The sequence below is a fragment of the Psychrobacter sp. NG254 genome (assembly GCF_015277735.1).
Lineage (GTDB): Bacteria > Pseudomonadota > Gammaproteobacteria > Pseudomonadales > Moraxellaceae > Psychrobacter.
In genome coordinates this window covers 1-57671 of record NZ_JADHDA010000008.1, presented here as the reverse complement: position 1 = coordinate 57671, position 57671 = coordinate 1, and the positions used below count along the sequence as shown (strand labels likewise).

The following is a 57671-nucleotide window of genomic DNA, read 5'->3' as shown; positions in this document are numbered from 1 at the left end:
AAAAGTCGGTGAGAATACATTAGGCGGACGTGTGGTAGTGGTGGTTGGACCTGGCGGCGCAGGACACTACTATGCACATCTAGAGGATTATGCGGATATCGCGCCCAATGACTGGGTTAATGCTGGCGATGTGATCGGTTATGTGGGTGATAGCGGTAACGCGAAAGGCACACCGCCACATGTCCATTACGGCATTTATATTAATGGCAGCGCGGTCAATCCTTACCCGCTTTTGCAAAAAGACTAGAGTATGCTACAGAGGCAGGTAGTGACTCTACACTTACCTAGGACGAGAAAAATACTAATTTGCTACGGCTGATCGTACATAAGCGTCTGGAAATACCACGCTAAACGTCGACCCTGTTCCTTCTATTGAGTCAATCTGCAAGTGCGCCTCATGTTGATGCAGGACGTGCTTCACGATAGCCAGCCCCAGCCCTGTACCACCTGTGGCACGGCTGCGGCCTTTATCGATACGGTAGAAGCGCTCTGTCAAACGGGCAATATGCTCTGGTGCAATACCCAGTCCATCATCTTCGACTGCGAATCGGCACCCATCCGATGTCCGCGTCCAACTGATGGTGATATTGCCACCTTTTGGCGTATATTTAATCGCATTAATGACCAGATTAGACAAGGCACTGTTCAAGTACATCTCTGATCCATATAGGCCGTCATAGGTATCTATTTGCAAATGAATAGTGTGCTTGTATGCTTGGTTATAAGCCTGCGCATCATCATAGATATTGGTCAGCAGCTTGGTCATATCTATATGGTTAAATTCATGCGTCTCTTCGATCTCGATTTTAGACAAGAGTAGCAAGTCATTGACGATTCGGTTCATGCGAGCAGTTTGCTGAGTCATTAGCTCAAAACCGCGACGCCAATGGGGCGGCATATCCGGCTGATCAGTGAAGTTTTCTAAATAGCCCGTCATCACTGTCAATGGCGTACGTAGTTCATGCGAGACATTCGCCACAAAATCTTGGCGCATTTGCTCTAAATGCTGCAAGCGAGTCACGTCATAAATAAACAATAGCTTCTCGTCACCGAAAGGTGTGAGCTCACACTTTAGATAGCGACTGGGATCACGCCATGACTCTATATGGATGCCATCGTTAGGTAGGGTTGTATCCTCATAATACTGACGAAACGCAGGCACCGTAATAAAATTAAAAATACTCTGGCCTTTGTCCTCTGGCTGTAACGACAGCAAACTCTGCGCCGCTTGATTCCACCACTCTAGACCATCATCCTCATTGAGCAAAATCACCGCATCTCGTAGTGCTAACAGTGCGCTTCTGATTTTTTGTAATTGCGCTGCTGCATCTTGGTTAGCGATTGGTACTACGCTCTCTTGCTTGTTTTTTGCTGGCGCACTCTTTTCCATGTCTCATCCTTACCACTATCCGCTATCTAGTATGACGGCGGCATGTTTTATCCAAGAGTCACTATAGTCATTCCACTATAAAATTATTACTGCGTTAACCTCGCTTGAAGTATTTAGGGTCTGTTTGATATTCAAATGTGGTGCTGGCAGTCACTATTTTTAAATTGAATCGACTATATACGGGATTAACTTGGCTCAATAATACTAGAGAATCGATAGCCTGTACCGCGTACCGTTTGTATCAATGTATCGCAGTCATAAGGGCGCAGTAATTTACGTAGACGTTTGATATGCACATCTATGGTTCGATCTTCGATATAGACGTTGCCGCCCCACACCTGATCAAGGAGCTGTGTTCGTGTATAGGCGCGCTCTGGATGACTCATAAAAAATGCCAACAAACGATATTCTGTTGGACCCACATCCACGATTTGACCAGCAGCTGTGACGCGCTGACTTTTGGTATCGAGACTCAGCTTTCCGATTTCTATTGGTTTATCACTACTGAGCGCACTACTGCGACGCAGCACTGCCTTTATTCTTGAAATCAACTCACGTGTCGAGAATGGCTTGGTCATATAGTCATCTGCACCCGCATCAAGGCCATGCACTTTGCTGTCTTCTTCGCTTTTTGCCGTCAACATAATGACCGGAATCTCAGAGAGCAATTCATCGTTTTTGAGCATACGACAAAAATCAACGCCGCTCTTATCTCCAGGTAACATCCAATCAAGCAAAATCAGTGATGGTCTGTGATCGACCACTTGCTGATGTGCCTCTGACACGTCAGCGGCTTGCAAGCTCTCAAACCCCGCCATTTCTAGCGTCATTACGACCATTTCCCGAATCGCTGGCTCATCTTCAACAATCAAAATTTGCTCATTATACATACGATATTCTCAGTGTTAGAGGGCACAATCTATTATGTAAAAGGTGATAGTCACTCACCAGTCTCTATCTATTAAACGGATTAATTATGACAGCTTCATGACACTTAACACTTAGACATCGAGTAAAAAGTTTAGTGGTCCATCATTAACGCTCGACACTTGCATATCAGCACCAAACTGACCTGTCGCCACATTTGGATGCTGAGTCTTGGCGTAAGCGACTAATTGTGCAAATAGCGCTTGAGCCGTATCAGGTGCCATTGCCGCGCCAAAGTCAGGACGACGGCCTTTGTCCGTCCTTGCCATCAACGTAAATTGCGAGACCAAAAGAAGGCCACCGCCGACCTGCTGGACGTTTTTGTCCAGTTTACCAAATTTAGCAGGATCCTCTTCATTTTCAAAGATACGATAGGTCAAAATCTTATCAATCATACGCTGAGCAGTGGCAAAATCATCTTCATGACCCAAGCCAATATACGCCAATATGCCATGCTCAATCTCACCAATACACTGTTCATCGACAGTGACACTAGCACGGCTCACTCTTTGTATAAGTGCTTTCATTTACTCATTCCTTAACAGATTATGGTCAGACAATAATATGCTGTCCATGATAAAATACTGACATTCACTTGCCTGTTTATTATTACACCACATCCTATTTTGGTAGCTCTATTATGAATGTATTTACCACCTTACAACAGCTGGTGCCGCAGCAAAAGCTGAGTAAAGTCGCTGGACGTCTAGCTGCTAGCCGCCACCCTTATGTCAAGCGTACCTTTATCCGTGGCTTTGCCAAAGCCTATAATATCAGCTTGGACGAGTACGAGCGCCAAAGTCTAAATGCCTATGAGAGCTTCAATGACTTTTTTACCCGTGAATTAAGAGACGATGCGCGCACCATCGATGCCACTGCAAATGGCATTGTCAGTCCTGCTGACGGTATCATCTCTCAGCTTGGACAGATCGAAGATCACAAACTGCTACAGGCCAAAGGTCGTCATTATGATGTCGGCCAACTGCTTGCTGATAGCGAAGATGGCCATTATTTTGCTGATGGTAGCTTTGCGACTATCTACTTAGCACCTAGCAATTACCACCGTGTTCATATGCCGTTTTCTGGTACGTTGACCAAGACCCGCTACGTACCTGGCACGCTATTTTCGGTCAATAATACTACTGCGGCTAACGTGCCGGATTTGTTTGCGCGTAATGAGCGTCTGGTCTGTATGTTTGATACCAAATATGGCAGAGCTGCTGTGGTGATGGTTGGTGCGATGATCGTCGCTGGTATCGAAACGGTCGCAACTGGCAAAATTACTCGTACTGACGATATTCAGGAAGCCGATCATGACATGCAGTTTGCCGCAGGTGATGAGCTTGGACGCTTCTATCTAGGCTCAACTGCTATCGTGGTTTTGCCAAAAGCAGCAAAATCAGACTGGCTAGACAGCATGCAAGCCGATAGCATCGTACAAATGGGACAGTTACTCGGCACAGCCAACGCGTAATGCGCTGACAGTACTGATACCTATAAAAATAGAGCCCAGCCATGCATAACCTATTATGTATGGTTGGGCTTTTTGATATCAGTCAATCATATCCGTACTAGGCATCAATCAACCACCCTTGCTGCGTCGCGTAGTCAATATTTTTTGACAGCCATTCATGGATGGGAGGAAAGCTGTCTTTGATAAAAGCAAGTGCTCCAGTCACTTGCGAACGCGTAACCTTAGCGTCCACCCACGTTTTTCCCTCAGTATTGAGATTGAGTAAAAATGGCAATAATCGATCGACGACTCTGAGCAGCTGGCTCTCTTTACTATCGCCTGTTTCTTGTGCTTCCCAAATCTCGCCTAACTTAGCAATACCGTTACCCCTTTCCGCTTGCAATCGAGCAATGCCTTCGCGTTCTTCGATGTGTGCCTCACTACGACTGTTTGCGAATAAGAACGTATCACCAGCATCAATCTCACCCAAGTCATGTACCAGTGCCATTTTAAGTAGTTTTTCATGACTGACATCTAGCTCAAACTGTTCAGCAATCGACCAGCATGCCATGGCTAAATGCCAAGAATGTTCAGCAGAGTTCTCATAGCGTGTGGTATGCGTCACATAGCTGCGGCGATTAACGCGTTTAAGCGCATCAAGTTCTAATAAGAAATGGGTGACATCATCTATGTCGATATTTGCAGCAGATTTTGGGTTGGTTAAGGATATAGAGCTGGCTTGTAACATTGGTTTTCTCTGGTTATGTGTTTTTAACGTTGATAAATTTCGATGATAATTTTTTGCGGTGATGATTTGCTTCGATAATTATTTTTTTCAATGATTGGTAAGCTATAACTACTAGCAAAAAAATAGCGCTTATTGTATCAAGCGCTATCGATTATGAGTTGGTAAATAAATGATTGTCTTATTATTTACTTAATCAGGTTGCTAATGGTTTTGAACGCAGGGTCTTCACTGCTACGGCACAGCTCAAACAAAATGGTTTCGACCGTCGTAATCACCCCGCCAGCACGGCGAATACGGCGGATGGCTTGCTTTTTGTCATACGGAAAACGTGACCCAACCGCATCTCCAATGATAACTGGCTGCATACCATTATCCAGCAAATCAAGCGCGGTCTGTAATACACAAACATGGGCTTCTACCCCAAATAACAAAACCACGCTACGGTTCTGCTGTGCTAAATGGTTCCATGAGTCCTTGTTATCACAAGCGCTAAACGTGACTTTCTCAAAGCCCTTGGCGTTATTACCTACTAATACTTCACGTACCTCTGGCAAGGTATCGCCCAGTCCTTTTTTATATTGCTCATTGAGCATAATGGGAATATTAAGTGCTTGCAGCCCTTTGATTAGAGTGACTGTTTTTTTGACGATATTTTCGTGATCATAGATATGCGGTGTTAGGCGTTCTTGTACATCGACGATCATCGCTTGGGTATCTTCGCGAGCGATTCGATAAGTACGATCGGTAATCATAGTAGACATAGCACACTCCTTGTACTGACATTTATCATTAAAATCTGTGTTAGCTCTATTGTTTATATTATCCCTATTAAGCCAACTCTTATTTAGTCACAGTTTCATGAATGCGTCAATGGAGATAATTTTTAATCATAATACCTGTGCTATTTTTGACCTCGCAAATCATTCATTGGCTGAGTATTAGGGCATGTTGAACATTCAAATGTGGTGCTGGCAGAGACTATTTTTTAGACAATATGCAGTGAAATTTTTGATGCCTAGTCATTCTAGGTTAAACAATTTCGCCATATATTGGCAGAAAATAGTAATGCCCTGAAAGGCTGATGCTAAAATCACCCCAAACGTTGTTACAAACCTAGCTAAGGTCTCGACATTATCGTCAGCTTGCGCCTAGTTTGGTGCAATTTTAGCGATCAGCAGCCCTAATATTTGAATGTTCAACACGCCCTAAGTTGCCCATAAAAAAACCTCCAGCCATGATGACTAGAGGTTTTATTTATTAGCAAATAGCTGCTTATTGCGTATTTAAATTATTGAGCATGCAAATAATCTTGTTCACATCAGTGAGACAATATTAAACACGCTCAATAATAGTAGCGATACCTTGGCCAAGACCGATACACATCGTTGCTAGACCGATTTCAGTATCCGACTGCTCCATTGCGTTTAGCAATGTAACCGTGATACGAGCGCCTGAACACCCTAGTGGATGACCTAATGCAATCGCGCCACCGTTGATGTTGACGATGTCTTGCTTGTCGGTCAAGTTCAACGCTTTCAGTACTGACAAGCCTTGAGCTGCAAATGCTTCGTTTAGCTCGATGGTTTGCATATCACTGATGCTCATGCCAGCACGCTTAAGTGCTTTTTGGGTCGCAGGTACAGGACCATAACCCATGATAGCAGCATCACAACCAGCAACAGCCATGCTACGAATACGAGCACGTGGCTTTAGACCTAGGTCTTTGGCTTTTTGTGCGCTCATGACTAGCATCGCAGATGCACCGTCAGACAATGCAGATGAGGTAGCAGCAGTAACCGTGCCGCCTTTTGGATCAAACGCTGGACGTAGCTTTTGCATTTGCTCCATCGTTGCGTCTGGACGAATCACTTCATCAACCGTGCACAGTTGCAAACGACCCGCAGCATCATGACCTTCGATACCGATGATTTCATTGTCAAAACGACCTTCAGTAGTCGCAGCCCATGCACGGCGATGTGACTCAAGACCGAAAGCATCTTGCTCTTCGCGAGTGATACCATTCATACGGCCCAGCATCTCAGCAGTCAAGCCCATCATGTTTGACGCTTTTGCGTAGTGCTTAGAAGCAGCAGGGTTTAAATCAACACCATGCATCATGCCGACATGACCCATATGCTCAACACCACCGATGATGAAGATATCACCTTGGTTGGTCATGATTTGCGCCGCAGCGGTATGAAGTGCCTGCATAGAAGAACCACACAGACGGTTGACCGTTTGGCCACCAGCCGTTTTTGGAATACCAGCTAGCAGGCCAATGTTGCGACCGATGTTCAGACCTTGCTCTAGCGTCTGGTTCACACAGCCCCAGATAATGTCTTCGATGTCATTGGCATCAAAGTCATTACGTTCTACTAAGGCACGTACCAATTCAGCAGACATGCTATCAGCGCGAACGTGGCGGAACATACCGTTTTTCGTTTTACCCATCGCTGAGCGTACGCCATCTACGATGACCACGTCTTTTGGACTTAAAATTGTCATACTATCTTCCTTTTCAATTTTTATTGTCAGTGTAGTCAGGCCAATTTACTACTATAAACTCGTCAATCTCGCTTAAAGTACAATAGATACATTTGCGCTCGATTTCATTGTACTAGTATTAAATTGCACCAACTATAATCGTACGTTCACGAGACGATTCATGTCTCAATTGCTTTCATGCAAAAATAGCAAACGTACGGCACTTCATCCTAGTAGTGACTGCCTATTATGCTGTCGCGTAAAAGGTCTCGCCTGCTGCTGCCATATCGCGAATCTTTTGCGGGGCTTCATAAGCTTTGCCTAGATATGCGTATTTTTCACACAGTGCCAAGTAGTTCTCTAGACCCATTTGGTCGACATAACGGCAAGGGCCACCGCGGAATGGCGGGAAACCTACGCCCATGATCATGGCCATGTCAGCTTCAGCAGGCGTGCTCACGATGTTGTCTTCTAAGCAACGTACTGTTTCATTACAGAACGCAATCATGGTGCGATCAATGATGGCTTGATCGTCAAATTCTTGCTTTTCGCTATCTGTCGTGGTTTTTAGCAGCTCATAAGTGGCTTCGTCAGCGACTTTCTTTGGCTTGCCGCGTTTGTCCATTTCATACTTATAGAAACCAACACCGTTTTTCTGACCTAGGCGTTTGTTTTCATATAAAAGCTCAATAGCCCCTTTATAATCAGGCTTCATGCGATCAGGGAAACCTTCTGCCATGACTTCTGCGCCATGAACACCCGTGTCTAGACCGACGACATCGATTAGATACGCAGGACCCATTGGCCAGCCAAATTTTTCCATGACTTTATCAACATGAGCAAAGTCAGCACCTTGCTTAAGTAGCAAGTCAAACGCGCCAAAGTATGGGAACAGAACACGGTTAACTAAGAAACCTGGGCAGTCGTTTACTACAACTGGCACTTTACCCATTTTAGACGCTAGTGCAACAGTGGTCGCAACGGCTTCTTCAGATGATTTCTCACCGCGGATAACTTCAACCAATGGCATACGATGTACTGGGTTAAAGAAATGCATACCGACGAAGTTTTCTGGACGCTCAAGGGCTTCAGCCAAGAAAGTAATAGAAATGGTTGAGGTGTTTGACGCTAGGATACAATCGTCTTTAACCAAGCCTTCTACTTCTTTTAATACTGCACGCTTTACGTTTGGATTTTCTACGACCGCTTCGATAACGATGTCAGTCTCAGCAAAGTCGCCATAGTTAAGTGTTGGACGGATACGGCTTAAGGTTTCGCCCATTTTTGCTGGGGTCATTTTGCCGCGATCGACCATTTTGCCTAGTAACTTGCTGGCTTCGCCCATACCAAGGTCTAATTGCTCAGACTTGATGTCTTTCATAATGATTGGCAAGCCTTTGCTGGCTGCTTGATAGGCAATACCGCCACCCATGATGCCAGCACCTAGTACGGCGGCTTCATTGATTTCATGTGCTATTTTGCCGTGCTGCTTCGCTAACTTCTTAACCAATTGATCGCTCAAGAACAAACCAACCAAGCTTTCTGCTTGTGGCGTTTTAGCCGCTTTTGCAAAACCAGCCGCTTCTACTTCGATCGCTTTATCACGTGGCAAATTAACGTGCTTTTCGATGGCTTCGATGGCTATCGCTGGTGCTGGGTACTGCTTAGGATTTGCTTTAGCAAAGATCATACCTTTGGCACTGTTGAATGCCATGGCTTGCTCAAGCTGATTTAGCTTAACTGGGTTTAATTTTTCTTCACGTTTTGCTTGCCAATCAAGCTCGCCTGAGATACATTTTTTGACCAAGTCAATCGCGGCATCTTGTAAGTCATCAGCAGGGACGGTTGCATCAACCAAGCCTAGCTTTAGTGCTGCTAGTGCTTTTTTAGGAGCGCCAGTCGCGATAAGCTCAAGTGCGTTATCGATACCAATGATACGTGTACTACGAACCGTACCACCGAAACCTGGGAGAATACCCAGTTGGGTTTCTGGTAGGCCGATAATCGCCTTGTCACTCATGACACGGTATTCACAAACCAAAGTCATCTCACAACCGCCGCCCATTGCCGCGCCATTGATGGCAGCAACTTTCGGGAATGGCAAATCTTCAAAACGATTGAAAGTATCATTGACTTTGATACCCCACTCTCTGATCTCGCTTTCTGATTTCTTAAAAGAAGCCACAAATTCTGTGATGTCAGCACCAGCGATGAACACGCCTTTGCCTGAAGTAACGATAAGACCTTTTACGTCGTCCGCTTTTTCTAAAGCGGTGACCACTTCACCAAACTGCTTGGTAGTCTCAGCATCAAACTTGTTCACGCTCTCATTTTCGGCGTTGTAATGCATATTGGCGATGCCATCCTCTAGCATTGTCACCGTGATGCGATTTCCTTGGTATACCATGTGGAACTCCTTTCTATTATAACGAAAGCTACGTTTTGAATTAAAATAAATAGCCAGTTACTGTTAGTAAAATGGGTAATAGCACTGTGCGCTTGTCATGTTATAAAGACAAACATATAACGAGCTCATCAGTGAAGATGTCTTTATTATCCAGCGCTCATAATGATGCACCTATTTTGCGTCTCTTGCATGACATCATATGGCGCTTTGTTTATATACTATTGGTGCAGGTACTGATAAAAAATACTGGCTGAGAGATGGCCTAACACCAAACGCTAGTCACTACCATTATCAGACCATTGCCACGTCAATTAGTGTAGGGGATTATGCCCCTTACTGTCACAAGCTAATGCCATACTCACAAGTCACTCTTAAATCACCTGTAAGCATTTACCTTATGCGCAAAGTGTTTTAGTGAATGTTTGTATACTCAAATCAAGCTTGGCACTGTCAGGCTTTGGGTAAATATTGTCTTGCAACGCATAAATAATAGCAGCAACCATCAAACATACGCCTTTATCAGAACACATTCAATCCATCAGTGAAATCAGTGATAAGTAACGAGAGATTGTTGGAATATTACGGTCGCAAAAACAGTCACGAAAAACAGTCGATTGATACTTTGTCACACACAAGCCATACGCTCTATCATGCTACACTAATGTGCTTTTACCTTATCCCTGATAATTTTTACTGCACTCCTATAAACTGCATCCCTATAAATGGTTGGATTATGACTGTTCCTTCTACGCTACACCCTACTCCTTTTGGCTTTATCTCGTTTGATAATAATGAACAATTTCATAGCACAGTGCGCGAGCAATTGGCGCAAGACATCGATGTGCTGTTTGCTTATGCCGATCTACCAAGCCCACTGTTGGATGCTTGCCGTTATGTGATGACTGGCCAAGGTAAATTGGTACGTCCACTGCTGGTCGCCAGCGCTTTCGCTAACGTGAATGATCATAGTGATAAGAATGTTGACAATAAGTTTGATACAGACAATTCTGCCAGCGATGACTTAGCATCACTATTAGAAAGTGACTCAGATTATGATATGGCGCGCCGTGCCGCATTGGCAGTAGAACTACTGCATACCTATTCGTTGGTGCATGATGACTTGCCCTGCATGGACGATGATGAGCTGCGCCGTGGTCAGCCGACGGCTCATATTGTCTTTGATGAAGCGACGGCACTGCTAGCAGGGGATGTGTTACAGACGCTCGCCTTTGAAGTGTTGACTGCAGAGCTGCCTACCTTTGCGCCTTATGATTCAGATATCGCTAGCCAACTGCTCGCTATATTTGCGCCACGTGCCAGACGTATGGTCTCAGGTCAAATGCTGGATCTCAATGCAGAAGCCAGTGACAGCATCACACAAAGCGATTTGGAAGCTATTCACCGTGATAAAACGGGCGCATTGATTGAAGCGGCCATGCTCATGGGCGGCATCTGTGCTGGCGCGACGGCTCCGCAGCGCATGGCACTGCAAGAGTGTGCTCAACATATTGGTCTGGCCTTCCAAGTTCAAGACGATATTTTAGATGTGACGACTAGCACAGATACGCTGGGCAAACCTGCCGGCAGTGATGAAAAACTAGACAAATCTACCTATGTAAAATTCATGGGTGTGGATCAGGCGACCGACTATGCACAATCGCTGTTTAATGATGGGCGCGCAGCGATTATGCGTGAGCTAAGTAGTGATGATTTGAGCAGTTATGAGCAAACGAATAGCACAGACAATAATCCTAATACAGACAACGATGCCCTATTGGCATTGATTGAATGGCTATGGTCGCGTAAGAAATAGTCTAGCGAATAACCACTGAGTAAAAACAGCTCAGCAAGTTTTATTACCCAAAACGGCAGTGAGTGGTCAACATGGACAGTAACCCTACCCCGCGTATTTATCTTGGCACTGGTGGCTATAGCGATACCGATTTGCTCGGTACGCTGTATCCTACTGGCACAAAAAAAACCGACTTTTTACGTGAATATGCCAAGCAATACGGCGCAGTCGAAATCAATAGCAGCTTTTACGCACCTATCGGGCAAAAAGCGTTCGCAGGTATGGTTGATAAAGCCTACGGGCAAGCAGACAGTCAGTTAAAATTTGCTGTAAAACTGCATCAAGACTTTACTCATGCACGCAAAGGCACTGCCGAGCATGCACAAGCATTTCTAAACGCATTATCCCCGCTTATCGAAGCAAATGCTTTAGCACCGTTATTGCTCCAGTTCCCACACGGCTTTGATCGTACTCGTGATCATCGTCTCTATCTGGCCAATCTTGTCAGTTGGTTTCAGGGCTACCCACTCACCATTGAGTTCCGTCATAACGCTTGGCACACGCCGCAAGTGGTCGATAGCTTTCGGCAGCAAGGTCTCATTTGGTGCAGCGTTGATTACCCAAAGGTGAATGGCCTACCGCCGTCACGATTGATATTTACTGAACGCACTGGCTATCTGCGTATGCATGGCAATAATCTAAACTGGTGGGATGCGATGAGCGCGGCTGACCGCCATGACTATCGTTATAGCGAAGCTGAGATGCAGGACTGGGCGCAAGCAATCGCCAATCAGCGTCAGCACTTTGATACGTTCTATATCTTCTTTCAAAACACCGTCAATGCGCATGCTTATTATAATATCGCGATGCTGCGTGAGGCATTATCCGCTCACCACTTTGAGGTTATTTAAACCAGAAGATACCTTGTATGACAGTCAGTCATTGCTCATACCTAAATTAGAAAGCAAATAAGCAATCAAATAAAAAAAAACACAAGTAGATAACCATGGATTCACTCAGTCAGATTGTTTTAGGCGCTAGTGTACAAGGTGCGGTACTGGGTAAATACCAAGGACGCAAAGCCTATCTATACGGGGCCATGTTGGGCACTTTGCCTGATTTGGATGTATTAATACATTATCCTGATCCCATCAGCAATATGACCTACCATCGTGGCTTTAGTCATTCACTAATTGTCCTGACGGCAGTGGGTATAGTGGGCGCTTGGTTAATCAGTCGCTATCATGCATGGCGCAACATGCCACTGCCTTACTCTACTGTGCGCTTGGCAACAGCCATGACGCTGGCGCTGACGACCCATCCAATTTTAGACAGCTTCACGGTCTATGGCACGCAATTACTGTGGCCGCTACAAGAGTCTTTATCGCTGACACCTTTTAGTATTGCCTCAATGTTCATCATCGATCCGCTATATACGTTGCCATTGCTCATCGCCATGATTATAGGTCTGACAAAAGGCAGCAAACTTAGTACTTTTAAAACTGGCGTATTAGCCCGCTGCCAACGGCTTGCCATTTGGATGCTGATTATCAGTAGTGGGTATTTGATGCTTTCGTTAGGGCTAAAATATTACGCGCAAGACAAAGCTGAGCAAACATTGACCTCTGCCAAAATAAACAATATAACCCGTATCAAAACCATGCCTGTGCTGCCTACTATCCTAATGTGGCGTACGGTCGCTGAAGACGATCAAAATAGATTGATTGAAATACGCGGTAGCGTTTTAGACAGTCGCTTGCCTGAGTATCGCTATCTGACGCAGTATGACAATTCGCAGACGCTACGCGCAAATTTACCAGCAGCGAGCCAGCTCTATGCACAAAGGCTGGATTGGTTCTCTGGTGATTGGACAGGCTACCGAACTCAAACGATGCTTGATGACGCTGTTGAACCGAACAAACAAGATATCCAGTTAGTCGTTGATGACCTGCGCATGATGGCAGGCGACACGGCATTCTTTAGTTTTGTATTGGCTAATAAAACAGGACAAGCGTCGCCATGGCAATCTATTACGCCTATAGACGCACCCATTATCAAAGTTGATGGTGAACCTGAAGTATCGCGTATTGAATTGGTGAAGCAAGGGTTTGTGAGAGTATTTGACGAGTCATTTGTAGACAGAGATGGTGATTGGATTTTGGTTGGTGAGGAATAGTGCTTAATAAGGCTAAAAAGTGTCTATATGGTCTAAGGTACAAATAATTGCCGGTCAAGGTTAGTACTTTGATACGCTTTATATCTTCTTTCAAAATACCACTAAGGCGTATGCTTATTATAATATTGCGGTAAGCTTTGGGCAAATTAGGGTTTGGGGTTTTATAGAACTGTTTATCTATATTATGATAATAAAAACATGTTTTCAAAGACGCGATAAAAGAAAGCACTTCAGGATGATGAGCACATATGGTGGCAATATCTGATATCTAGATACTCTAATATGCATATTAATAAAGGATTTTTAAATTGAGTTATACTTTTACTAAAGATTTAATCGATTATACAGAAAGTAGCGACGACCCAATGATTAGATCTGTGAATCTAATTCTTTCACAGTTTTCAGATATTGATAAGCAAGTACCTAGCGAATATCGTTGGATTTATTCTTCTGTTGCGTCTATAACTGAACAGCTAAAGTCTTTGAATAAAAATAATCATAAGAAAATGAACTTCATATATTGGAATGACCAGACTTCGAATATAGAAGCGTATTGCTATATGACCTTATGGCGCGCCGCTGAGCTTATCAAATCATGTATAAATGGATTAAATACTAAAGAGACCATAGTTCCGGCTATAGCGACTAGATCTCTACTTGAAATTTCTGCAGTATTTTTGATAAATGCCAATGTATTAAGCAAAACGTTTTCTCAGATGACCTTTCCTAGTAAAAAAGTCGTTACTTCCACAGAAGTAGAGGATTTAGTTATAAAAATGATTTGGGGGACACGCTATGAAAAACCTGAAAAACACCTTTTACAAACCAATATTATGACTTCTTTACAGAAAGTAGCTAAGCATCCAGATGCCAAAACATTGATGCCAACGTATGAGTTTCTTTGCGATATAGCTCACCCTAGCTTTATAGGTAATACAAGCTACTGGTCACATATAGAAGAAATCACTTGCGACAATCAAGAAACAAGAGTCATGTCTCGCCTAACGAATAGAAGCTTTAATGATGACATTTTAGATAAAACAATTTGGAGTTTAGCATGGTCATCTGGGTGCATAAAAAACTCCTTCGAGATGTTAATGCATGCTAATAGAGAATTACGAAGAAAACTTGACGCCAGTCAATAATGAACGTGTTCAAACAATCAAACCATAATAGGACACCTAACCGTGTCCTTTTCTCATCCAAACCCTCAGCAACTCAAAATCTTTATCTTTCAAACCTACAGAAACCCAGCTCATACATTTATCTAAAAATAAGCCTACAGAACCTCTCTACTCATTGTCTTTGCACACTGCTAATGTTTATATCGTCAATTAAAAACTATCAGTCTTTAAAAGCGCCATATAGGCGTACTGATATTTATCTACAATAATAGAGAGAATAATAATGACAACACTAAAAAATAAAGTCGCGATTGTAACCGGCTCATCAAAAGGTATCGGCGCACAGATAGCTATATTACTTGCGGCAGCAGGTGCCAAAACAATTATTAACTATGCAAACGATGACGCAGCAGCCAATGATATCGTCAGCCAAATTAAATCGGCAGGCGGTGAAGCTATCGCTGTGCAAGCAGATGTTAGTGATACTGAGCAAGTCGCCACGCTGTTCGACACCACTATCAGTGAATTTGGCAAACCAGACATTTTGGTCAATAGCGCAGGTATGATGATTAATAAACCTATCGCAGAAACTACCGATGAGGACTTTGATCGTACCTTTGCCGTGAATGTAAAAGGCACGTTTAATACTCTGCGTGAGGCGGCGACTAAACTCAATGATGGCGGCCGTATTGTTAACCTCTCAAGCACCACCACTCGTATGATGCTACCCACTTATGGCACTTATTGCGCGACCAAAGGCGCAGTAGAGCAGCTGACCAGAGTTTTTTCTAAAGAAGTTGGCGCACGCAATATCACCGTCAATGCCGTATCGCCTGGACCAACAGATACCGAATTATTCAATCAAGGTAAAACAGACGAAGCCGTTGAAAAACTTGCCAGCATGTCAGCCTTTAACCGTATTGGTGAACCAATTGACATCGCCCGTGTCGTATCATTTTTGGTAAGCGAAGAAGCAGCGTGGGTCACAGGACAAAATATCGGTGCAAACGGCGGTGTGGCTTAATCGCGTTATTGTATTGACGGTATGTATGTTAATACCTAAAACAGAACGACCAAACAAAAAAAGGACACCTCGCGGTGTCCTTTTTTCAATCAAATACTTAGCTATTGAATATTATTCTTCAACGCCAGCGTCTTGACCTTTATATTTTGCATTTGCGTAGTCCCAGTTCACTAGCTTGTCTAGGAACGTATCTACGTAGTCAGGACGACGGTTACGATAGTCGATATAGTACGCATGTTCCCACACATCACAAGTCAATACAGCGATTTGGTCATGTGCAAGTGGGGTATCAGCGTTAGCAGTTTTAGCGATAGACAGTTTGCCACCGACTTTATCAGCGACTAACCATGCCCAACCTGAACCGAACTGAGTCAATGCTGCATTTTTGAACTCTTCACGGAACTTGTCATAGCTACCGAAGTCTTCTTCGATTTTAGCTTTTAGATCGCCAGTAGGTTCGCCGCCGCCGTTCGTTGGCGTCATGCAGTTCCAGTAGAACGTGTGGTTCCATACTTGGGCTGCTTGATTGAACATACCTTGTTTGCTGTCATCTTTAGCAGTCGCTAGGATAATTTCTGGCAACGTTTTGTCTTCTAGACCAGAACCTGGTAGCAAATCGTTAAGCTTGTTTACATAAGCGGCATGATGCTTGTCGTGATGATACTCTAGCGTCTCGGCACTGATATGTGGCTCTAGTGCGTCTTTTGCATATGGTAGTTCTGGCAATGTAATGTTTGACATAGTTATTTTATCCTTGCTGTTTAGCCGTTAGTTTATAAAACTGATTATAGAAACTGAATTTTACGCTATTTTTACACCGCAAAAAACACTATAAAATAGCGGACTAAATTGGCTGAGTTTATTGTTTGAAACGAATATTATTGCTTGATACAGGGTACTGCTCAATACAATATCACGTATTATTATGAATCCAAAATGAACCTAGCGGTTACTGCTTGCTATTATTCTTTGCTTAAAAGCCAAGTGTTTGACTTCATAAGCATTTATTAATTAAATATTCAAAAGTTACAGGATATAACTCGCTGTAGCTTGGCGAGTATTATAGCAACAATGACCAAAAGTATCAGTTACCAAATGTTATAGACCGTACAATCAGCATAGCCATTGGCTATGTATTAGCGGATAGCGCAGCCGATAGCCCAAGCTACCTCACAGACATCAATGACTACTGCAAATATGACGGTTAGCTAAATTTATAGCCATAGTAAAAGACACTAAAAATAAAAGCTAGATTAAACAGACTACACATAACCACTTAACGGAAAGACACTATGACCAACACAAGCACCATCGACACTCCCCTACATGCGACACAACCAACCCCGAATAGTGAATGGGTACTCGCCAGTAATAATAAAGGCAAGCTGGCTGAGTTCAAACGGTTATTTGCTGAGGCAAATCTAGAGGTGACCATCATCCCGCAAGGTCAGCTCGATATCGAAGACGCCATCGAAGACGGGCTAAGCTTTGTAGAAAATGCCATTATAAAAGCCCGTCATGCCAGTCGTATCAGCGGACTACCTGCTATCGCTGACGACTCAGGACTGTGTGTACCAGCTCTCGGTAATGCACCAGGTATCTACTCCGCTCGCTATGCTGGTGAACATGGTAACGATAGTAAAAATAATGACAAGCTCATCGCTGACTTGCAACCTATTCGTACTGAGCACGCGAGCGAGCCTATCAAAGGGTTATTTGTTTGCGTACTGGCAATGGTGCGTCATGCCGATGACCCGTTACCCATTATCGCTCAAGGACTATGGCATGGCGAGATTTCAGAGACAGCGTATGGTGATGGTGGCTTCGGCTATGATCCATTGTTTTGGTTACCTGACTTACAAGCCAGTGCAGCCAGCTTGAGCGCTGCTGATAAAAACAGCATCAGTCATCGCGGTCAGGCCATTCAACAACTATTGGCGCAGCTGCCTTTATAATTGCTCCTATAAAGGTAAGCAACATAAGGAAACATGACACCAAACAGATAATTTTTACTTTAATAATCAGATAGATTATACTGTTCTACTTTTAAAAATTTTGTCGAAAACCGTTATATGTCTGTATAATTCACCAAAAAGCGTTATTATGCGGTGCATTAACGGTTTATTATTGATATTTGATAGCATTTACAACCTCAGCAGTTTTATATTTTGTGCTGGCAGCGATTGCTACTGACACTGATATGGACGTTGCGGGCTATCATTATCCCCTATTTATTCCAACGGCAATCCGTTGTACACGCCCGTATTTTGAGGCTCGGTTTGTCTATTACCATTTAATCCTAAGTACTGCTTAATTTTAAGTACTATCTAATCCTAAAGGTGTAATTAACATGGCTACAGATTTACAAGTCACAACCAACAAGCTATCTAACAAAGAAACCCAATTGACAGTTAAAGTACCTGTCGAAAAAATTCAAAATAAAGTTGAAGGCCGTATTCGCCAAGTTGCGAAAACTGCCAAGATTGACGGTTTCCGTAAAGGTAACGTCCCTATGTCACACATCCGCTCTCAGTACGGTGCTGGCATTCAACAAGAAGTTATCAACGATGTGATCCGTGATACTGTGTTTGAAGCAATCAAATCTGAAGACATCCGCGCTGTTGGCATGCCTAACATCGACGACGTAAAACTTGAAGATGATTTCTTGGTATATCAAGCGACTGTCGAAATCTTCCCAGAAGTAGACGTACAAGGTATCGATGAGATCGAAGTTGAGCGTCATACTGCCAAGGTTGATGAAGCTGACGTTGACACCATGATCGAAAACCTACAAAAGCAACGTGAAGAATTCGTTGAGAAAAAAGGCATGGCTGCGAAAGACAACCAAGTGACTTTTGACTTTGAAGGTTCTATCGACGGCGAAAAATTCGAAGGCGGCTCTGCTGAAGACTTCAAATTGGTTATCGGTAGCAACCAAATGATTCCTGGCTTTGAAGCGGGTATCAAAGGCATGAAAGCTGGCGACGAAAAAGTTATCGAAGTAACTTTCCCAGAAGATTACCAAGCTGAAAACTTAGCGGGTAAAGAAGCTCAGTTCAAAATCAACGTAAAACTGGTTGAAAAATCTAAGCTACCTGAAATCGACGATGCGTTCCTTGAGCTATTCGGCGTAAAAGAAGGCGGCGTTGAAAAACTAAAAGACGACGTACGCAAAAACATGGAACGCGAAATCAAAAACGCTGCGCGTAGCCAAGTTAAGCAAGCGACTTTTGACGCATTGCTAGAAAAGAATGAGTTTGACGTACCAAACGCTATGCTAGAGCAAGAAATCGAGCGTCAACGCAACATGATGATGCAACGTTTTTCTCAGCAGTTCGGTGCGAATGCTGATAGCTTCGATAAAGACATGCTGCCAAATGAGCTATTTGAAGAGCAAGCGCTACGTGCTGCCCGTCTTGGCATCATCGTTGCTCGTGTTATCGATACCAAAGGCTTAGAAGTAGATCAAGCACGCGTTGAGACGTTCATCAAAGAAGCGGCTGAAAACTACGAAGATCCAGCAGAAGTGATCGAGTACTACACTACTGATAAGCAACAGCGCGCTAACATTGAGTCTGTTGTACTAGAAGACCAAGTGGTTGATTATCTAATCGAGCAAGGTAAAGTAACTGACAAAGAAGTTAGCTACCAAGACTTGCTAGCTGCTCAGCAACAACAGCAGCAAGGCATGTAGTCTAGACTGAGCGCTATCTGTTTTTAGGATACCTACTTTCAGATAGTACTCATGTTCTTAGCTCATAAAAATACGGCCCCGATCATCGATTGGGGCCGTATTTTTATGGGTAAATATAACGAACTCAATGAATAACTAAATCATGTAATAGAAACTGATACTCTATAGTTGATTCAATTTAAAAGAGAGTCAAGGCAACCGAGTGCAGATGTATATGTGATACTTCAAGCGAGGTTAACGCTGTAGCTCTTTTATAGAGGATTGACTATATTTAGGTTAAAACAGGAATGAACACTACCCCTAAACCTAGCATAACCAACCCACGTTGGAACCAAAAATGACCACCCAAACGCTGTTGCAACTGCTGATTGATCACCATACCAACCGCGTATAGCCCCAACATAGAAACCATCATACCAGCATAAAAACCTAACTGACCTGATACGCCGATCTGTGCTGGCAATTCCATCGCATGTGCCATACCGTGAAATACTGCCAAACCGCCAAAAGTCATACTCAGTAATGGGACGTCACTTGTAGTTGCCGTGCTCGATGCAGACGTATTCAATGATGCGGCTTTTCCGCGCCATTGTCCCATTAACACAAATGCCAATACCGCAACTGATAATAGTATCGCCATCTCAACCATGCCAGTAGCCGAACCAAACGCGGCACCACCTACCAAAGCACCGACAGTCGCTAATACCACACCCAACGATAAACCTCCTGCCAATGACATCATGCCCAAGCGCTGCTTTTGTAGTCCGTAAAACAACATACCCATACCGACTGCTAAAAACAAATGATCAAAGCCAGTCAGCGGATGCATCAGCCCTGCTTGCAACGTGCCTAACAGCGATGATGTGTGCGCAGTCGTTGAATGGATATGGCCTGAGTGTGCTTGTGCCAGTGACGGTAACATTAATGAGGTCATCATCACAGCTGAGCCAGCTACTATAGTACGAGCGGATAGTACCTGTGAAAAATGCGTCTTTGTTATAGTTTTTGTATTGGTAGAGGCTGTCATGGGAGTGCTCCTTAATATTAATAATTTGGTTGTTCGTAGCTTGTAGTTCATAGTTCGTGAGATTCTATTAACTAAGCAAGCATGCCCTGCTCTTTGATGAATGCGATAATCTCATTTAGCCCGTCACCCGTTTTCATGTTGCTAAAGATAAAAGGTTTGTCACCGCGCATTTTTTTGGCATCTCTTGCCATGACTTCTAACGAAGCCCCTACCATAGGCGCAAGATCAGTCTTATTAATAATCAATAAATCAGACTTGGTAATTCCCGGCCCACCTTTACGAGGTATCTTATCGCCTGCTGAAACATCAATAACGTATAGGGTCAAATCAGACAGCTCTGGACTAAACGTCGCTGCCAAATTATCACCACCTGATTCAATGATAATCATCTCTAAATCTTCAAAAGTCGCTTGCAGTTCGGCAATAGCAGTCAGATTAATAGAGGCATCTTCGCGGATAGCGGTATGCGGACAGCCACCTGTTTCTACACCGCGAATACGCTCAGCAGGCATGGCATCATTACGGGTCAAAAACTCTGAATCTTCTTTGGTATAGATATCATTGGTCACGACTGCCATATTGACCGTGTCGCGCATGTTTTGGCACAAACGCAACGTCAACGCGGTCTTACCACTACCAACAGGCCCACCAATGCCAAGGCGTAGGCATGACAATCCAGATGGCTGATTTTGGCGGTCGTTATCAGTCTGTAAGTCTGATATAGATTGAGAGTTTTTTGGTTTGAGCGGAGTTAGAGACATATTGAATTCCTAAAACAGTTTGTATATTAATAAGTATAAATAGAAATAAAGGTATAGTTATGAGCGAAACAATCGACTGTACTGTTCCTCATGCATACTTGAGAGGATAGCCAAATTGGGCAAGTTATTCGATATATTGAGCGTCTCATAGAGGTCTTGGCACAGCTGCTGAACGTCTTGGTCTTCAAGCGAATCTGGCGATGTCATCAATGTATCAAAAGTATGCTGTATGTTAGTGCTAACGGCATCAATCTGAGCACCCAGATCGCTCTGCAATTGCCATAGGATACGCTGTCCTGCCATTTGCCCTAACGGTACAGTCTTGACCGCAGCCAACACCATATTCTCTAGTTGGGCAAAGCCATACGTAGTCATTGATTGTGCCAGTGGTAGCTGCCAGTGCTGTGCAATATGAGCAAAAAGTGGCAAGTATCCGTCTTCAGGTATCTCAGCAGGTATACCGAGGCTCAGCACTTCATTGAGCCAAGATACCATTGCTTGAGCCAGTTGCTGAGACTCAAGTACAAACTCTTTACTCTCTAGGCTAGCATGATAATCGTGTGCTAGATTTGCGGCTAGTGCATCATTACCTTGACCAAGCGCTAGCATTATTAGCCCTAATACTGGCAACTCATAGCCGATAACAGCAAGCACTAAATAATCCTGCATGAATACCAGCGTGTTGGCTTCATCAGAGACCACTCCTGACTCAATCGCTGACTCAACACCTTGCGAATAGGTATAGCTACCGATGGGTAAGTTGCTTGATGCCAGCATCAGCAGCTGTCCAAGTTGGTCTGGCTGAGTAGACTGAGCACTGGTATCAATCATCACTTTGGCTGCCCTACAGTCTCATCATGATGGTTATGGTTATGGCTGTGAGCGTGACCATGCTTATGACTGTGTGAATGGCTATGTGAGTCACTATTTGAGTCACTACTTGAATGCGCATGTGAGTGAGAGTGGCCATGTGAATGCCCTTGCCCCGACTGATATGCGCCTGTTTCAGGTTCAAACGGTACTGAAGCATCTTCAACACGCAATCCAAGACGCTCCAACATTTGCGCAAGTACATGATCGTTTTCAAAATATAACGCATAGCCTGCATCACCGTGGTCAAAACTTTGGTCAAACATCAGTGGCACGTGTCGATTGCCTAAATGATAAGCCCCTTTCATTAGTGTAAAGACATCATCAGCGGTAACTTTGGTGACGACCTGAGGTTTAGCGATAACCTGAATCAACTCGCCTGCCTCATTGATTAACACATCATTACCTTTGAGAGTACCTGTCCGAGGTAAGTCAATACCGACACTCTCACCTGAAACTGTAGTGGCCTTAAAGCGAGAGTGCTGGCGAGTATCAAAATCTAAAAGTAGATAGTCATCGGTCTGATGCTGTTTGGCTAATTGTATTTTTTGAGCGTCATTTGGGGCATTTAAACGGGTATTAAATATCTTCATCATTATTATACTCTGGCTGTTGTTGCTCAAACGGTTAAGGCGTAAAACTCACAATACTTAGAATAAAACACTTAGAATAAAACACTTAGAATAACAAAACACTTAGAATAACAAAACACTTGGAATAAAAAGTGCTTAGAATAAAAAGTAGCGCTGCGCCATGGGTAATATGTCAGCAGGCTCACAAGTGAGCGTCTTGCCATCGGCACGTACTTCATAAGTTTCAGGGTTAATATCCATATCAGGGCAGTAACTATTAAAGCGCATATCACTTTTACGGATACTACGAATACCGTGTACTGGCTGAATGACTTTGGTCAGTCCAAGCTGCTTATCCACTTGTTTATCGATGGCAGCCTGTGACATAAAGGTAATGCTGGTTTGGGCAACTGATTTTGGATAAGTGGCAAACATAGGACGATAATGTACGGGCTGCGGGGTGGGAATAGAGGCATTGATATCGCCCATCGGCACAGCAGCGATGAGGCCACCTTTGATGATGCATTCAGGCTTTACCCCAAAAAATTTGGGCGACCATAACACCATATCGGCCCATTTTCCCACCTCGATAGAGCCAACCATATCGCTGATACCATGAGTAATCGCAGGATTTATCGTATATTTTGCGATATAGCGTTTGATACGAAAATTGTCGTTGTCCGCGCTTTGGTCGTAGTCCGTCAGAGTGATGAACTGCTGCTCATCCTCTATGGTTGCTGTTGCATCAGGTGCAAGATGTCCGCGTTGAACTTTCATTTTATGCGCAGTCTGCCAAGTGCGAATGACAACCTCTCCTACCCGTCCCATGGCTTGCGAATCACTACTCATCATCGAGATTGCGCCCAGATCATGCAAGATATCTTCTGCCGCAATGGTTTCTTGACGAATACGGCTTTCTGCAAAGGCCACATCTTCAGCGATAGCAGGGCTCAAATGATGACAGACCATCAGCATGTCGAGATGCTCGTCAATGGTATTGACGGTATAAGGGCGCGTTGGATTGGTAGATGATGGTAAAACATGCGACTCGCCAATGGCTTTAAGAATATCAGGGGCATGACCACCGCCTGCGCCTTCAGTATGAAAAGTATGGATACAGCGATTCTTGAATGCTGCCAGCGTACTTTCGAGATAGCCACTTTCGTTTAAGGTATCAGTATGAATAGCTACTTGCACATCATACTCTTCCGCGACACTCAAACAGTTATCAATGGCTTGCGGAGTGGTACCCCAATCCTCGTGTAGCTTTAGCCCTACGGCACCCGCTTCGATTTGTTCAGCAATAGGTTCTGGCACACTCACATTTCCTTTGCCCAGTAATCCGATATTCATAGGAATACTGTCGGTAGACTTTAGCATTGAGGCAATATGATAAGCCCCTGGTGTACAGGTAGTGGCGAGCGTGCCTTGTGCAGGCCCTGTACCGCCACCAAGCATTGTGGTCACGCCTGACATAAGCGCTGTCTCACACTGCTGTGGTGCGATAAAGTGAATATGACTATCGACGCCACCTGCTGTGAGAATTTTGCCTTCGCCAGAAATGATTTCGGTAGCACCACCAATTGCAATATCAATGGCAGGCTGGATATCAGGATTTCCGGCTTTGCCAATGCCGCTAATGCGACCATCCTTGATACCGATATCTGCTTTATAGATACCCGTATAATCCATGACTAGCGCATTGGTAATGACCGTATCGGCAACATCAGCACCCAATAACTGCCCTTGACCCATACCATCACGGATGACTTTACCACCACCGAATTTAACTTCTTCGCCTTTTATCTCGGTCGGTTTGCTAGCCTGCTCACCGTTTTGCAGTGCTGCAGCCTGATCAGTATCCTGATAACTGGTCAAGTCAGCTTCAACCTGTAGCCAAAGTTCAGTATCCGCTAAGCGCACCTTGTCACCTGTCGTCGGACCAAAATGCTCAGCATAAATATGCCGACTGACTTTCTTCTGCGAGGTAACTGGCGGGTTTTCAGCATCTGACTTATCTGATGTGGTATCTGAACTAGCGGCCCCCATCACTCGCCCTGCAAAGCCATATACTTCCTGCTTACCAGCATAAGCGACCAGTTCCACTTCACGTGACTGCCCCGGCTCAAATCGCACTGCTGTACCAGGGATAATATTCAGGCGATAACCACGCGTCTGCTCTCTCTCGAAACTCAAGGCATCATTGACTTCGTAAAAGTGATAATGCGAGCCGATTTGAATAGGTCTATCACCAGTATTGCTAACACTAATGGTCTGTACCTGTCGCCCTTGGTTTAAGATGATATCGCCATCTTGAATATGGTATTCGCCTGCTTGCATAAGAGTCGCCTTATTTTATAGTTATCATTTCAGTGCTACACGATGGGATTATGCACCGTAACCAGCTTGGTACCATCAGGGAACGTCGCCTCGATTTGCACTTCATCTACCATCTCTGCCACACCCTCCATCACATCGTCAACAGACAGATAGGTAGCGCCTTCACTCATTAATTCGGCCACTCTTTTGCCATCTCTAGCACCTTCCATCAATAGCATGCTGATATAAGCGATGGCTTCGGGATAGTTAAGCTTAACACCTCGGTTTTTACGGCGTTCAGCCACCATACCAGCCGTGAATAGCATGAGCTTGTCTTTTTCTGTTGGGGTCAAATGCATGGAGCTTCCTTATTGTATTTATAATGTTCTGTGTCACAGAGTAGCGACCTTCAAACGTTTAATGCCTTAACAAAAATGGCGATTGCGTCTTCTTTTATCAGATTAATGTCATAACAAATTAATTAAATAGTATCTAATCAAAAATCACGTGTCCCAAATCCGTGGACGACACGGCTCAAGTTGCCACCAGTGCTCACGCAATACTTCTCTAAGCTGATAGAACGCCTCAAAACAGCCTCGCACATCTGTGCCAATATAGCGGATATTAATCGCTTGATAATTGTGGGTGCAATAGACAGGTAAATCCGCTTCTGTGATTGCTTGCCGCAAAGTCAGTATCGTACTGTCCAAATAACGGGTTAAGGCTTGCTTAGTCGTCGCTTGCGCAGTCTCTGTCGTTTCTCGTGCTTTTGATGACGATAAAGGCTTTTGATGTACGTCACTTAAACTTGGCACCGCCCAAAACGACCCGTAGATATGCTGCCCTGCTAGCCCTAAACGCGATGTAAACCAGCGGCTTTGTGCCAACTGTGCCACACGTTCGGCAACGATGACTTTGCTTTCACGGTAGATATTCAGCCCTGTATGGTAATACCCTTGCAAAAACTGCTCATCATATGCCTGACGGCCAAAGACGCTAATCTCCCATGTCAGGAGACTAGACGAATCCTTTAGTTGAAAACGACTCGTCGCATGCATGTTGGCTTCGTTATAAATAATGCTCTCTTGCGGTAGCCATTCTAGACGGGCATCTGTGTCTAATGTGGCGTATACCTTTTGGCTAGCGTATTCAGCCATGTCATTTGGTACGACGCTTACTTGGTCAGTATCATTACTATGTACACTGCCTTGTTCTACTAGAGAATTTTTATCACAAGCGCTTTGCGTGGGTGACTGGCGATGCGAGGTTTTGCTTTTTTGGCTGACACTGTCTTTGCCATACCATTTCCCCGCCCCTGGTGTCGTAATGACAGCATGACTGTCCTTATCTAAACGCAGGTCTATAGCCAACGTATCACCACCTGCGATACCTGCTGGCGGATATAGCATCAATACATGACAAATACCCTGCTGCACACGCGGTTCAGGATACAGAGCACGCTGTACCATCAAAGCACCCGTATGCTTGCGGTGATATAGCCGCGTCTTAGAGTCGGCAGCCTTATGTTGGGCCGTACTCGTGCGTTTAACGCTGTCAAAACTTAATGCTAAGGAAGAAGCCCAACTCATTTTATATACTCATGTACCAATTAAACATAATCCAATATCTTACAGGTTTATCATCCAAAATCTTGTTCAACGTCATACTTTAAAGCCTTAGCTAAAATAATAGCTAAACAATCTCAGCGCCGTAGAGCGCGAATAGCGTATCGAACACAGCGCTGAACCAATAAATAAAGGGTCAATATGTTGACTGATACAATCATCGTGCCAACTATGAATAGAAAATAATCAATGAACTAACCATATCGGCTCAAAACTTTGATTTGCTTGTACTTTTCTCAATTTATATCCGTCATTGAAAACAGCAATATATTTTTGACCTTTCCCTCATCAGTTTTTTTGATGTCTGCCATCCCTCAGCGTGGCGCTTTCATGCACCAAAACAATACATCTTATCTATAACAGTGCAATTTGTTGGTATAACTTTTGACTGGATAGTTTATGGTAATACCTGATCAGTAAAGGCATAAAATACCTTATTATTCTCAAACTTAGTCAGTAAGATAGGTAGATTGTAGTGCTGTTAATCAGGTATTCTATGCACAAACCGGTTTTATAGGCTTGAATAGTGAGCGCAGCCCCCTTATAAACAACCCATTAGTCAAAAACTACCAGACAATAAAATCATTCAATCCTTTTTTATTTTATACATTTATCGATAGGACGTTTCTATGACAGATTATGATCGCATCACTGCCAATCCACATTTTGATATGCTGATGAGTGCGCACAAAGAAGTACAAACCACCCAAGCTGCATTAGTGCCTATGGTTGTCGAGCAGTCTTCACGCGGTGAACGCTCGTTTGATATTTTTTCACGCTTGTTACGTGAGCGCGTTATCTTTTTGACTGGTCAAGTTGAAGACCATATGGCCAATCTAATCGTCGCGCAGCTGCTATTCTTAGAAGCTGAGAACCCAGACAAAGACATCCACTTATATATCAACTCACCAGGCGGTTCAGTCAGTGCTGGTTTAGCGATTTTTGATACCATGAACTTTATCAAGCCAGAAGTATCGACCATCTGTATGGGCGGGGCTTATAGCATGGGCTCATTCCTATTGGCCGCCGGTCAAAAAGGTAAACGTTATGCACTTGCCAATGCTCGTGTGATGATTCACCAGCCTTCAGGTGGTGCGCAAGGTCAAGCAACAGATATCGAAATCAATGCTCGTGAAATTCTAAAAACTCGTGCGCGTTTGAACAAGATATTGGCTGAGCGTACAGGCCAGACTGTAGAAAAAATCGAAACAGATGTTGAGCGTGATTACTGGCTAGATGCAGATGAAGCAAAAGCATACGGCTTGATTGATGAAGTGCTAGAGCGCCGCCCTACTTCTTTATAATTAGCATATAACAGCCTTGATGAGTATCAACTGCCTGAGCGCGATGCGTTTTGGCATTGATGCAAACAATCAAAATATTTGTAAGTTTTAAATTTTAGGAGCGCCTTTTATGGCAGAAGATAATACCCCGCAGTGCTCGTTTTGCGGTAAAGCCAAAAGCGATGTAAAGCAACTGATTGCGGCTGACGATGCCAATATCTGTAATGAGTGTATCGAGCTATGTACTGACTTAATCGCAGACAGTGCCGAGCACGGCGATGACGATAGCGATATCGATACTTCTTGGATCAATAAAAAGCTACCAACCCCAAAAGAGCTGCGTGCCAAACTTGATGAATATGTCATCGGTCAGGACGCTGCCAAAAAAGCATTGGCCGTTGCCGTTTATAACCATTATAAGCGTCTAAAAGTTAGCCAAACTTTAGCTAACGACAGCAAAAAGTCTAAAATTGGCGCTGATGATGCAATGGTAGAATTGGCTAAGAGTAATATCTTGCTAATCGGTCCGACTGGTTCTGGTAAAACATTGCTTGCCCAAACCTTAGCTCGTCTGCTTGATGTGCCTTTTGCGATGGCTGATGCTACAACACTGACTGAAGCAGGTTATGTCGGTGAAGACGTTGAGAACATCGTGCAGAAGCTACTGCAAGCTTCTGACTATGATGTGGCCAAAGCTGAGCAAGGTATCATCTATATCGATGAAATCGACAAAATCAGTAAAAAAGGCGACAACCCATCTATCACCCGTGATGTGTCAGGTGAAGGCGTGCAGCAAGCACTGCTCAAGCTAATCGAAGGCACCGTGGCTGCTATTCCGCCGCACGGTGGTCGTAAGCACCCACAGCAAGAGCTGATCCAAGTCGATACCAGCAACATCCTAATCATCGTGGGCGGCGCGTTTGCTGGCCTAGACAAAGTCATTCAGCAACGTACCGAAAAAGGTGGTATTGGTTTCAATGCTGATGTCAGCTCAAAAGACGACAGCCGTCGTAGCTCAGAGTTGTTACAAGAAGTTGAACCAGAAGATTTGATCAAGTTTGGTCTGATCCCTGAGCTGATTGGTCGTCTGCCCGTTCTTGCTGCACTACAAGAGCTGGATGAAGCGGCATTGGTACAGATCCTGACTGAACCTAAGAATGCACTGGTAAAACAGTACAAGTACTTGTTCGACATGGAAGGTGCTGAGATTAGCTTTACGCAAGAAGCACTAGATGCCATCGCTAAGAAGGCAATGGAGCGTAAAACTGGTGCTCGTGGTCTACGCTCTATCGTAGAAAACGCGCTACTTGAAACTATGTACGAGCTGCCTTCTATGGAAAATGCAAAAACGGTACTGGTTGATGAGCAAGTCATCAATGAAGGTAAAACGCCTGAAATTTCTTAATTATCGTGCCGTTAACATCACTCATTATGATTAATGAGTGATGACAACAAAAAGCGTCTGGCTGCATAAGCTAAGGCGCTTTTTTTATGCCTACTCATTAACTGGCCTAGTCATCAAAAATCTGACTATGCATAACGCTAGTACGAGCTAAGGATGACTCAAATACTAGCGCATGTCCTAAGTTGAAGTGACAGGTATCTATCATAAAATGACAGCAGCGTTTATCAATCGCGAGTAAGCATCAGCACAAATCATGCTAATGTAGATAGCGTCTGTTTCGAGCTTTATCCTAATGCCAGCACCACATTTGAATGTTCAACAGACCCTACTAATAATACAAAGGATTGTTTATTATGCTGAACCCTGTGACCGCTATGGCAACCTCATTACGCCAGCATCTGCCATTTTCTTCATCTCATGCCTCCTTAGATAACTCTGACGTTGCTTCCTACTACCACAACCATGTCGCTGCTATCACAGGTGCAGGCTCTGGTATGGGGCGTGAGTTAGCCATTCATTTAGCAAAAATGGGCTGTCATGTTGCACTATCTGACATCAATCTTGAACAGCTAGCAGCGACCAAACAGTTACTTGCCAGTTATGATGTCAATGTCACTATAACCGTACTGGATGTGTCAGACAATAAAGCAGTGCAAGCATGGGCTGATAACGTGATGGTAGAGCATGGCAAAGTTAACTTCATTTTTAACAATGCAGGCGTCGCACTTTATTCCACCGTTGAAGGCAGTAGCATTAGTGAGCTTGAATGGGTAATGAACATCAACTTTTGGGGCGTAGTATACGGCACCAAAGCGTTTTTACCTTTGATTAAAAATAGCGTCAAGCAGAGCCAGTTTGGCGAGCATGGTCATATTATTAATATCTCAAGTCTCTTTGGTCTGACTGCTCAGGCGTCGCAGTCCGCCTATAATTCAAGCAAGTTTGCCGTACGCGGCTTCACAGAGAGCTTACGCCAAGAGCTAAATATTCAGAACTGTGGCGTATCAGCCACTTGTATCCATCCAGGTGGTATCAAAACCAATATCGCCAACAGTGCACGCGGCAACGACAGCATTCATGATATTGGCATGAGTACAGGACCCAAAGCCATCAGAAGTTTTAATAAGTTTCTAAAGTTCGATGCCAGTCAAGCGGCTTGGATTATCTTACATGCGGCAGCAACCAACCAGCAGCGCTGCTTGATTGGCAATGATGCCAAGATGATTGATGCGATCCAACGCGTTTTCCCCTCTCACTACAGCCAGATACTAAACGATTTTCATCAACTGTCTCTAAAACTAAAGCCACGTCGCCATAAAAAACTAAAGACCGTTAAGTAAAGAGTTCACATACAAAAAGCCCAGCTATTATCGTAGCTGGGCTTTTTGTCTAGTTTTTATAAGATTGGCTAAGACATGTGGATTGAGTTTCCCGTATATCAGGGCAGCTTCATGTCACCTGCGACCAACCAGCCCATACGGCGCATGATATAAGCAACCAATCCTGCAATCAGCGCAGGCAATACAAACATCAATAAAATAATCGCCGTCCATAGCTGACCCGTGCTCATGATTTCTTGTGATGCCTCGATGACCCCAAATACACCGACCAAACCAGCAGTACCCATACCCGCACCTGTCGCCGTACAAGCTAACCCAAATCCGACAGTCGCGATAGGGCCAACAATCGCACTAGCAATGACGGCGGGTAATAGAACAATAGGCTTTTTTAGTACATTGGGGATTTGTAGCATACTAGTGCCTAATCCCTGAGATATCACCCCACTCACGCCATTGTCTTTAAAACTCGCAACCGCAAAACCAATCATATGCGCCGCACAGCCAACCACTGCTGCACCGCCAGCCAACCCACCAAGTCCAATGGCAATACAAATGGCTGCACTTGATGTCGGTAGCGTTAATAAAATACCAACCACGACGGCAATGACGACACCCATTAATAGTGGCTGTAATTCAGTAGCGGCATGAATACCCTGTCCGATAGCAGCGACTCCTGCCACGATAGGTGGATTCAGTAACGCACAGACCAATAGCGCAACACCGCATACCAGTAGCGGCACTAGTAAAATATCAAGCTTAGTCTTACCAGCAATCCAAGTGCCAGCGCGATAAGCGAATACAGATGTCAAATACGCCCCTATCGGATTACCCGGCAGTGCTACAAAGGTTGCAGGTCCACCCACTTGTGGGGTGAAAAGCGTCCCTGCCATTAATGCTTCAGAATGCGCGCCAAGCATGCCTGCGACTAGACAGCTGAGCATGACTAACGTTGGCGCTTTGAGATAGTAGGCAATACCTACGCCGATACCTGCGCCCATTAATATGGAGGCAAGCTTCCCGACAGCGACCAATGCAGGCAGAGCTAACCAGCCACCGATTTGCGAGATTATCAGTCCAGCAATCAGCGTGACAAACAAGCCTAACGCCATACCCGTAAACGCATCGATAAAATACTTCTGAAAGAATGCTTTAATAATACCTACTGGCGGTGTTACTGAGTTAGATGCGGTCATAACCATACTCTTCGTGAATATTTTGATTGGACAAAACAATTAGAAAGCTTGTTAACAAAATAAAGCGATAAAAAAAGCGTCATGACGACGCTTTTTTTATTGATAAATACCACAACTGCAAACTGCTGACTCTAACGGCGCTGCTCAACGATGATAGAATCAATACCATTGTTTTGTAGACGCTGCTGTGCCGTCGTTACTGCTTGACGATTATTCAGTGGACGAGAGATGACCTGATAGATAGGTAAGCCATTGCCCGTCGTGTTTTTGACCACACGAGCATCGACACCTGCCATCAGTACTTGCGCACGGCGACGATCTGCCTCATCTGCATCACTAAAGCTATTGATCTGCAAAATATAGGTCGCCGCAGGTTTGGCTGCTTGAACACTCGCCGTCCCTGCGCCTGCATTATTATTGCGGGTTGTCGTGTTACTGGTACTAGCAGGTGGCGTGCCATCGTATGTCGCATCTTCTTCAACGACAACGATATCATCGCCCGCAGCGTTACCACTGCCCGACTCACCCACCGCGCTTTCAGAGACACCCGTACCTTCTGTAACGCTGGTGCCTGCCCCATCAGGCTGTGTCACCACAACATCTGGCTCAAACGCACCGATATCACCTATTCGATCATTATCAATGTCAGCGATGTCTTCATCAGGAATCGTTGCCATCTCTTGATTGGGTAAAATATCGTAGAACTCATAATCACCATTATCGGTATCAGTATCCACGCGTGGCTGCACTTGACGATCAGGATCATTGTCGGCGCTACCATCAGCGGGGCTGAAGTTGAATAATGGTGAAAGGTAGATAAATACCCCAATCATAAGGGTCAATACGGCCCCAACAAACATCCACAATAAGCCTGATACGCTACTGGATTTGCGCTTTTCGGTTGCACCTTTAGGTTTTTTGGCTAGCATGGATCTCGTTCTCCCTACTGAATTTAACTGTCATCATCGAATTACTGCTATCAGCTGTCTATACTTATTCTATATGTTAAATGGCTACTACATGCTAGACGGTGCAGACAAACCTAGCAGACCAAGCCCATTTGCCAGTACTTGCCTAGTGGCTTTAGACAAGCGCAGACGGGCTTGCATTAAGTCGATCTCATCCGAGCTTGGCGTGTCACCAGAGGTCAAACTCATCGGCAAGATACGATTGCTGTCATACCAGCCGTGGAACAATGCCGCTAGCTCTTTTAGGTAGTTGGTCAAGACATGTGGCTCATAACCGGTCGCTGCACGTAACAGTGTCGCAGGATAGCCTGCCAACAGTTTAATCAACTCATCTTCATTCGGTGCAATGAGCAGGTTTTGATGTGCCAAACCAACGGCATCATCTACTGTTAAGTCATAGGTTGCCAGTTTTTCTAGCACACGGCAAACACGCGCATGCGCATATTGAATGTAATACACTTGATTGTCTTTGCTTTGTGATTTGGCAAGCTCTAAATCAAAATCAACATGTACTTCAGGCTTACGTGCCACATAATAAAATCTCGCAGCATCATTACCAACTTCTGCTCGCAGCTCACGCAGAGTCACAAACTGTCCAGAACGCGATGACATTTGCACTTTTTCAGAACCGCGCCATAACGCCACAAACTGTACGAGCACTACATCTAGACGTTCGGCATCGATACCCAGTGCTAGTAGCGCTGCTTTTACACGTGGGACATAACCGTGATGGTCAGCGCCCCACACGTTAATGACTTTATCAAAGCCGCGATCGAATTTATTTTTATGATACGCAATGTCAGAGGCAAAATACGTAGACTGACCATTGGCACGGCGTACCACACGGTCTTTTTCATCACCGAAATCAGTTGATTTGAACCAGATATTGCCGTCTTTTTCGTATAGATAGCCTTTTTCGTCTAATATCTGTAGGACAGGCTCAATCTCGCTCTCGATAGAGCGCTCGCTAAACCAGCACTCATAGCTCACGCCAAAGTCATTTAAGTCGTCTTTGATATCCGCCAAAATACTGCTCAATGCGGCATTTAAAAACAGCTCATAGCCATCGCCAAGCAACGCTTTACTATTGGCGATTAGCCCATCAATGTGCGCTTCTTTATCACCAGAGACCAGCGTTTTTTCGCCATCAGCATTGATTTCAAACTGAGCATCTGCTGGCACATCTTTTGCGATGTCTGCGAAGCTGTGTATGTAGCTATCGCCATGTTGTGACTTGACCGTTTGTGCGATATCGCTGACATAGTCGCCTTGATAAGCATTGACCGGAAAGGTCACTTGTTCGCCATTGGCTTCTAAATAACGCAGATACGTACTGGTCGCTAAAATATCCATCTGACGACCCGCGTCATTGACGTAATACTCACGCGTGACATCGTAGCCGATTGCTTCTAGTAAGTTGGCCACGCTCATGCCAAATGCTGCACCGCGCCCGTGACCGACGTGCAAGCTCGACGTTGGGTTGGCAGAAACGAACTCAACTTGGACTTTTTGACCGGTAAACTGCTCGCTCAAACCAAAACGATCTTGTAAGGTGAAAATATCGTCTAATACCGAAAATTTGGCTTCTGCATTTAAAAATACATTGATAAACCCTGGCCCTGCGATTTCTACTTGGCGAATATCTTGGTTCTCAGGCAGTGCACTAACGATTTTTTCGGCAAGTTGTCGTGGATTGGCTTTGGCCGCTTTAGCCGCAGTCAAGGCGATGTTGCTAGCAAAATCACCGTGGCTTAGGTCTTTAGTACGAGTGATTTGGCTATTATCCTGCCAATCGCTTGGTAGCGTGCCATCTGCTTGTAAGGTTTTAATCGCATCATTGAATAGTGATGCAAGCGTATCAATTTGGGCTTGTGACATAAGGATTTGAACTCAATTAAATAAACAACAAAACGGTATGAATGCGAGCAGTCGATAACGGCTGATGATAATCGCAACCGACATTGTAGGGATAGAATGATGTAAAAAGATAAGTAACCTGTAAATATAACAATCTTTGCACGTTATTGCACTATTTGCGCCAAAATTAGCACTAAAATCTTATCGTTATGGCAATTCGTCTTAGCAGCTAGGGCGTGTCTTCAATTCACTCGATAGTTATCTCAATGGGCTAAAAATGGCTAAATCTTGCCAAACATCGTCAAATAGCTGGTTAACATCCCGATATTATCTGCGCTATCTTCCTTGTTTGACGGCAATTTATCTCATTTTTATCACCATTTTTGAATTGAAGACACGCCCTAGAACAAGGAAAAGCCTTATTAATGTATTTTTTAAATGAGTAAAACTAAGATGATATTAACCCTCAAGCATTAGCGATTTGATTATCTGGTCAATTGTAGCGTTACTGTTGCCTCATACTGGGCAGTAGTTTATACATCGGTACTTCCGCGTTATAATCACCGTTTGTATGACGCTTCTAAATATAGATGATGCGTGACTACTTTATAGGATTATGCCATGTTTGCGATTGCTGCTAGTACCGTCACCAGTTGGGGACTGTATGTCTTGTTACCCATTTTTATCACTTTTCTTTTCTTTATCGTATGGGATATCTCTAAAAAGTCTGAAGCTGGGCGCGCTGGTACCTTTTGGATATTTTTAGCGCTGGGTGCAGGGTTTGTGGGCTTTCTACTCAAAATATTACTAGAAGTAGCGTTTAAAAGATGGCTGATATAGTTAATCCTCTATAAGTTATATTGAAACGACTATATAAAGCCTATGGCTATTTATCACTTTTGCGCTTGCCTTCAATGACCTCGCTCACATAAGTGGGTAAGTCCCATGCGCCACCCGCAAAGCCTTTGCACATGCCTGTACTAGAATCTGCCATTTTTGCAAAGGTGGTACCATTCCACACCCATTTTTTGCTGTTCCAGCAGTCGCCAATGCCTCTATCTTTATGATTGGCCGAAATCTCACCTTCAAAATAATCATTGCCTGAGGTGGTAATTAACTGAGGGTTACGAGGTTTTGCATTGTCTATAAGCCAATATCCGCTAGCTGCGTTGTAAGCACCCATCCAACAGCTATGGACAGCTAAAGTATGAGTGGCATCAATAGGGATAAAGTCCCAACCAGCGCTATTGCCAGCATACTTTGCAAAATTTATAGAAGTCTCACTTTCAGGATTTATAAGCTCACAGCTTCCCGTCGCATCTTCAGATCCTACAAACTGCTCATCATCAATATTTATCCACCTGTTGATATTGGCCTCAAAGTAAGCCTGTTTTGATGCAGACAGTGTCTTATTGTCTTTTCCCGAATACGAAAACGCCTTTTTGATGACTGGCTTTGGCTTGGCAGATTTGGGCGTTTGCTTGTGCGTGCTGTTTTTACTGACCAATGCGATTGGTGTGCCCACTCTTCCTTGTACCTCATCCAGCTTCAGCAGCACAGCGCCCATGCCCTTGTCACTGACCGTCCAACTGTTGTCACCCGCTTTTATCTCTATTTTAGTATTCAGGCGAGCACTGTTGATCAAGCTATTCGTTTGCTTAGCTGTTAAATCATATAGACCGCTGTCTGAACTTGGTTGCAGGCGGCCATAGTTTTTACCATTTAGCCACAGCGCAACGTTATTTTGGCTTTTTTCTGAAACCTCTGGTAAAAACTGAACCATACCTGTAGGCAAAGCCTCTTTCGGTATCGCAGTTAATAAGATCGAGATAGGCTTGTCCTACTGGTCATCATCTGCGTAACCCACTGCTCGGCAGGACAGCGTGTTGTCGCAAACCACTTGCCAATCATCTTTGACAAAACCCCAGCCTTCAAAGGGATCACCATACGCATCTGATGCCACAGCGGGTAGTGAAAACAAACCAATCGTCATCAAAGCCATTACTGTTTTCATAATCTCTCACCCTTGTTTGATTGCAGCTTATGTTGGCTGATATCTGTTATGACTGTCATTTATGTTGGCGACTGCTTATGCTGACTGATGGTATCTCTACTACCCTGACAAGCTATTTTTTGGCAATCAGTGTCGCGCGCATCGGGGCAGGATAGCCTTCCACGGTTTTAGTCGAGTCATTAGGATCCAAGAAGTCTGCTAGCGAATGATAAGTCATCCATTCCGTTTTACGCTGCTCTTCTGTCGAAGTCACTGCCACATCGACGCAGCGTACGTCTGAGAATCCCGCTTTTTCTAACCAACCAATTAATGCTGCGACAGATGGCAAAAAGTATACGTTGTTCATTTGTGCATAACGATCGTGCGGTACCAGTACGGTATTGGCATCGCCTTCAATGACCAATGTCTCAAGCACCAATTCACCGCCTTTGACCAACTGACCTCGAAGCTGCTGCAAGTGCTCAAATGGCGACTGGCGATGATAAAGCACGCCCATGCTAAATACGGTATCAAACAACTGGCTATGCTCAGGCAGTGCTTCTAAAGGTACAGGAATATAATGCGTGCGATAACGGCCCCTGTCCTTAGTATGACCATGAGTATGAGCATCTGCTGTACCAACGAAATGACGAATCGCCATAAACTGATGATAAAACAAGCATGATGGATCAACGATAATGACCGTATCCGCCCCTGCCCCTGCCATACGCCAGCCGTGATAACCAGAGCCACCGCCCACATCTAATACTCGGCGACCTTTTAGCTCACCCAAATGCGGCGCAACCCGTTGCCATTTCCAATCACTGTGCCACTCGGTATCTATCAATATTGAGTCGGCAGCTTCGCTATCGCTTTGACTGCCGATTTGACCACCAATCTGAAATGGCCCTTTACGCCATGGCATCAACTGCTTGAGCAGTGCCATTGCTTGTTTGTGCTCAGACTCATTAAGACTCGCGTCAATCGTCAAGGTATCACTGTTTAGATCGACATTATTGACGGTTAGTGTTGGCAATCGTGCCACCGATGCTTGGTAGGCAGGCGCATGCGCATAATTAGCTTTATCTTTGATAGCATTTAGCCATGTTGGTAATTGCTTAAGCCACTCATAAGCGATCGGCTGCTGCTGTGCTAGCTCTAGCAAGGTTAAATACAATTCGCGTTCGGCGTTGATGATAGTGTCGTTGAGCATAAAAGCAGGTTACCGTATTGATTGAGAAATAACTGTGTTAAAAGTAAGGATTATTTAAACACCACCACAGAAACAAAGTTCAAAAACTGAAACCATGTCAGATGACGTTTAAAGCCAACATCGCTCAATCTTGCATGATGCTCATCTAAGGTATCGGTGATAAGGACATTCTCTAATGCATTGCGTTTGCCGCTGATTTCCATTTCGGTGTAGCCATTGGCACGTTTAAAGTCGTAATAACGCTCAACCAACCATGCATCATACTGCTCATCAAACGCGTGCGTTTTTTCAGTCAGTACCAATATACCGCCTTCACTTAATGCCGCATAAATATTTTCTAGTACCGCGACTCTATCGGCCGCTGGCAAAAACTGTAGCGTTAAATTCAAAATCACCATATCGCATGGCTCAAGCGTCACGTCACGAATATCAGCAGTAATCACTTCGATATCGTGCTCAGGATAGTTCTCACTTAGCAGCGTGGTCGCCTCGGTCGTCATCGCCGGTGAGATATCAATCGCCTTAATCTGCAAATCCTGCGGCTCAAACTCGCCCGCTAGCGCCATCGTCGCACCGCCAAGTGAGCAACCCAAATCATAAATCCGGCTAACGCGTTGACCATTATCACCTTGCTGACGATACTTACAATGACGACGGGCAAAGATAGGCAGCATCGCCAGCACTTGACCATAACCAGGCACACTGCGACGTATCATATCGGGAAAACAAGCCACTACCTGCTCATCAAATGAAAAGCGCGACGCTTTATCCAGCGGTGTGGTAAATGGTTTGTCAAATAGGGTGTCATGTTTGATAGTAGGCTTAGACTGGCTCATGGGGTGGCTCATTTTTGGATAATAGAACTTAAATTAGGAAATATTTGGTGGTTTTTGCTTGGTAGTTTTGCTCGTCATTGTCAGTTTAAAACTGAGCAACGTAGCAAAAGCCCATTATAACATTACTGTTTGTTACTTATCGCCTTTGGCTCACCTGCTAAGCTGAATAAATAGGGCTGAAGGTGGTGAGGCGTTTAAAAGAAGCATTGAAAAACGAACACATTACTACCAAATATAACCCTTAACTCATATCTATAATAATAGGAAAAACTATGCAAACCATTATCTTAGGCGGTGGCTGTTTTTGGTGTACCGAATCCGTGTTTTTATCCGTGAAAGGCGTACAATCTGTCGTCTCAGGTTACATGGGCGGTGACGCTGTCTCTGCCAATTACGAAGATGTCTGTAGCGGAACGACAGGCCACATCGAAGTGATTAAAGTCGAATTTGATGACTCTATCGTGCCGCTCGAAGTGATTTTAGATGCCTTCTTTGTCACTCATGACCCCACCACCAAAGACCGCCAAGGCAATGATGTGGGCAGTCAATACCGTAGTGTGGTGTTCTACACTGATGAAGATCAAAAACCAACGGTTGACCGTACCATCAATAAACTACGCGATATGGGCGTGAACGTGGTCACAGAAGTACATCCTGCCGTTGATTTTTATAAAGCTGAAGAGACTCATCAAGACTTCTTTAACAAGAATCCAGGACAAGGATATTGCAACTTTGCCATACCGCCAAAGCTTATCAAATTGCGCAAAGAGTTCAGTCAATATATGGTGGATTAAACACTGAAAGCCATGTTATACGTTTTAAAAGCCAAGGGTTTATACGCTTGGCTTTTTTATTGCGTTTAGCGGTATGATGGTCACCAATGCTCTATGACAGTGACATGTTAGGAATAGTCTATGAACCCTAAATTTTGGCAATCACGCTGGCAAGAAGGTCGCATTGGTTTTAATCAATCTGCCGTCAATCCGTGGCTCATCAAGTATTGGCCAGATTTGCAGTTGCCAGCTGGCAGTCGTGTCTTTGTCCCTTTGTGTGGTAAATCTATTGATATGCGATGGCTAGCAGCGCAAGGCTATGATGTGATTGGTGTTGAACTGATTGAATCCGCCATACAAGCATTTTTTACTGAACAAAATATTGTACCCGCCGTACATGAGCACACCACTACTTCTACTTTCAAATATTATCAAGGTCAGTTATCAGGACAAACCATTACCTTATGGGTCGCTGATATCTTTGCGTTAACGGCTGATGATATTGGCACTATCGATGCCGTCTATGATAAAGCGGCATTGATTGCGCTACCTGCGGATATGCGGGTAGCGTATAGCGAGCAGATACATAAAATTAGTGGCGATGCTCCGCAATTATTAATCACGCTCAATTATGACCAAAGTAAAAAGAGTGGACCACCCTTCTCTATCAGTGATGAGCAAGTACAGCAGTATTATGGCGAGCATTATCAAATCAGCGAACTCGCGAGCGAACCTACATCTATAGGATCGACATCTGATTTAACGGTCACAGAGTATGTCTGGCTGTTAAACCCTAACTAAAATGCTGAGCACATAAGCATAGCGATTGAGCAGCTATTAAAGAATAACGGAGCGTTCTAATGAAAGTTTTAGTAAGTATCATAAGTTTAATCGCGTTTTTGCTGGTTGCACTGGCAGGCCCTCTTTATAAATATGGGGTTGTCGAATTGGGCACTGCATTTGCTGGATTCAAATTTGGTGTTTATGCAGGTATTGCAGCACTGGTACTGTTTGCGCTACAAGTGATACTAAAGCGTAAAACCATCACGATTGGCAGTGCGGTCATAGCCGTCGTGTTTTCTGCGATTGCCATCATTGTTCCTATTAGCATGATGAGCAAAGCCAAAGAGGTACCGCCTATCCATGACATTTCAACCGATTTAGTCAACCCGCCGTCATTTATCGCCATCGCTCCGCTACGCGCTGATGCGCCAAACCCTGTTGAATACGCTGGCATCGAGGTCGCAGAACAGCAACGCGAGGCTTATCCAGAGCTGAAAACGCTTACTTACTCTCAATCACAGCCTGAGCTGGTCAAGGCGACCGAACAAGCCATTAATAATTTGGGTTGGGAGCTTGTAAACACTGATGCTGACAAAGGCATTATCGAAGCGACAGATACAACTGTTTGGTTTGGCTTTAAAGATGATGTGGTGGTTCGTGTGACTGACAATGGCAGCGAACGCTTGGTCGATATCCGCAGCAAATCACGCGTTGGTGGTAGCGATTTGGGTAAAAATGCGGCGCGTATTCATGTATTGATAGATGAGTTGGATGTGGTTTTGAATAAATAATGAACTTTATATAATTAGTTCACTATCAACAAAATACAGACTATTTATTGTACTAAGGATTGACCGAGGGCATATATGTCCAAGCATTACACAGATATCACATTGTCCAACCAACCTTAACCTCACGCATATATCAACCTAGAGTAATGATTTATAGTCTGAGCCCTGCGATATCTTTTCTTTGTACCAAATATTGGGTACTCTAAAGCTTGACCACCGTATTGAATGCTTGATTTATTTTTTTGCACCCGTATTTTTAACACTTATAGGATATTCCCATGCGTATGACGCCATTTTCTACTTTGTCCCTGCTTAGCCTAGCAGTTGGATTCAGCCTTGCCAGCACCGCTCAAGCTGCTCAGCCGCCAGCACCCGACTTATCTAACAGTGAGCTGCAACAATGCCTAGATGGATTAAAGAACTCTAGCAAGTTTCGCGATGTTGACAGCTTTACCTTTAATAACTATCGCCCAAGTCAGCCTGATCCTAGCGTGATTCAGTCGCTCAATTATCAGCCAGAATTTCAAAAGGACGTCTGGGACTACCTCTCATCACTGGTCGATAAAGAGCGCGTCGAAGACGGTGTCCGCGCCAAACGTCAATGGGGCGACACGCTACGACAAATCGAATCGCGTTATGGCGTAAAGGCTGAACACGTCTTAGGGGTGTGGGGTGTTGAGTCTAACTTTGGTCAGACCTTGGGCAAAAAGCCTTTGTTTGAGTCTTTAGCGACACTGTCTTGTTTTGATCGTCGTCAGAGTTACTTCCAAGGCGAATACGCCAATGCACTCAAAATCGTTCAAAATGGTGATATCGCGCCAAATGACATGACCGGCTCGTGGGCAGGCGCTTTTGGTCAAACGCAGTTTATGCCAAGTACTTTCTTAGAGCTAGCCGTTGATTTCGATGGCGACGGACGCCGTGATTTGGTCAATAGCGTGCCTGATGCGCTCGCCTCTACCGCCAACTTCTTGGACAACCGTGGCTATCGCACTGGTGAACCTTGGGGTTATGAAGTCAAACTTCCTGATGGGTTTTGGGCCGCCTCTGACCGTAAAAACAAAAAGTCGATGAGTTATTGGAGTAATCAAGGTCTAACCCTTGCAAATGGAGGCTCGCTGCCTTCTGATTTGAGCAGCGCAGGTCTATTACTACCTGCAGGTATCGAAGGCCCTGCATTTTTGGTCGGAAAAAACTTTGATACGTTCTACTCGTATAATGCCTCAGAAAATTATGCACTGGCCATCGCTCATTTATCAGACCTAATCACCCGCGAAGACAGTAGCAAAACTGACTTTGTCACGGCATGGCCAACAGATGACCCTGGTATCAGCCGCCAGCAATCTAAAGAAATTCAGCAAGCATTATTAAATGCCGGTTATGAGATTGGTGGAGTCGATGGCATCATCGGCGACAATACCCGTACTGCTATCCAGCAGTACCAATCTAGCAAAGGTATATTCCCCGCTGATGGCCGCGCAGGGCAAAAATTCTATCGTGCAATCGTTGGCAATGCAGCGCCAAATCAAACTCAATATGGCCAGCCTGCAAACAGCCAACCGTTAAACCCTGCCTCTACCGACCGCATGGGGCTGCTAATCCAGCGACAGACAACGACCCCTAATACCTACTCGGCGCAACCCACTATTCAACCATCAACGTCTGGCAATACACGCTATCGCCGTGTGACTGATGCTAATGGCACCATAAAGCTCGTCCGTATCGATGAAGGTTCATAGGGTTAACTAATCTTATCTTTAGCATATAAAAAGGCCACGCTATGGTTAGCGTGGCCTTTTTATATTTCGACTTATGCAACAAATCATATGGACTGTCAAATGCTAGAGTAACCCCTTAAACGATAGGTGGTGGGTTTGGCTTGCCATTGTCACCATCCCAGTTTTCGCGGGCTTTATCATCTAAGTCAGCAGCCGTTTTCGGTTCCCACTTACCGTTTTCTTTCCACGTCGCATCACCCCAATCTTCACTCTCAGCTTTACTATCCAAATCTTTGTATGCTTGGCTAGGATCGATACCGCGGCGTTTCATATCTGCCACTTGCTCTTCTAATGTATGAAACTGCTCGGAATCATGCATGGTTTTCTCTAAGCCATTAAGTTCTGTTAGTAGTGCATCATTTTTAGCATTGCTCATGGTGTGCTCTCCTTCATTAATGAATGTCATTATACTTTTTATAGGAATACTTTTTATACGATCATATTTTGTCTGTTTTCTGTCGATCATTTACTAACCCATATTATTACGGGTCTTGAATCGATTCACAACCGCTGACACGTATGCTTTGTATTACAAAACGTAGCCATGACTTGGACATCAAGGTGTATGACAGACAGTCCATTAGCCAGTTGGAGAGATAGCAATAGATACTTAGGGTTATTCGAGGGGTGCAGACGTACTGAGTTTGGATAAGTTTTTTGCATAGAATGTCAATTTCCATAGCTCTTGTGAGACCCGCGTGCCATAGGTCATGAGCTGTATCCAGTTGGCACTCACCAGCTGGCGCTGTAAACTGTTCATATCGGATTGAGAGATTTGGCAACGGGCAACCGCATGGACATTGGGCATGTCTTTTTTAATGTCTGTTTCTGCTTTTTCAGTGATCAAACGATTAACCGTATTTTGCAGTCCATAGCTGGAAAAAGTGGAAGGAATTTTCATGAGTGCATCTAGTATTTCTTGCCAAGATAGGGTCATTGCTCGAGTCACATCGGTCAAGTTGCCACCTTCATACGCTTGGGCGCTATACTGAATGTCAAAGGATTTCAGCAATGCAATTGGTTGACTGACATTATCTGACGCGAAACTCTCATCGTCACCACTGTCTTTATCTGCTTTTATGTCAGTAGGCGCAGAATCCAGCGCTTTTTCAATAATGGATTTTCTGCTGAGCTTAATGAGCTCTTCGTCGGCTCTCACCCAGCCGCCCATCACTTTATGATTGGCCACTGCTTTATAGTAAGCCTGCACCATCAACGGCTCAATGTCATCTTCTGTATCATAGTAATATATTTGGTTTTCTTGCCTAGTGACTGACTTAATAAATTCTTGTAGCTGACGGCTAAGGCCTGATTCTTGATAGTGATTTTTAACTAAGATAAATAAGGGTTTGGTCTTTGCTTTGGCATTCAGATAACTTAAATGCATCTGACTCACACCGTTTTTTTGGACAGTTCCATAACTGTCTCCAATAATCATCACAGCATAGTCACAAGCGTCGATACATTGACGACCGTATAGTGAGGCTTTTGATAATTTGCTAGAAACATCATAAGTCAAAAATGCACGTGCCTGAAAAAATATCGCCAAGCTGTCTAAAACCAACAACTGATCGTTGTCAGCGCATATGACATGAATATGATAGCGGCGATTTGGCACAATTACCTCTAAGTTTGACTTATGACATAGAAAAGTATGAAACGGAGTACAAATGTATCGTTTTGCACAGCCTAGCACACTATCAACCAGATGCACTCAGTTTATTTTGGCTAGACAAATACGACGATACAGGCATCTATATCAGTACATTTGGGAATGATTATTCAGAATAGTATTGCAATGACGTCTCTTCGCCAAGTAAGCGCTCAACCAACGCGCCTAGTTTATCACTATACTTGGTAGCATGAAAAGTTAATGGCAATCTAATCTTATTACCCGTCTGACACTTTTCGTCATGGGTTCCCTCTGCATCATTTAAGGGGGCTGATAGCTGATTCAATAGCAACAGCTGTTTGACTCGTTCAGCAATGGCCTGCCCAGAATCAACGATTTGTATGGGTAATTGCTTTTGGATAATTTCATTTAATAAGAATGTCTTAAAGAAAGGATAATGTGTACAGCCCAGTACCAACTGATCCACACCCTCATCTACAAACACTTGTAGCTGATGGCGTAGGTTTTGAGCCGTGTCGTCATTTTCTGACATACCTGACTCGACCCAAGGTACCAGTTTGGGATCAAAGTATTTAGTCACCACCGTACCATTAGGATTGGCTACATTGACGACGACATCATTCAGTAGTGACCCATTCAACGTCGCCTTAGTCGCAAGGACTGCGACATGGCCGCTTTTGCTAGCCAGTACCGCAGGCTTTAGTGCGGGTACCAGACCGACAATAGGCAGTTGTGGATAGCATCGCCTTGCTGTCTCCAAGCCATAGGCTGACGCGCTATTGCATGCGATGATAACCATCTTACAACCTTGCTGATATAGCCACTCTACGGCTTTGAGCGTCAGGGTCTCGATATCCTTACTATCCCGATCACCATAAGGCACATTTAGGGTATCTGCATAATACACATAACACTCATTGGGGAGCTGCTGCGCTAAATGTAGATAAACGGACAAGCCGCCGATACCCGAATCAAATAAGCCAATGGGGGCACTGCGGTCTTTGTCAGTTACTATCGTATTACGACCAAGTCTATCCATTGAATTAGCGTCAACAGAATCCTTGCTAAAGACATCTAAGCTTGCTTTCATTTTCTTCATCGTATGAGTTGCGGTCATATCCATCTTTATTGTGCCGCCATGTTATATATATAAACCATCAATTTTCTCAAACCATTCATCCATCAAGCCCTACAGTCAAAATTTTATTGCATAAACAGGTAAATATTATTGATATAGTTGATTCAGTTTAAAAGAGGTACAAGGCAACCGAGCGCAGATGTATATGTAATACTTCAAGTGAGGTTAACGCTGTAACTTTTTTATAGAGGATTGACTATAGTACAAGGACTCAAAGACCGCCAATTTTAGTCTTCAGTGAGATGGCATTGACAAGGTATAAGACTGCCCTCCACTCTGTAGCGTCAGTATGGTCGTGCCATTATCTTCTGTCAATTCACCAATTTCTGCCAAATGATAGAAAGTATTGCGGCCGATAAGCGCATCCAACCCATTTCTAACGGGCATATAAGGGCGTACCTGTGCTTCAGTGGTCGTATCTGGTGTACCTTCACTGGCACTGATGTTTTCTGTACTATCATGATGTTCAGGCTGATACGTTTTTAATGTAATGGGATGCTCATCATCCAAACGTACCACGTCGCCTGTGGTCGTTGTAAACTCCAACCAGCTTATATCGTCCTCTTTTACGATACCGACATCATTGATCAAGAGCGGTGCATCTTCTACTTGAATACGAATCTTTTGTACCGGTGTTTTTAAAAAGTATTCCGTCGCGCCATTATTGTCTTCTTTCCATAGAATAGTGGCAAACAAGCTGACTAATGACTCACGGGTCATGTGCCCGCCTTCATGCCACCATTCCCCATTAGCCTTAATGGTCAAATCCATGTCAGCTATCTCTTTAGGATGCCATTTTTCGAGTGGTGGAATCGCACGACCTTCACGTGTCCCAGTAGTAGACTTTAGATACTGGCTCAATGCATCTACATTGTTTAAGCTAGAAGGCATATCCATCATAGGCTCAGCCTTATTTTTATTACTTTCATTTACCTTAGTATTGTCATTACTCATTACTAAATCCTTTATTTATTATTCAAAGTTTGGCAAATCTATTATTACTATAAATTTTAGTTTCGGGTATGATAAAACCCTATCGCCTAAACACCCTTATTGCCTTGATATTACCTTAGCACCTATACTCATAAATGCGTATCGTGTTTGTAGGACTTTTCTTTTATAATGAGTAACGATTTTTTATTGAAATGGTCAAGCGGGTGTTTTATTGATGACGCATGTTATGTGTTGATATCTTTGAATAAATTATCCTCAGCAGTAACGTATTAACCAATACCGTAAAGACAGTTTTATCGGGCAGCCATATGTCTGAGCGACATTAGCACCGCAAGTCTATTATTCGGTTGTTAAGCTAATGATGCCCTGAGATAAGCCACTAAAAGTTTAGGAGTAGGTATGCAAGAGCAAGACAATCAAACGCCAGTCACTGATGGCAACCCTGTGACAACTGACGCCGCTATAGCGACAGAGACACCAAAACCAGTTGCCGCGGCCCCAGTCGTAGAGCCTGTAGCAGCAGAGCCTGAGATCGAACGTGAGTCAATGGAGTTCGATGTCATTATCGTTGGTGGCGGGCCTGCCGGTCTATCTACTGCCATTCGTCTGCGCCAGCTCGCTATTGAAGCGGGCAATGATGAGTTTATGGTCTGTGTGGTCGAAAAAGGCTCTGAGTTCGGTGCCCATACCTTATCAGGTGCTGTCATCGAGCCACGTGCTCTCAATGAGCTGATTCCAGATTGGAAAGAAAAAGGCGCACCACTTAACGTGCCAGCGACTGAAGATCGTTTTTATTACCTAAACTCTGCTACTCGCTCGACCAAAGTACCTGACTCATTGATTCCAGGGCCGATGCACAATGAAGGCAACTATATTGTCTCATTGGGCAATGTCGTTCGCTGGTTGGCCGTGCAGGCAGAAGAGCTAGAGGTCATGATGTTCCCAGGCTTCCCTGCAGATGACATTTTGTACAATGACGATGGTTCAGTACGAGGTGTATTAACGGGTGATATGGGTGTGGCTGCCAATGGCGAGGCCAAGCCTAGCTTTGAGCCGGGTTATGAGTTGGTTGCCAAGTACACTGTCTTTGCCGAAGGCAGCCGTGGTCATTTGGGTAAACGTCTCATCAGCCGTTTTGATCTCGATAAGGACTCTGATCCGCAGCATTATGGTATCGGTCTAAAAGAGCTGTGGGATGTCGATCCTGCAAAGCATGAGCAAGGCGTGGTCATGCACGGTCTTGGTTGGCCATTAACCGAAACTGGCTCAACAGGTGGCTGGTGGTTGTACTTTGATGAAAACAACCAAGTCAGTTTTGGTTTGGTGGCCGACTTGTCTTACCACAACCCATATGTCTCGCCATTTGATGAAATGCAGCGTCTAAAAACACACCCTGTTATCAAGAATGTTTTAGAAGGCGGTAAGCGCATTTCTTACGGCGCACGTGCTTTGACCAAAGGTGGCCTCAACTCACTGCCAAAATTCACTTTCCCAGGTGGCGTGTTGGTAGGTGATGATGCTGGATTCTTAAATCCTGCAAAAATCAAAGGTACTCATACTTCGATGAAGTCAGGCATGCTCGCAGCCGAAGCCATCTTTGAGGCGCTCCAAGCCGGTCGTCAGCACGATGAAGTCATTGCCTATAGCACCATGTATAAAGAATCATGGCTGTATCAAGACAACTATGAGTCGCGCAACTTCTCGCCTGCGATACATCGCATGGGGCTGTTCATGGGAGGCGCATTCACCTTTATCGAGCACAACTTGTTAAAAGGTAAAATGCCATTTACCCTACATGACAATATCCCAGATTACGATCAGTTAGAGCGTGCCAACCACGCCTATCAGCCAACGTACCTCAAGCCTGATGGTAAGCTGGTCTTTGATAAACTGTCGTCAGTGTTTATCTCTAACACCAACCATGCAGAAGATCAGCCAACGCATTTGAAGCTCACTGATCCAACCGTACCTATCTCAATCAACTTGCCACTATATGCTGAGCCTGCGCGTTTGTATTGCCCAGCAGGTGTCTATGAAGTGGTCAAAGACGCTGAAGGTGCCAAGTTTGTCATCAATGCGCAAAACTGTGTACATTGTAAAACCTGTGATATCAAAGATCCGTCACAGAACATCACTTGGGTAACGCCAGAAGGTGGCGGTGGCCCTAACTATCCAAACATGTAATCTATGATTTGGATAAATAGAAATCAATAAAAAACCGCTCTTAATAATAAGGGCGGTTTTTTTGTGCTTATAGCTTTATTTGTCAAATAAATATGCTTCATATTTTATATGCTACAAAATATATTAAATGATGGTTCAGTGGTGTAAAAAAGGCGTTTGTCGTATCGTTTTAGTGCATCTGATACTTTAAATATAATCCACCAAACCACCTATCGGTATTTTCTCTGAAATGAATATGCAATGGTTTTCAATGAAATTTGTTGACTAGTACTCAGATAAATCCTATATTCACTTATGCCGTTTTATAATTTGTAATCAGTACAATGATTTAAAGCGTTGAAAGCGCAAAGTTTCTTGTTAGGAAGACAAGAGCATAAAAAGACATAGGATAGTCATGCCCTCCTTCCTCGATAGACACTGTTTTTACCATTCAACACCTTTTATCTATGTGCGCAGCATGCTGCCAAAACACACATTTATCGTTAGCAAAAACGACAGATAAATAGATCATGATGCATCATCGTTTTCACCATATAAAGCAGTACCTATTTATTTTTTATACTGTTCGTTAGTGATAAAGAATAATCGCTGTTCTTTTTATATTGTTGGTATTTTTTGGGTAAGACAAAAGGAGTTGTCCCATGGAAAATCATAACGATCCATCCGGTTATTGGCGTGCCAATATCCGTCTCATTAGAGGCTGCTTAATTGTATGGGCGCTATGCTCGTACGGCTTTGCTATCTTATTACGTCCCCTCTTGGCTGGCATCAAGATCGGTGGTACCGACTTGGGTTTTTGGTTTGCCCAACAAGGATCCATCGGGGTGTTTATTATTCTGATTTTCTTTTACGCATGGCGTATGAATAAGTTAGATAAACAATATGGCGTAGACGAGGAATAGCCCCATGAGTCAATTTGTAGTTAATCTTATATTTGTGGGTCTATCCTTCGCTCTGTATTTCGGTATCGCGATTTGGGCCCGTGCTGGTTCGACCAGTGAGTTTTATGTGGCAGGCGGCGGTGTCCATCCAGTCGTTAACGGTATGGCAACCGCTGCTGACTGGATGAGTGCGGCGTCATTTATCTCAATGGCAGGTCTTATTGCTGCTGGCGGTTATGGTGCTTCTACCTATTTGATGGGTTGGACAGGTGGTTATGTTCTACTTGCGATGCTCTTAGCCCCTTACTTACGTAAGTTTGGTAAGTTCACCGTTCCTGATTTCATTGGTGATCGCTTTTATTCCAAGACGGCAGCTATGATTGCGGTTGTCTGTTTGATTACTGCCTCGACCACTTACGTTATCGGTCAGATGACTGGTGCTGGTGTTGCATTCTCGCGCTTCTTAGAAGTTGAAAGTACCACTGGTCTGATTATCGCAGCAGTCGTTGTATTCTTTTACGCGGTACTGGGCGGTATGAAAGGGATTACTTACACGCAGGTTGCACAGTATGTCGTTCTAATGATTGCTTATACCATTCCTGCGGTTTTCATCTCACTCGAATTAACGGGCAACCCTATTCCAGGCCTTGGTTTGTTCTCAAACCATGTAGAATCAGGTGTTCCTATCTTGACCAAGCTGAATCAAGTGGTTACTGACTTAGGTTTTGCATCCTATACGGCTGATGTACCTAACAAGCTAAACATGGTGCTATTTACCTTGACTCTCATGATTGGTACTGCAGGTTTGCCACACGTTATAATTCGCTTTTTTACGGTTCCTAAAGTGGCTGATGCACGCTGGACTGCAGGTTGGACATTGGTATTTATCTCGCTACTGTACTTCACAGCGCCTGCCGTTGGTGCGATGGCACGCTTAAACTTAGTAGATACTATCTATCCACAAGGTGTCGAAAATCAGCCTATTCTCAATGATGAGCGTCCTGACTGGATGAAAACTTGGGAAGAGACCGGTCTCATTAAGTATAACGATCTAAATAATGATGGTCGTATCCAGTTATATAGCGACAGTGGACTTGGTGCCGCTCAAATAGCCCTTAATACGGCTGAAGCTGACGGTGGCGATGTTGCTACTGCAACTGCAGCGGTAGAAAAAGCTCGCATTGCACATGATGCAGAGCTTGATGGTCGTTTTGCTGATGCCGGATGGGCAGGTAACGAGCTTGATGTAAACGCTGATATCTTAGTACTTGCTAACCCAGAAATCGCGAATCTGCCATCATGGGTGATTGGTCTTATCGCAGCAGGTGGTTTGGCAGCAGCACTATCGACAGCAGCTGGACTACTCCTTGCGATCTCATCAGCGATTAGTCATGACTTAATCAAACGTAACCTAAACCCAAATATCACTGATAAACAAGAGCTAAAATATGCTCGTATTACGATGGGTGTGGCGATTGTTGTTGCGACCTACTTAGGTATTAACCCACCAGGGTTTGCTGCGCAGGTTGTTGCCTTAGCCTTCGGTATTGCGGCCTCCTCATTGTTCCCTGTGTTGATGATGGGTATTTTCTCTAAACGTATCAACAATCTTGGTGCTATTGCAGGGATGTTGACTGGTTTGATCGTCGTCCTTGTCTATATCTTTATGTTCAAAGGTTGGTTCTTCATCAGTGGTACTGCTAACTTCCCTGATACCGAAGAGTACTGGTTATTTGGTATCTCACCACTATCATTTGGTGCAATTGGTGCCCTACTTAACTTTATCGTAGCATTCGCCGTATCTTATGCTACTGCGCCACCTCCAGCACATATCCAAGAGTTGGTTGAGAGCGTACGTTCTCCACGTGGTGCTGGCGGTGCAGTCGACCACTAAGCTTGCAACTGAGGATATATCTTTTGTTAATATATCACTCACAGGCAGTCACTGCTTGTGAGTGATTTTTTTATCTTGGCGCTATAATAACGATATCTTAGATTCTTCCTTTATCCAATAAGTTCAATTAAACATATCTCACGCATTAAGGAATATTTTATGCTTTTTGAGTTTATCGCTACCATCGCTGCCGCATTTGGCATGGCTGGACTAGCACTTATCATAACTCACCTCAGCAAACTGGCAGGCAAACGTGCCCCTAAATGGCTGATTCCCTTATTTGCTGCTATTGGTATGTTTGCATTTCAGATAAACCAGGAGTACAGCTGGTATGGTCAACAAGTGGAGAAGCTACCAAAAGGTGTAGAAGTCGTCAAAACAGCGAAAAGCACGGAGTGGTTCCGCCCATGGTCTTACGCTAAGCCGCAAATATTACGGTTTATCGCTGCCGATATTGGAAATGCGAGTGTACAAGTCGATAACCCAGATATACATTTATTCAATTTATATCTATTTGAAAGACGAAGAGCTGTAGAGACAGTCCCTCAAGTTATCGATTGTAGTATTCCTGCACGTGCAGACTACGTTATACCTGAGAAAGGCAATACGCTATCCATTGATGAACATGTAAAGCAAACGACTGCATGGCGAGACCTAGCAACAGATGATCCGCTATTTATCAGTATTTGCACTGATAAACAAAGCTAACGAATTAAGAGAGATTTAGAACAGGCAATCCATTAGTAGTAAAGTATTAAAAGAGACATATGATGATAAGGCGGTATTTTAGACAAGTAAAAAATCTGAAAATACCGCCTTATTTACTTTACTTTTCTTACTGATGATACTAGCGAGACGGTGCCGCATAAGTGTGCTTAGAATTGGCACCTAGCAGTAGCCCCGCACATAAACCACCGAAATGGGCGGCAAAAGAGATGCCTTCTTGTGGCATTAAACCTTCTTTGATGGTGAGCCAGTACCCTGCCCCCATCACGATACAAGCAATCAAATAACCCCAGCGCCGTGCAAATATAGCGCCGCCTATCATATAACCAAGCATTGCAAAACACAGCCCTGATGCACCAATATGAATAGAAGAAGGTGAGCCAAGCACCCAAGTGACTAAACCTGATGCGACCACCAATTTAATCACAGTACGATAGGCATTTTTTTCAAACAGTCCAAACAAAAATAAAATCTGCAACAGCGTCACAGTGTTGCCAGTCAAATGGGACAAGTTGCCATGCATCGTCCATGACGCAAATACCCCTATCATACTCCCCACATCTAATGCTCGCGGGACAATACCAAAAATATTCCACAGTCCAAACAAAAACACTTCATTTAATAAAAACATGCCCCACATCGGTATGAGTACAAATGCGTACAAGCCAACGACTTGCTTCAGTCTTGCCATTACTAAGCTAAGCAACTGCTGCCAATTCATAGACCGTCCTATTCCTTTGCTCTAATGTTATATGTCTGCTAGTGATTTACTGCAAATGGTGGGCGCACAGCGGGTATAAATGATAAAGGTGACGTGTCTGTATCCGCATTCAAATAACTATTACTATGCAACAACGACGTCGAATGATAAGGCACCAGTGCGGTCGGGATAAAGTGACGTGCAGCATCAATATGCTGAATAGAATCATCAAAAAAGATATGCGGCGCAAACGTTCTCAGCACGGCAGTTTTTTCTAGCCCTCCCAAAAAAAACGCCATATCCACATTTACGCCCCATTCACGCAGCGTTTTGATCGCTCGCAGATCTGCTGGTGCATTACGGGCGGTGACAAGCGCGATTTTGATTGGAGAGTATTGCAAACCAGCAGGCAGACGCTTCTGTAAGTTGGATAATTTAATCAATAACTCAGCGTAAGGCCCCTTTTCTATTGGTAAATCACGCAGCTGTGACTCGCGATCATGGAAAGCACGCAGGCCTTTTTGTTTATAGAGCAGCTCTCCTGAATCATCAAACAGCACTGCATCCCCATCAAAGGCAATGCGTAGCTGATCGGTGTCCAGCTCATAAGTATTAACAGGGGTCGCATCCAATATCGCACAAGCGCAGATATTGGCATCAGCCACTTGCTGCGCATCTTCACGATTGGTGGTCAAAAACAAATCTACGTTAAAATCTTTGATATAGGGGGCAACCGGACTGCCTGAAATAAATGCCGAACGTGAAATATTGATATTGCGCTCTAGAATTGCATTAAGCACCTGAATGCCAGTATCTGGACTACTTTTTGAGACAATCACGACTTCAACGAGAGGTGCTTCAAGCTCTAAATTTCGCTTACTATCTTCGCAATAATTGTTTAGGTTTAGCAACGCCTTGATTAACGGATAGCCAGCACCGATGTTCAGAGATTCATTTTCACGCTCTATCATGTAGTCACGAAACTCTTTGATTGCGCTTGCAGGTCTCTGCTCTAATAGTTCTAGTAAATGGTTTTCTGACTCTGTGAGATCAAAAAGTGCCGTCGCAGAAATTGCAACGATAAGTGTATTGCTGAAATCGACGGCCATAAATGTGTGCTTCTATGATAAGTAATGAGAATTATAGAATTTATTTTACTATATATATGAGTTAGCCGTGTAGCTACTCGCACTCATATTAAGACCGCTAATACACATTTTTTGTGCAAAAAAAAGACTGCAATGGCAGTCTTTTTTGATCTTGATCAATATTTAGCTGATATCAGTACCGTCATCAATGACAAAGCTTACAATCATAATGACATGATATTTACTGATTTTTCCATCAGTGACACCTACTTTTTGCTCTTTTATCCAAGCGCCTTCAACATTTTTAACAGTCTTAGAGATTCTCGCAATACCTTGTTGAATAGCATCTTCAAAGCTGGTTTCAGAAGTACTGCTGATCTCAACATTCTTAGCAATAGTCATAATATTTTTCGCATCCATTTGATTTTAGAATAGTTTTTTTAAAATAAAATGATGATAAAAACGTAGACTCAACATTTTATCTCTCAATTATTCTAGCGCTATACCGAATGCACAACAATGATTCTATGTTATTTTATGTATGACTTATCCCAATAGCACAAGCGAAATAGCAGGGAACATCACCAATATGACCAGTCGAATCACATCGGACACAATGAATGGTGCCACTCCCCGAAACATATCAGCCAACTTAATGTGCGGCGCCATCGCCTTAATCACAAAGATATTCATCCCCATCGGCGGCGTGATTAACCCAAGCTCCACCGTCAATACTGCAATGATACCGAACCATACTGGATCAAACCCTAAGGCCAAAATAATCGGATAGACCACAGGAATCGTAATCACTAGCATCGCTAGGGCATCCATAAATAGCCCTAATAGAAAGTACATGATCAAAATGCAGATCAGCACAATCATCGGACTGACTGCCAACCCACCAATCCAAGAAGCCAGTGAATAAGACAGACGTGATACTGAGATAAAATACCCCAATGCCTCTGCGCCCAGTAGCATAAAAAACACCACCGCAGAGAGTGCCAGCGTCTCAATCAACGACTGCTTTAAACCATCTAAACGCATGCCTTTGGCAAACGCATATGCCCAAGAGACAAACGCCCCGACAGCCGCGCCTTCTGTTGGCGTAAATAGACCAAAGAAGATACCGGCAATAATCACAATAAAGATAAAGCTAAAAGGTATTAGACCCGTCAATGACAAAAACTTGGCTTTCCAGGTGGTTGGCTCACCACGTCTTGCTAGATGCGGTTTCCAACGTACCATCACCATCACCGTGATGGAATACATCACCATACCCAGCATACCGGGTAAGAACCCTGCGATGAACATGTCACCTACTGATTGCTGAGTTAAGATGGCATAGACCAGTAATGCGATACTAGGCGGAATCATGATGCCGAGCGTCCCACCAGCGGCCAAAATACCGCAGGCAAACCCTGGCTGATAACCGTACTTCTCCATTTGTGGCAGCGCGACTTTAGTCATCGTAGAAGCAGTGGCGAGCGATGATCCTGAAATAGAGGCGAAGATACCGGACGAGCCAATACCAGCAATACCAAGACTGCCCCTGACTCCGCCGAAAATGGTACGAGTGGCCTCAAACAATTTACCTGCCATACCTGAGTGGGTAGCAAACACCCCCATGAGAATAAACAGCGGAATGGCACTAAAGTCGTATTTGGCTAAGACATCAACTGGGATGTCTTTGAGCATTTGCAGCGCACCACTGGGGGCTGTAACAGCACCAAAGCCGACAAGTCCAACGCCTAACATGGCAAGGGCGACTGGTACACGGAACAAGACGAGAAAGATCATGACAATTAAGCCAATAGCGCCGATAATTTCTGGACTCATGCGCCTGTCTCCTCGGCGTCAAAGAACTCGCCTGTTTTAAAGATGTTGATGGATTCGATCAATGAGCGAATGGCAAGCAGAATGCTTAAAAAGGCGCTAAGGGCATAAATAGGCATCATAGAAATGCGCAAATCTTGGGTGACTTTGCCATACTCGACAGCATCAATAGCACTTTCATAAAGTCCCCATGAGAAGACGATACCAATGATAAAGAAGCCCATCATGAAGATTCCCATCATGTAGCCTTTGATAGATTGGGGCATCTTCTGAGTGAACACATCGACGATGATTTGTGAGCGTTCAACGAAGGCAGCAAAGGCGGCCAACAGGGCAAATAGCATAAAGTAGGAGACGATCTCGACGCTGCCCTTAACCGTAAAACCAAACTCACCGCCGCTAAGTTTAAAGATATAGCGGGCGACGACGTCGAGCATAGTAGTGAGGACAATGATGATGAGACTCACGCCGCCAATAAATTGACATAGGCGTGAGATTGTTTGGCTGATTTTGACTAGAAATGCCACGTGATACCTCCCAATGGGTTATACCTTACAAGCAGCACTAGCAGCTTTTGCTTTTGCATAAACACCATCAGCATCTAGACCCAAAGCTTTGACATCACTTAGGTATTTTTGCGTTCCTTTTTCAAGTGGCCCTTTCCAATCTGGATCATTTAGTGGATCAGGAATTTCGATAATTTCATCACCTTTATCTTTAGCAGCTTGAATAGCCATTTTGTCATGTTTATCAAATACCTCACCAACTTTACTAGCAAGCGCCATTCCTGAATTTTCATCCAGAACTTTTTTCAAGTCATCAGGCAAATTATTATACTTATCCTTATTCATAGTCACCATCAGTGCTGAGCTATAAAAAGGAATATTGGTGTGATATTTGGTAATCTCGTCAATCTTAAAGGCTGTTACCGCCTCCCAAGGGAAACTCAAACCGTCAACGACACCGCGCTGTAAAGAGGTATACATATCATTTGCAGGTAGACCTACTGGAGAAGCACCAGCACTTTCTATAATGTCACCAGCGACTGCAGAAGGACGGCGAATGCGCATGCCTTTCATGTCCGCAGGCGTACGAATTAGCTTATCCGTAGTGTGAAGCGCACCAGGGCCTCCACCATACATAAATAGCAAATGAGAGTCTTCATACTCACTAGCGAGCGTCCCATCATCATAAAGAGTCTGCAGCATACAGCCCATTTGGCTGGCTGAGTTTGACAATCCCGGGAGCTCAGTAATTTGAGTTAAAGGGAAACGACCGTTGGTATAGCCATGTGCTTGTGAGCCAATATCGATCGTACCTTTTGCAGCAGATTCATAGGTAACATCTGCTTTAGCAAGACCCGCTGATGGATAGAGCTCAACTTTTAGACGACCTTTAGAATCTTCTTCTATTTTCTTAGCCCAAGGTTCAAAGACCTCTGTACTAATAGATGAGGTAGCAGGCCAAAAATGTGAAAAGCGCAATACAGTGGTTTCTTGAGAAGTGGCTGATGAACCATCAGCAGTGTCAGCAGACTGGTTAGAGCAACCGAGAAGACTAATAGCGGCTAAAGCACCAATTGAAAAAAGAGGAGCTAACTTCATTATCAATTCCTTTTGATAATTATGAGAATAGGAGTAAAACCTCATAAGTAAATAATTCAATCCATACTAGACCCAATCATTTACAAGGTTTTAATATATATTTTACATACCTGTAATAAAAACCTAGTTTAAAATTAGCAGCTATAATGATATAAGTCAAATCATTTTGATTATATCAACAGGAAATATATTCATAAAACCATATATTATATAAACACATATATTCGCTAATTCAAAAAATGTACTTATGAATTTTGAATCATAAGTGCAAGCTAAATTAGATATCACACTGGCACTTTTTCTTAGGCAAAGAAAAACCCCCGGCTAGATAACTAGTCGGGGGATATTTCAGTATAGAGAGCTGACGATGACCTACTCTCACATGGGCGAACCCACACTACCATTGGCGCAACGATGTTTCACTTCTGAG

At 44.0% G+C, this 57671-nt stretch carries 53 protein-coding genes (1 of these 53 running past the window's edge); 21 read left to right on the top strand and 32 right to left on the bottom strand.

What is annotated here, in order from left to right; genetic code table 11:
• On the top strand, positions 1 to 247 hold the final stretch of the coding sequence (locus IP510_RS13040) for a M23 family metallopeptidase (RefSeq protein ID WP_194365258.1). 344 nt of this gene lie to the left of the window's left edge; only the last 247 of its 591 coding nucleotides appear in the window; its start codon lies beyond the left edge, outside the window; it ends in the stop codon at positions 245 to 247.
• 54 nt (positions 248 to 301) lie between these two features.
• Here the strand turns inward: IP510_RS13040 and phoR are convergent, their stop codons facing one another.
• The 3 genes from phoR to dtd all read right to left on the bottom strand — a co-directional run bounded on the left by phoR (position 302) and on the right by dtd (position 2844).
• Entirely contained in the window at positions 302 to 1390 is a 1089-nt protein-coding gene (gene phoR, locus IP510_RS13035) for a phosphate regulon sensor histidine kinase PhoR (RefSeq protein ID WP_194365257.1), read from the bottom strand.
• Between the two features lie 185 nt (positions 1391 to 1575).
• The gene (gene phoB, locus IP510_RS13030; protein WP_194365256.1) at positions 1576 to 2280 is read right to left on the bottom strand and encodes a phosphate regulon transcriptional regulator PhoB; all 705 of its coding nucleotides are present in this window, start codon (positions 2278 to 2280) and stop codon (positions 1576 to 1578) included.
• Positions 2281 to 2391: 111 nt separating this feature from the next.
• Positions 2392 to 2844 carry a D-aminoacyl-tRNA deacylase gene (dtd, locus tag IP510_RS13025; protein WP_194365255.1) on the bottom strand — a complete coding sequence of 151 codons (453 nt, stop codon included), beginning with the start codon at positions 2842 to 2844 and terminating at the stop codon, positions 2392 to 2394.
• A gap of 113 nt (positions 2845 to 2957) precedes the next feature.
• On the opposite strand from dtd, the gene asd reads away from it, so the two are divergent.
• Positions 2958 to 3791, top strand: a complete 834-nt coding sequence (gene asd, locus IP510_RS13020; protein ID WP_194365254.1) for an archaetidylserine decarboxylase — start codon at positions 2958 to 2960, stop codon at positions 3789 to 3791.
• Between the two features lie 97 nt (positions 3792 to 3888).
• Here the strand turns inward: asd and IP510_RS13015 are convergent, their stop codons facing one another.
• The 4 genes from IP510_RS13015 to fadB all read right to left on the bottom strand — a co-directional run bounded on the left by IP510_RS13015 (position 3889) and on the right by fadB (position 9409).
• On the bottom strand, positions 3889 to 4518 hold the full coding sequence (locus IP510_RS13015) for an HD domain-containing protein (RefSeq protein WP_194365253.1): 630 nt from the start codon (positions 4516 to 4518) through the stop codon (positions 3889 to 3891).
• 185 nt (positions 4519 to 4703) lie between these two features.
• Entirely contained in the window at positions 4704 to 5279 is a 576-nt protein-coding gene (locus tag IP510_RS13010; RefSeq protein ID WP_194365252.1) for an isochorismatase family protein, read from the bottom strand.
• A 571-nt stretch (positions 5280 to 5850) separates the two neighbouring features.
• Positions 5851 to 7023, bottom strand: a complete 1173-nt coding sequence (fadA, locus tag IP510_RS13005) for an acetyl-CoA C-acyltransferase FadA (RefSeq protein ID WP_194365251.1) — start codon at positions 7021 to 7023, stop codon at positions 5851 to 5853.
• Between the two features lie 226 nt (positions 7024 to 7249).
• A complete protein-coding gene (fadB, locus tag IP510_RS13000; RefSeq protein ID WP_194365250.1) occupies positions 7250 to 9409 on the bottom strand; it encodes a fatty acid oxidation complex subunit alpha FadB in 2160 nt (719 codons plus the stop codon).
• 733 nt (positions 9410 to 10142) lie between these two features.
• Between fadB and IP510_RS12995 the strand changes: the two genes are divergently transcribed.
• The 5 genes from IP510_RS12995 to IP510_RS12975 all read left to right on the top strand — a co-directional run bounded on the left by IP510_RS12995 (position 10143) and on the right by IP510_RS12975 (position 15525).
• Positions 10143 to 11222, top strand: coding sequence for a polyprenyl synthetase family protein (locus IP510_RS12995; protein ID WP_194365249.1), 1080 nt, complete (start codon positions 10143 to 10145; stop codon positions 11220 to 11222).
• A 71-nt stretch (positions 11223 to 11293) separates the two neighbouring features.
• Positions 11294 to 12112: a DUF72 domain-containing protein gene (locus IP510_RS12990; protein ID WP_194365248.1), complete on the top strand. Its 819-nt coding sequence runs from the start codon at positions 11294 to 11296 to the stop codon at positions 12110 to 12112.
• Positions 12113 to 12207: 95 nt separating this feature from the next.
• Positions 12208 to 13377, top strand: a complete 1170-nt coding sequence (locus IP510_RS12985) for a metal-dependent hydrolase (RefSeq protein WP_194365247.1) — start codon at positions 12208 to 12210, stop codon at positions 13375 to 13377.
• A gap of 308 nt (positions 13378 to 13685) precedes the next feature.
• Positions 13686 to 14522 carry a hypothetical protein gene (locus IP510_RS12980; protein ID WP_194365246.1) on the top strand — a complete coding sequence of 279 codons (837 nt, stop codon included), beginning with the start codon at positions 13686 to 13688 and terminating at the stop codon, positions 14520 to 14522.
• 262 nt (positions 14523 to 14784) lie between these two features.
• Positions 14785 to 15525 carry an SDR family oxidoreductase gene (locus IP510_RS12975; protein WP_194365245.1) on the top strand — a complete coding sequence of 247 codons (741 nt, stop codon included), beginning with the start codon at positions 14785 to 14787 and terminating at the stop codon, positions 15523 to 15525.
• 111 nt (positions 15526 to 15636) lie between these two features.
• On the opposite strand, the gene IP510_RS12970 is transcribed toward IP510_RS12975, so the two are convergent.
• Complete coding sequence (locus tag IP510_RS12970; protein WP_194365244.1) at positions 15637 to 16266, bottom strand: superoxide dismutase; 630 nt, start codon at positions 16264 to 16266, stop codon at positions 15637 to 15639.
• Positions 16267 to 16817: 551 nt separating this feature from the next.
• Here IP510_RS12970 and rdgB point away from each other — a divergent pair.
• Both rdgB and tig read left to right on the top strand, forming a co-directional pair.
• Positions 16818 to 17480 (top strand): RdgB/HAM1 family non-canonical purine NTP pyrophosphatase, encoded by a 663-nt coding sequence (rdgB, locus tag IP510_RS12965; protein ID WP_227669770.1) that lies wholly within the window; start codon positions 16818 to 16820, stop codon positions 17478 to 17480.
• 395 nt (positions 17481 to 17875) lie between these two features.
• Complete coding sequence (tig, locus tag IP510_RS12960; protein WP_194365243.1) at positions 17876 to 19219, top strand: trigger factor; 1344 nt, start codon at positions 17876 to 17878, stop codon at positions 19217 to 19219.
• Between the two features lie 271 nt (positions 19220 to 19490).
• On the opposite strand, the gene IP510_RS12955 is transcribed toward tig, so the two are convergent.
• The 7 genes from IP510_RS12955 to IP510_RS12925 all read right to left on the bottom strand — a co-directional run bounded on the left by IP510_RS12955 (position 19491) and on the right by IP510_RS12925 (position 26357).
• Positions 19491 to 20246 carry a HupE/UreJ family protein gene (locus IP510_RS12955; protein ID WP_194365242.1) on the bottom strand — a complete coding sequence of 252 codons (756 nt, stop codon included), beginning with the start codon at positions 20244 to 20246 and terminating at the stop codon, positions 19491 to 19493.
• 71 nt (positions 20247 to 20317) lie between these two features.
• Positions 20318 to 21007, bottom strand: a complete 690-nt coding sequence (gene ureG, locus IP510_RS12950; protein WP_110924160.1) for an urease accessory protein UreG — start codon at positions 21005 to 21007, stop codon at positions 20318 to 20320.
• Positions 21008 to 21064: 57 nt separating this feature from the next.
• Positions 21065 to 21838, bottom strand: coding sequence for an urease accessory protein UreF (locus tag IP510_RS12945; protein WP_194365289.1), 774 nt, complete (start codon positions 21836 to 21838; stop codon positions 21065 to 21067).
• Positions 21838 to 22470 (bottom strand): urease accessory protein UreE, encoded by a 633-nt coding sequence (gene ureE / locus IP510_RS12940; RefSeq protein WP_194365288.1) that lies wholly within the window; start codon positions 22468 to 22470, stop codon positions 21838 to 21840. The genes IP510_RS12945 and ureE overlap by 1 nt, the downstream gene beginning before the upstream one ends.
• Positions 22471 to 22605: 135 nt before the next feature.
• A complete protein-coding gene (gene ureC, locus IP510_RS12935; RefSeq protein ID WP_194365241.1) occupies positions 22606 to 24789 on the bottom strand; it encodes an urease subunit alpha in 2184 nt (727 codons plus the stop codon).
• 35 nt (positions 24790 to 24824) lie between these two features.
• Entirely contained in the window at positions 24825 to 25127 is a 303-nt protein-coding gene (gene ureA, locus IP510_RS12930; RefSeq protein ID WP_194365240.1) for an urease subunit gamma, read from the bottom strand.
• Between the two features lie 144 nt (positions 25128 to 25271).
• Positions 25272 to 26357: an urease accessory protein UreD gene (locus IP510_RS12925; RefSeq protein WP_194365239.1), complete on the bottom strand. Its 1086-nt coding sequence runs from the start codon at positions 26355 to 26357 to the stop codon at positions 25272 to 25274.
• Between the two features lie 665 nt (positions 26358 to 27022).
• Here IP510_RS12925 and clpP point away from each other — a divergent pair.
• The 3 genes from clpP to IP510_RS12910 all read left to right on the top strand — a co-directional run bounded on the left by clpP (position 27023) and on the right by IP510_RS12910 (position 30421).
• Positions 27023 to 27697: an ATP-dependent Clp endopeptidase proteolytic subunit ClpP gene (gene clpP, locus IP510_RS12920; protein WP_413786491.1), complete on the top strand. Its 675-nt coding sequence runs from the start codon at positions 27023 to 27025 to the stop codon at positions 27695 to 27697.
• 109 nt (positions 27698 to 27806) lie between these two features.
• On the top strand, positions 27807 to 29081 hold the full coding sequence (gene clpX, locus IP510_RS12915; protein WP_194365238.1) for an ATP-dependent Clp protease ATP-binding subunit ClpX: 1275 nt from the start codon (positions 27807 to 27809) through the stop codon (positions 29079 to 29081).
• 353 nt (positions 29082 to 29434) lie between these two features.
• Complete coding sequence (locus tag IP510_RS12910; protein WP_227669768.1) at positions 29435 to 30421, top strand: SDR family NAD(P)-dependent oxidoreductase; 987 nt, start codon at positions 29435 to 29437, stop codon at positions 30419 to 30421.
• A 98-nt stretch (positions 30422 to 30519) separates the two neighbouring features.
• On the opposite strand, the gene IP510_RS12905 is transcribed toward IP510_RS12910, so the two are convergent.
• From IP510_RS12905 to argS, 3 genes are all read right to left on the bottom strand, one after another.
• Entirely contained in the window at positions 30520 to 31614 is a 1095-nt protein-coding gene (locus IP510_RS12905) for a PTS transporter subunit IIC (protein ID WP_194365237.1), read from the bottom strand.
• Positions 31615 to 31745: 131 nt separating this feature from the next.
• Positions 31746 to 32543, bottom strand: coding sequence for an SPOR domain-containing protein (locus IP510_RS12900; protein ID WP_194365236.1), 798 nt, complete (start codon positions 32541 to 32543; stop codon positions 31746 to 31748).
• Between the two features lie 87 nt (positions 32544 to 32630).
• On the bottom strand, positions 32631 to 34460 hold the full coding sequence (argS, locus tag IP510_RS12895) for an arginine--tRNA ligase (RefSeq protein ID WP_194365235.1): 1830 nt from the start codon (positions 34458 to 34460) through the stop codon (positions 32631 to 32633).
• A 600-nt stretch (positions 34461 to 35060) separates the two neighbouring features.
• On the opposite strand from argS, the gene IP510_RS12890 reads away from it, so the two are divergent.
• Positions 35061 to 35279, top strand: coding sequence for a DUF2788 domain-containing protein (locus IP510_RS12890; RefSeq protein ID WP_194365234.1), 219 nt, complete (start codon positions 35061 to 35063; stop codon positions 35277 to 35279).
• A 46-nt stretch (positions 35280 to 35325) separates the two neighbouring features.
• On the opposite strand, the gene IP510_RS12885 is transcribed toward IP510_RS12890, so the two are convergent.
• The 4 genes from IP510_RS12885 to cmoA all read right to left on the bottom strand — a co-directional run bounded on the left by IP510_RS12885 (position 35326) and on the right by cmoA (position 38493).
• Positions 35326 to 36222, bottom strand: coding sequence for a DUF1176 domain-containing protein (locus IP510_RS12885; protein WP_227669766.1), 897 nt, complete (start codon positions 36220 to 36222; stop codon positions 35326 to 35328).
• A gap of 57 nt (positions 36223 to 36279) precedes the next feature.
• The gene (locus IP510_RS13790; protein WP_227669764.1) at positions 36280 to 36453 is read right to left on the bottom strand and encodes a DUF1176 domain-containing protein; all 174 of its coding nucleotides are present in this window, start codon (positions 36451 to 36453) and stop codon (positions 36280 to 36282) included.
• Between the two features lie 112 nt (positions 36454 to 36565).
• Positions 36566 to 37645, bottom strand: a complete 1080-nt coding sequence (cmoB, locus tag IP510_RS12880; protein WP_194365233.1) for a tRNA 5-methoxyuridine(34)/uridine 5-oxyacetic acid(34) synthase CmoB — start codon at positions 37643 to 37645, stop codon at positions 36566 to 36568.
• Between the two features lie 50 nt (positions 37646 to 37695).
• Positions 37696 to 38493: a carboxy-S-adenosyl-L-methionine synthase CmoA gene (gene cmoA, locus IP510_RS12875; RefSeq protein WP_194365232.1), complete on the bottom strand. Its 798-nt coding sequence runs from the start codon at positions 38491 to 38493 to the stop codon at positions 37696 to 37698.
• Positions 38494 to 38753: 260 nt separating this feature from the next.
• Between cmoA and msrA the strand changes: the two genes are divergently transcribed.
• The 4 genes from msrA to IP510_RS12855 all read left to right on the top strand — a co-directional run bounded on the left by msrA (position 38754) and on the right by IP510_RS12855 (position 42567).
• Positions 38754 to 39275: a peptide-methionine (S)-S-oxide reductase MsrA gene (gene msrA / locus IP510_RS12870; RefSeq protein ID WP_194365231.1), complete on the top strand. Its 522-nt coding sequence runs from the start codon at positions 38754 to 38756 to the stop codon at positions 39273 to 39275.
• 120 nt (positions 39276 to 39395) lie between these two features.
• Positions 39396 to 40055 carry a thiopurine S-methyltransferase gene (gene tmpT / locus IP510_RS12865; protein WP_194365230.1) on the top strand — a complete coding sequence of 220 codons (660 nt, stop codon included), beginning with the start codon at positions 39396 to 39398 and terminating at the stop codon, positions 40053 to 40055.
• A gap of 59 nt (positions 40056 to 40114) precedes the next feature.
• A complete protein-coding gene (locus IP510_RS12860; protein WP_194365229.1) occupies positions 40115 to 40828 on the top strand; it encodes a DUF1499 domain-containing protein in 714 nt (237 codons plus the stop codon).
• A 278-nt stretch (positions 40829 to 41106) separates the two neighbouring features.
• Positions 41107 to 42567: a lytic murein transglycosylase gene (locus IP510_RS12855; RefSeq protein WP_194365228.1), complete on the top strand. Its 1461-nt coding sequence runs from the start codon at positions 41107 to 41109 to the stop codon at positions 42565 to 42567.
• 115 nt (positions 42568 to 42682) lie between these two features.
• On the opposite strand, the gene IP510_RS12850 is transcribed toward IP510_RS12855, so the two are convergent.
• The 4 genes from IP510_RS12850 to IP510_RS12835 all read right to left on the bottom strand — a co-directional run bounded on the left by IP510_RS12850 (position 42683) and on the right by IP510_RS12835 (position 46277).
• On the bottom strand, positions 42683 to 42982 hold the full coding sequence (locus tag IP510_RS12850; RefSeq protein ID WP_194365227.1) for a hypothetical protein: 300 nt from the start codon (positions 42980 to 42982) through the stop codon (positions 42683 to 42685).
• A gap of 240 nt (positions 42983 to 43222) precedes the next feature.
• On the bottom strand, positions 43223 to 44224 hold the full coding sequence (locus IP510_RS12845; RefSeq protein WP_194365226.1) for a DUF4062 domain-containing protein: 1002 nt from the start codon (positions 44222 to 44224) through the stop codon (positions 43223 to 43225).
• 160 nt (positions 44225 to 44384) lie between these two features.
• Positions 44385 to 45278, bottom strand: coding sequence for a glutamate racemase (murI, locus tag IP510_RS12840; RefSeq protein WP_227669774.1), 894 nt, complete (start codon positions 45276 to 45278; stop codon positions 44385 to 44387).
• Positions 45279 to 45611: 333 nt separating this feature from the next.
• Complete coding sequence (locus tag IP510_RS12835; RefSeq protein ID WP_413786492.1) at positions 45612 to 46277, bottom strand: DUF1285 domain-containing protein; 666 nt, start codon at positions 46275 to 46277, stop codon at positions 45612 to 45614.
• Positions 46278 to 46877: 600 nt separating this feature from the next.
• Here IP510_RS12835 and IP510_RS12830 point away from each other — a divergent pair.
• The 4 genes from IP510_RS12830 (at position 46878) to IP510_RS12815 (ending at position 51998) form a co-directional block, all read left to right on the top strand.
• Positions 46878 to 48515 carry an electron transfer flavoprotein-ubiquinone oxidoreductase gene (locus IP510_RS12830; protein ID WP_194365285.1) on the top strand — a complete coding sequence of 546 codons (1638 nt, stop codon included), beginning with the start codon at positions 46878 to 46880 and terminating at the stop codon, positions 48513 to 48515.
• Positions 48516 to 49156: 641 nt separating this feature from the next.
• Positions 49157 to 49417: a DUF4212 domain-containing protein gene (locus IP510_RS12825; protein ID WP_194365223.1), complete on the top strand. Its 261-nt coding sequence runs from the start codon at positions 49157 to 49159 to the stop codon at positions 49415 to 49417.
• Positions 49418 to 49421: 4 nt separating this feature from the next.
• The gene (locus IP510_RS12820) at positions 49422 to 51290 is read left to right on the top strand and encodes a sodium:solute symporter family protein (protein WP_194365222.1); all 1869 of its coding nucleotides are present in this window, start codon (positions 49422 to 49424) and stop codon (positions 51288 to 51290) included.
• A gap of 159 nt (positions 51291 to 51449) precedes the next feature.
• Entirely contained in the window at positions 51450 to 51998 is a 549-nt protein-coding gene (locus tag IP510_RS12815; protein ID WP_194365221.1) for a hypothetical protein, read from the top strand.
• A gap of 139 nt (positions 51999 to 52137) precedes the next feature.
• On the opposite strand, the gene IP510_RS12810 is transcribed toward IP510_RS12815, so the two are convergent.
• From IP510_RS12810 to IP510_RS12785, 6 genes are all read right to left on the bottom strand, one after another.
• Positions 52138 to 52737, bottom strand: coding sequence for a rhomboid family intramembrane serine protease (locus IP510_RS12810; protein ID WP_194365220.1), 600 nt, complete (start codon positions 52735 to 52737; stop codon positions 52138 to 52140).
• A gap of 38 nt (positions 52738 to 52775) precedes the next feature.
• Complete coding sequence (locus IP510_RS12805) at positions 52776 to 53825, bottom strand: 5'-nucleotidase (RefSeq protein ID WP_194365219.1); 1050 nt, start codon at positions 53823 to 53825, stop codon at positions 52776 to 52778.
• A 162-nt stretch (positions 53826 to 53987) separates the two neighbouring features.
• Positions 53988 to 54206 carry a dodecin family protein gene (locus tag IP510_RS12800; protein WP_194365218.1) on the bottom strand — a complete coding sequence of 73 codons (219 nt, stop codon included), beginning with the start codon at positions 54204 to 54206 and terminating at the stop codon, positions 53988 to 53990.
• A gap of 144 nt (positions 54207 to 54350) precedes the next feature.
• Entirely contained in the window at positions 54351 to 55640 is a 1290-nt protein-coding gene (locus IP510_RS12795; RefSeq protein ID WP_194365217.1) for a TRAP transporter large permease, read from the bottom strand.
• Entirely contained in the window at positions 55637 to 56164 is a 528-nt protein-coding gene (locus IP510_RS12790; protein ID WP_194365216.1) for a TRAP transporter small permease, read from the bottom strand. The genes IP510_RS12795 and IP510_RS12790 overlap by 4 nt, the downstream gene beginning before the upstream one ends.
• 18 nt (positions 56165 to 56182) lie before the next feature.
• Entirely contained in the window at positions 56183 to 57241 is a 1059-nt protein-coding gene (locus tag IP510_RS12785; RefSeq protein WP_194365215.1) for a TRAP transporter substrate-binding protein, read from the bottom strand.
• Positions 57242 to 57671 lie beyond the last annotated feature (430 nt).

Coding starts and splice junctions, on each gene's coding strand:
- IP510_RS12905 (WP_194365237.1), bottom strand. CDS start 31,614: ATGACCGCATCTAACTCAGTAACACCGCCAGTAGGTATTATTAAAGCA.
- asd (WP_194365254.1), top strand. CDS start 2,958: ATGAATGTATTTACCACCTTACAACAGCTGGTGCCGCAGCAAAAGCTG.
- phoB (WP_194365256.1), bottom strand. CDS start 2,280: ATGTATAATGAGCAAATTTTGATTGTTGAAGATGAGCCAGCGATTCGG.
- IP510_RS12810 (WP_194365220.1), bottom strand. CDS start 52,737: ATGAATTGGCAGCAGTTGCTTAGCTTAGTAATGGCAAGACTGAAGCAA.
- cmoA (WP_194365232.1), bottom strand. CDS start 38,493: ATGAGCCACCCCATGAGCCAGTCTAAGCCTACTATCAAACATGACACC.
- IP510_RS12970 (WP_194365244.1), bottom strand. CDS start 16,266: ATGTCAAACATTACATTGCCAGAACTACCATATGCAAAAGACGCACTA.
- IP510_RS12985 (WP_194365247.1), top strand. CDS start 12,208: ATGGATTCACTCAGTCAGATTGTTTTAGGCGCTAGTGTACAAGGTGCG.
- IP510_RS12860 (WP_194365229.1), top strand. CDS start 40,115: ATGAAAGTTTTAGTAAGTATCATAAGTTTAATCGCGTTTTTGCTGGTT.
- IP510_RS12805 (WP_194365219.1), bottom strand. CDS start 53,825: ATGGCCGTCGATTTCAGCAATACACTTATCGTTGCAATTTCTGCGACG.
- fadA (WP_194365251.1), bottom strand. CDS start 7,023: ATGACAATTTTAAGTCCAAAAGACGTGGTCATCGTAGATGGCGTACGC.
- IP510_RS13790 (WP_227669764.1), bottom strand. CDS start 36,453: ATGAAAACAGTAATGGCTTTGATGACGATTGGTTTGTTTTCACTACCC.
- IP510_RS12910 (WP_227669768.1), top strand. CDS start 29,435: ATGCTGAACCCTGTGACCGCTATGGCAACCTCATTACGCCAGCATCTG.
- clpX (WP_194365238.1), top strand. CDS start 27,807: ATGGCAGAAGATAATACCCCGCAGTGCTCGTTTTGCGGTAAAGCCAAA.
- IP510_RS12925 (WP_194365239.1), bottom strand. CDS start 26,357: ATGAGTTGGGCTTCTTCCTTAGCATTAAGTTTTGACAGCGTTAAACGC.
- IP510_RS12855 (WP_194365228.1), top strand. CDS start 41,107: ATGCGTATGACGCCATTTTCTACTTTGTCCCTGCTTAGCCTAGCAGTT.
- argS (WP_194365235.1), bottom strand. CDS start 34,460: ATGTCACAAGCCCAAATTGATACGCTTGCATCACTATTCAATGATGCG.
- ureG (WP_110924160.1), bottom strand. CDS start 21,007: ATGTCTCTAACTCCGCTCAAACCAAAAAACTCTCAATCTATATCAGAC.
- IP510_RS12890 (WP_194365234.1), top strand. CDS start 35,061: ATGTTTGCGATTGCTGCTAGTACCGTCACCAGTTGGGGACTGTATGTC.
- ureA (WP_194365240.1), bottom strand. CDS start 25,127: ATGCATTTGACCCCAACAGAAAAAGACAAGCTCATGCTATTCACGGCT.
- clpP (WP_413786491.1), top strand. CDS start 27,023: ATGACAGATTATGATCGCATCACTGCCAATCCACATTTTGATATGCTG.
- phoR (WP_194365257.1), bottom strand. CDS start 1,390: ATGGAAAAGAGTGCGCCAGCAAAAAACAAGCAAGAGAGCGTAGTACCA.
- tig (WP_194365243.1), top strand. CDS start 17,876: ATGGCTACAGATTTACAAGTCACAACCAACAAGCTATCTAACAAAGAA.
- IP510_RS12800 (WP_194365218.1), bottom strand. CDS start 54,206: ATGACTATTGCTAAGAATGTTGAGATCAGCAGTACTTCTGAAACCAGC.
- msrA (WP_194365231.1), top strand. CDS start 38,754: ATGCAAACCATTATCTTAGGCGGTGGCTGTTTTTGGTGTACCGAATCC.
- murI (WP_227669774.1), bottom strand. CDS start 45,278: ATGGATAGACTTGGTCGTAATACGATAGTAACTGACAAAGACCGCAGT.
- IP510_RS12850 (WP_194365227.1), bottom strand. CDS start 42,982: ATGAGCAATGCTAAAAATGATGCACTACTAACAGAACTTAATGGCTTA.
- IP510_RS12955 (WP_194365242.1), bottom strand. CDS start 20,246: ATGACAGCCTCTACCAATACAAAAACTATAACAAAGACGCATTTTTCA.
- IP510_RS12820 (WP_194365222.1), top strand. CDS start 49,422: ATGAGTCAATTTGTAGTTAATCTTATATTTGTGGGTCTATCCTTCGCT.
- IP510_RS12945 (WP_194365289.1), bottom strand. CDS start 21,838: ATGATTGATACCAGTGCTCAGTCTACTCAGCCAGACCAACTTGGACAG.
- IP510_RS12990 (WP_194365248.1), top strand. CDS start 11,294: ATGGACAGTAACCCTACCCCGCGTATTTATCTTGGCACTGGTGGCTAT.
- IP510_RS12975 (WP_194365245.1), top strand. CDS start 14,785: ATGACAACACTAAAAAATAAAGTCGCGATTGTAACCGGCTCATCAAAA.
- IP510_RS12995 (WP_194365249.1), top strand. CDS start 10,143: ATGACTGTTCCTTCTACGCTACACCCTACTCCTTTTGGCTTTATCTCG.
- IP510_RS13010 (WP_194365252.1), bottom strand. CDS start 5,279: ATGTCTACTATGATTACCGATCGTACTTATCGAATCGCTCGCGAAGAT.
- ureE (WP_194365288.1), bottom strand. CDS start 22,470: ATGAAGATATTTAATACCCGTTTAAATGCCCCAAATGACGCTCAAAAA.
- IP510_RS13015 (WP_194365253.1), bottom strand. CDS start 4,518: ATGTTACAAGCCAGCTCTATATCCTTAACCAACCCAAAATCTGCTGCA.
- IP510_RS12825 (WP_194365223.1), top strand. CDS start 49,157: ATGGAAAATCATAACGATCCATCCGGTTATTGGCGTGCCAATATCCGT.
- fadB (WP_194365250.1), bottom strand. CDS start 9,409: ATGGTATACCAAGGAAATCGCATCACGGTGACAATGCTAGAGGATGGC.
- IP510_RS12785 (WP_194365215.1), bottom strand. CDS start 57,241: ATGAAGTTAGCTCCTCTTTTTTCAATTGGTGCTTTAGCCGCTATTAGT.
- IP510_RS12815 (WP_194365221.1), top strand. CDS start 51,450: ATGCTTTTTGAGTTTATCGCTACCATCGCTGCCGCATTTGGCATGGCT.
- dtd (WP_194365255.1), bottom strand. CDS start 2,844: ATGAAAGCACTTATACAAAGAGTGAGCCGTGCTAGTGTCACTGTCGAT.
- rdgB (WP_227669770.1), top strand. CDS start 16,818: ATGACCAACACAAGCACCATCGACACTCCCCTACATGCGACACAACCA.
- ureC (WP_194365241.1), bottom strand. CDS start 24,789: ATGCAAGCAGGCGAATACCATATTCAAGATGGCGATATCATCTTAAAC.
- IP510_RS12900 (WP_194365236.1), bottom strand. CDS start 32,543: ATGCTAGCCAAAAAACCTAAAGGTGCAACCGAAAAGCGCAAATCCAGT.
- IP510_RS12830 (WP_194365285.1), top strand. CDS start 46,878: ATGGAGTTCGATGTCATTATCGTTGGTGGCGGGCCTGCCGGTCTATCT.
- IP510_RS12795 (WP_194365217.1), bottom strand. CDS start 55,640: ATGAGTCCAGAAATTATCGGCGCTATTGGCTTAATTGTCATGATCTTT.
- IP510_RS12885 (WP_227669766.1), bottom strand. CDS start 36,222: ATGGTTCAGTTTTTACCAGAGGTTTCAGAAAAAAGCCAAAATAACGTT.
- cmoB (WP_194365233.1), bottom strand. CDS start 37,645: ATGCTCAACGACACTATCATCAACGCCGAACGCGAATTGTATTTAACC.
- IP510_RS12835 (WP_413786492.1), bottom strand. CDS start 46,277: ATGATGGATATGCCTTCTAGCTTAAACAATGTAGATGCATTGAGCCAG.
- tmpT (WP_194365230.1), top strand. CDS start 39,396: ATGAACCCTAAATTTTGGCAATCACGCTGGCAAGAAGGTCGCATTGGT.